We start from the raw sequence: 55,441 nt of genomic DNA on the forward strand, positions 1-55,441 counted from the left end.
GCGTGGCGATGTACGGCAGCCACGCGACCAGCCGTGGCGCGCCCGGCGCGATCTCGCCGAGCCCGGCCACGGGATGCCCCTCGCGCAACGCCCGCACGTACGCCCCGAGCTGCGACGGCCCCTCGTCAAACTCCCATCCGAACAGCTCACCGTAGAACCGCCGGCTCGCGTCCAGATCGTGGACCATGAGGCTCAGCCAGCGGTGCGTTCCCAAACCGGGCGGACTCGCCGTTTCGGTCATTCTCGTCCCTTCTTCTCGGCCGTTCTCGGCTGTCAGGACCATCACGTCACTCATGCTGTTGCTCCTGCCCAGGCAGGGCAGCACAAGTCTCCCCCGGACGTGGGGACAATGAGGCCATGACAGCAATGATCTCGGCCGCGGAACTCGCGTCGGCGCTCGCCCCTGGCGCACCGGCCGCCGAGCGCCCCGTGCTTCTCGACGTGCGCTACCAGCTGGGCGGGCCGCCGGGCCGGCCCGCCTACGAGGCGGGGCACCTGCCCGGCGCCGTCTTCGTCGACTTGGACGCCGAACTCGCCGCCGAGCCCGGCCGCGGCGGCCGGCATCCCCTGCCCGACCTCGGCGTCTTCGGCACCGCCATGCGCCGCGCCGGGGTCTCCCACGGGCGGCCCGTCGTCGTCTACGACGGCGGGCAGGGCTGGGCGGCGGCCCGCGCCTGGTGGCTGCTGCGCTGGACGGGCCACCAGCGGGTGCGGGTCCTCGACGGCGGGCTCGCGGCCTGGCCCGGCGAGACCACCACCGAGGAACCCGAGCCGCCCGAGGGCGACTTCGTGCCCGCCCCGGGCGCGCTCCCGGTGCTGGACGCGGCGGGCGCGGCCCGCGTGGCCAGGACCGGCGTGCTGCTGGACGCCCGGGCCGCGGAGCGGTACCGCGGCGAGGTGGAGCCGATCGACCCGGTAGCGGGGCACATCCCTGGCGCGATCTCCGCGCCGACCACGGAAAACCTGGACGAGAACGGCTTGTTGCGGCCCCCCGTCGAACTCGCCGAGCGGTATGCCGCGCTCGGCGTGACGCCGGGCGCCGAGGTGGGGGTCTACTGCGGCTCCGGCGTCTCCGCCGCGCAGGAGGTGCTGGCCCTGACGGTCGCCGGCATCGAGGCGGCCCTCTACCCGGGGTCCTGGAGCGAGTGGGTGAGCGATCCGGAACGGCCCGTGGCCACGGGCCAGGAACCCGGCTGAGCCGCCGCACGCGTCGCCCGAGCCGTCCCCCGCCGCCGGTCCCGCCGGCGCGGCGGGACCGGCGGGGCGGCCGTCACTCCTTCTTCTTGCGGCGGGTGCCGAAGACGATCTCGTCCCAGCTGGGCACCGCCGCCCGGCGCCCCGGCCGCACGCCGTCCGCCTCGGCCTGACGGTCCGTGTTCCCCGTCAGGCGCTCCCGGTGGCCGCCCACGGAACGCGGCATCAGCACGTCCGCGTACGTGGAACCCGCGCTCGCCGCCGAGGGGCCGCGGCCCGGCGGCACCTCGGCCGCCGGCTCGTCCCCGTCCTGCTCGCCCTCCCCCTGGCCGGACGCGGCCGAGGGCTCGGGCACCACGAGGTCCCCGCGGAAGCTCGGCACCGCCTCCAGCAGGCTGGTCAGCGAGTCCGTGTCGTTCTCCGCGCGCGCGGAGGGCACCTCGGCCGAGGCACGGGCCGCCGGGCGCTCCCGCTCGCTCTCCCGCGGCAGCCGGGCGATCCGCGGCACGAACGGCGTGATCGGGTCGGGCGTGTCGTCGGTCTCGCCGAGCAGGGCACGCGCCTCGTCGTCCACGGCCTGCACCAGGCGGCGCGGCGGGTCGTAGGTCCAGCTCGCCGAGTGGGTCTCGCCCGCCACCCGGTAGACCAGCAGCACCTCCCAGGTGCCGTCGTCCCGGCGCCAGGAGTCCCAGCGCACCGCGTCCTTCTCGGCGCCGCGCAGCAGCAGGCGGTCCGCGACGGCCTCGCCCAGCAGCGGGCCGGCCGACTCGCCCGGGCGGCGCAGCGGCGTCTTGCGGGCGCGTTCCGCCATGAAGGCGCGCTCGGCCAGCACGGGCCCCTCGAAGCGCCGCACGCGGTCCACGGGAATCCCGGCGAACTGGGCCACCTCTTCCGCGGTGGCGCCGGCTCGTATCCGGGCCTGGATGTCGCGCGGGCGGAGGTGGTTTTCCACCTCGATCTCGATCTGGCCGAGACGGGCCCGGTCGTTGCGCACGGCCGCGCGCAGCCGCTCGTCGATCGGCAGCGTGTATTCCGTGTTGTCGGCAGCCTTGAGCACCAGGCGTGTGCCGTCATTGCTCACGGCCACGACACGCAGTTCGGGCACGAGGACCTCCCGGTGGTGCCTGCCGACGTCACGTACGTCGCTGCTCCCGCTAGACGAGTGTGACTTGCCCGGGCGCAGCCTGCCACAACCTTGCCGACTTGCCCGGCGTGTCGGGCCATGGTCTTGAGCCGCCGTTATGGCACAGTCACCACTTTGCCACGTGCGGTGACCGGCGCGGGGATGCTCCCGCACACGGGCCAGATCAGGGCCAAGGCCAGGTGCCGTCAGGTTACTCCATTAGGACCACGGGGGAGGGGCGCCGCGCCAGGGAGTTTCGCTCGCGGGCACGGGAGTTGGGCCCCGAGGCAGGTGGATCGCCGGTCGGCAAGTCGCACAGAATCCGCATATTGCGGCATGTTGTCTCGCGTCTCGTGAGGCTTGCGTGTGCCTCGCGTGGAATGTGCGCACATGGCGGCAGACGGGGGAATTCCGGGTAAAGAATCCACGCTCCCGCCCGATGCCCCACGGAACGCCCGCGCCTCGTGGCCCGCGCCGCCTCGCCCCGCCCGCGCGGCCGGCGCCGCCGTCCCGCGGAGGCGGTCCCGGGCCCGCCGGACAGACCCGCCGAAGGTGCCGCGGGACCGCGGAGCGGGTGATGGCAGGATCGTGGCCATGGATCGCGCGACCAATGCCCACCCCTATGACGCTGTGCTGCTGCTCTCCTTCGGCGGACCCGAGGGCCCGGACGACGTGCTGCCCTTCCTGGAGAACGTCACCCGCGGGCGTGGCATCCCGAAGGAGCGTCTCGCCGAGGTCGGTGCCCACTACCACCTCTTCGGCGGCGTGAGCCCGATCAACGAGCAGAACCGCACGCTGCTCGCCGCGCTGCGCGCCGACTTCGCCGCCCAGGGCCTCGACCTGCCGGTCTACTGGGGCAACCGCAACTGGGCGCCGTACCTGACGGACACGCTCCGGGAGATGGTGGCCGACGGCAGGCGGCGGATTCTGGCCCTGGTCACCAGCGCCTACGCCTCCTACTCCGGCTGCCGCCAGTACCGCGAGGACCTGGCCGCCGCGCTCGCCACCCTCGAGGAGGAGGGGCGGGAGCTGCCCCGGGTGGACAAGCTGCGGCTCTACTACAACCACCCCGGCTTCCTCACCACGGTGACCGAGGGAGTGCTCGCCGCCCTGGCCGAGCTGCCCGAGGAGGTCCGCAGGGGCGCGCACCTGGCCTTCACCACGCACTCGATCCCGGACGCGGCCGCCGACGTCTCCGGCCCGCCCCCGGCCCACGGGCCAGGCGGCGCCTACGTGGCCCAGCACCTGGACGCCGCCGGGTATGTCGCCGGGGCGGTGCGCGAGGCCACCGGCGTGGACTACCCCTGGGAGCTCGTCTACCAGTCGCGCAGCGGCGCCCCGCACGTGCCGTGGCTGGAGCCCGACATCGTGGACCACCTGCGCGGGCTGCCGGGCAAGGGCGCCTCCGCCGTGGTGATGATCCCGATCGGGTTCGTCTCGGACCACATGGAGGTCCGCTTCGACCTGGACACCGAGGCCATGGAGGCGGCCAAGGAGATCGGCCTGCCCGCCGTGCGGTCGGCCACCGTCGGCGCCGACCCGCGGTTCGTCGCCGCGGTGCGCGACCTGGTGCTGGAGCGGGCCGCCACCGAGCGCGGCGAGCGGCCGGGCCGCGCCGCCCTCGGCGACCTCGGGCCCAGCCACGACGTCTGCCCGGCCGGCTGCTGCCAGGGCCGGGTGGCCAAGCCCGCCGCGGCCGGCGCCGACAGCCCCTTCGCCTGACCCGGCCCGCCACCCGGCCCGAGACCCCGACCCGAGACCCCGACCGGAGATCCGATCGGAGACCAAGGAGCGTCACACCGTGTCCGCAGGACCGTCCCAAGGACCGCCGCAAGAAGCCGGCGCCGGCCCGGAGCTGGTCGCCGAGCTCCTCGCGCTCGCCGAGGAGGCCGCCGGCCTCGCCGGGCGGCTGCTGCGCGACGGCCGCCCGGCCGACCTCGGCGTCGCCGCCACCAAGTCCAGCCCGATCGACGTCGTCACCGAGATGGACCTCGCCGCCGAGAAGCTGATCACCGGCTTCCTCACCGAGCGGCGCCCGGCCGACGGCATCCTCGGCGAGGAGGGCGGCGAAAGCCGGGGCACCAGCGGCGTGCGGTGGGTCGTCGACCCGCTGGACGGCACCGTGAACTACCTGTACGGACTGCCTCAGTGGGCGGTGTCGATCGCCGCGCAGTGGCACGGCGAGACGGTGGCAGGCGTCGTCGCGGCGCCGATGCGCGGCGAGACCTACCGGGCCTTCGCCGGGGGCGGCGCCCAGCGCCTGGTCGCGGGGCGGGAGCCGAGCCCGCTGCGCCCGCGCCCCTCCCCGCCCCTGGACCAGGCGCTGATCGGCACCGGCTTCAACTACGTCCTCGAGGTCCGCACCGCGCAGGCCGCCCTCGCCCAGCGGCTGATCCCCCGGGTGCGGGACATCAGGCGCTCGGGCTCCGCGGCCATCGACCTGTGCGACGTGGCCGGCGGACGGCTCGACGGCTTCTTCGAACGGGGCCTTGCGCCCTGGGACCTGGCCGCAGGAGACCTCATCGCCAGGGAGGCCGGGGCGCTGACCGGCGGGCGGGTGGGCGCGCGCCCGGACGGCGAGCTCGCCGTGGCCGCAAGCCCCGGCGTCTTCGAGGTGCTCCAGCCGCTGCTCGACGAGCTCGGCGCCTGGCACGACTGAGGGGCGCGGCCCGGCGGCCGCGCCCAGGCCCTGGCCTGCCGGGGCCCGAACGCCGAAGCGCCCCCGGTGACCCCGGGGGCGCTTGTCGACGATGCGTGTCGGGCAGAACGGTTCAGGCGGTACGTGAGCCGACTTCCACGCCGTACTCGGCGGCCAGCCGGTGCAGGTCGTCCAGCTCGGCCTGCTCCACGTCCATCGCGAACACATCTCCGGCCTCACGAGCGTTGTGCAGATCGGACTCGGTGTTCGCAATGCGCTGCAGAATTCCAGCGGTGAACGCGTCCAAGGTGCGCCCCCTCGTCTTCGATCGGTCGGCACCGGGGGATGCCGGGGGTGGGTACGACCACGGCGAGCCAAACCGCGGGTCGGCAGCGTGCGGGTTGCTTGCCGCCCGGGCACGGGGTGGTCGTGGGGTGTGTGCCTTGTCCTCCCCGACAAAGCGAAGCGGGAAACCCGGCTCCCCGAAGAAATCAGAAAATCCGCGCCCGGGGCCCGGGACCGGCCGCTTTACCAGCCGTTTATGCGGGGGCGAGGCAGGATGGAGGCGGGGAGGGCCATCCAGGCGACCTGCCCAGGACCGTCACGGCACTCACGAGAGTAAGGACAAGACGTGCGCGTACTCGTCGTCGAGGACGAGCAACTGCTCGCCGACGCGGTGGCCACGGGCCTCCGCCGCGAGGCCATGGCCGTGGACGTCGTCTACGACGGCGCCGCGGCCACCGAGCGCGTCGACCTGAACGACTACGACGTCGTCGTCCTCGACCGCGATCTTCCCCTGGTGCACGGCGACGACGTGTGCCGGTACATCGTGCGGCTGGGCAAGGAGACCAGGGTGCTCATGCTGACCGCCTCGGGAGACGTCAGCGACCGCGTCGAGGGCCTGGAGATCGGGGCCGACGACTACCTGCCCAAGCCCTTCGCCTTCCGGGAGCTCATCGCCCGGGTCAGGGCGCTCGGCAGGCGGGCCACCGCCCCGCTGCCGCCGGTGCTGGAGCGCTCGGGGATACGGCTCGACCCCAACCGCAGGGAGGTCTTCCGCGGCGAGCGGCAGGTGCACCTGGCGCCGAAGGAGTTCGCGGTGCTCGAGGTGCTGATGCGCAGCGCCGGCGTCGTGGTCTCCGCCGAGCAGCTGCTGGAGAAGGCCTGGGACGAGAACACCGACCCGTTCACGAACGTGGTCCGGGTCACGGTGATGACGCTCAGGCGCAAGCTCGGGGAGCCGCCGGTGATCACCACCGTGCCCGGCGCGGGATACCGGATCTGAGCCATGGCAGCCTCTCCCTCTCCCTCGTCTCCCTCGCCTTCCTCGCCGCCGTCCCCCGCGGTCCCCCCGCCGCTGCCGGGCCACCGGCCGCCGCCCGGGGTGCCGGGGGCGCCCCCGAAGCCGCACTACGACCCGCGGGACGCGGAGCAGCCGCACAGCTGGCTGCGGCCGACGATCAGAATCCGGCTGACCCTGCTGTACGGCGGGATGTTCCTGGTCGCCGGGGTCGTGCTGCTGACGATCATCTACCTGCTGGCCGCCCGCGCCCTCCACCGGGGGAACGAGCTTCCGTTCGAGTTCTACCGTGACGCTCAGCTGCGGATCAACTCCGATGTGTGTTCCGGCGTCTCGGGTCAGGTGGTGAGCGGCGAGGAGTTCACCAACTGGGCGGAGAAGTGCTCGGACACCCAGCGCGCCCGCGCCCTCGACCAGCTCCTGCGCAGTTCCCTGCTCACCCTGCTCGGCCTCGCCGTGGCGGCCTTCGCCTTCGGCTACGTGATGGCGGGCCGGGTGCTCTCCCCGCTCGGCCGGATCACCCGCACCGCCCGCCGGGTGGCCGGGTCCGACCTGCACCGCAGGATCGAGCTGGACGGGCCGGACGACGAGTTCAAGGAGCTGGCCGACACCTTCGACGAGATGCTGGACCGGCTCGACCGTGCCTTCACCGCGCAGCAGCGCTTCGTGGCCAATGCCTCGCACGAGCTGCGCACGCCCCTGGCGATCAACAGGACGCTCCTCGAGGTGCAGCTGTCCGACCCCGGGGCCTCTCCCGAGCTCGTGCAGCTGGGCAAGACGCTGCTGGCCACGAACGAGCGCAGCGAGCAGCTCGTGGAGGGGCTGCTGCTGCTCGCCCGCAGCGAGAACGAGCTGGTGGACCGCAAGCCGGTGGACCTGGCCGAGGTGGCCACCAGGGCCGTCGAGCAGGTCCGCGGGGAGGCCCAGGCCCACGGCGTGGAGCTGCGCGGCTCCCGGCCGCCGGTGCACGTCCTGGGGAACGGCGTCCTCCTGGAGCGCATCGCGCTGAACCTCGTGCAGAACGCCGTGCGGTACAACGTGGGGCCCCGCGGCTGGGTGCGCGTGGACACGGAGGCCCGGCCGGGGCAGGCGGTGCTCGTGGTGGAGAATACGGGTCCGGTGGTGCCCGCCTACGAGGTCGATAACATGTTCGAGCCTTTCCGGCGGTTGCGCACCGAGCGCACGGGCAGCGACAAGGGGGTCGGGCTCGGGCTCTCCATCGTCCGCTCCGTCGCACGCGCCCACGGCGGCTTCGTCACGGCGGAGCCCCGGCGCGAGGGAGGGCTCGTCATGCGCGTGGCCATACCGGTCTGAGACCCTGCGAAGGCGGGAAAGAAGAGATGTGATCAATCGCATACGCGGGCTCGCCGCTGCGGGCGCGATGCGGCCCTGACCGGCCTTTCGGGCGGTCGGCGGCCCGATCGGCAGCCGCAATGATCACCTCTTCAGGCGTTCGGTTGGGTGTCGATTGAGTAACAGCGCTTGATGTGAGGCAAAATCTCGGCCTCGGGTCGGGCACAAAGTCCGGCCCCCACGCGTTACGCGCGCTGGAGATACCGCAGACACCCGGAGGGGGAGAACGAAATGGCAACCGATTACGACACTCCACGCAAGACCGACGATGACGTCAACGAGGACAGCATCGAAGAGCTGAAGGCCAGGCGGAACGACAAGTCGGCGTCCACCGTCGACGTGGACGAGTTCGAGCAGGCCGAGGGCCTGGAGCTGCCCGGCGCCGATCTGTCCAACGAGGAGCTGTCCGTCCGGGTGCTGCCACGGCAGGCCGACGAGTTCACCTGCATGAGCTGCTTCCTCGTGCACCACAGGTCGCAGCTCGCCTCGGAGAAGGACGGCCAGCCGATCTGCCGCGACTGCGCGGCGTGAGGTGTCCGCCCGGGCCGGTGCTACTGGACCGCGTCCGGGCGGGCAGCGGTGAGCGCCGCCGCCAGACGGCCGGGCCGCCGGGTCGACAGGTAGAGGTAGGGCGTCGGATCCTCCGGGTCCACCACCTCGACCCGCACGGCCGTCGGGATGTAGGCGCGAAGCAGCATATGAGCCCGGGCATCCGCACGATGGGTGCGCAAGGCGCGCGCCTCCTCGGCGTCGAGCGCCCGGGCCTCGCCCAGGGCGCTGAGCGGAATCCGGGCCTCCCCGGCGAGCAGCGAGCCGGCCGCCACCACGATCCGGGCCGAGCCGTAGCCGCTCAGCGCGATCCCGGCCACCGTGCCGCCGATCACGACCCCGCACAGGGTCACCATCGGGCCCAGCGGGAACAGGGCGACCGCGAGCAGCAGCACCCCCGCCAGCGTGATCAGCCACCAGGAGCGGGGCACCGTCAGTCGCTCGTCGTACGCCTTCATACGTCAAGCATGGCAGGCGCGCCTCCGCGGCCCGCCCGCGGCGGTAGGGTCTGCACGTGGCCACCCGGCCGCGGGTCCTCTCCGGCCCGTGCCGCGTCTGGCGGGTGGCCGAAGCGGACGAGAAGCGAACAGGAAAGGGACGGGGAGAGGCTGTGAGCGGAGTGCCGGTGGACGTGCTGATCCGGCGGATCGATCCGGCCGTTCCCCTCCCGTCCCGGGCGCACCCCGGCGACGCGGGCGTGGACCTCGTCACCACCCGGGACGCCGAGCTGGCGCCGGGGGAGCGCGCCCTGCTTCCCACCGGGATCGCCATCGCGCTGCCCGACGGCTACGCCGCGTTCGTGCATCCGCGCTCGGGGCTGGCCATCCACTGCGGGGTGGCCATGGTGAACGCGCCGGGCACCGTCGACGCCGGGTACCGTGGAGAACTCAAGGTCATCCTGATCAATCTGGACCCGAGGGAGACCGTGCGATTCCGGCGTTTCGACCGGATCGCGCAGCTCGTCGTCCAGCAGGTAGAGACGGTGCGTTTTCACGAGGTCGCCGAGCTGCCGGGATCGGCGCGGGCCACGGGGGGTTTCGGCTCCACGGGCGGGCATCCTGGCGTGCAGACCCCCTATGCTGCGGTCAGTCCCGGCGGGGGCGCCGACCGGAAAGGACAATGACGTGTTCGGACGTCGACGCAAGCGGAACGAAGAGCCAGCGGACGAGGCGGTCGAGGCCACCGCCGAGGAGGCCGGCGAGGAGGAGCCCGACGAGGCGGAGGTCCGCCGGGTCAAGCTCGAGCCCGCGCCCCGCCCCGACGGCCCCTGGGACGTCAGCGAGGTCGGCAAGCCCGCCGACGGGCGGGTGGACCTCGGTGGGCTCTTCGTGCCCGGCGTGCAGGGCATGGAACTGCGCGTCGAGGTGGCGGGGGACGCCATCGTCGCCGCGACCGTCGTGCTGAAGGACAGCGCCATCCAGCTCCAGGCCTTCGCCGCCCCCAAGCGGGAGGGCATCTGGGGCGAGGTCCGCGAGGAGATCGCCGCCGGCATCACGCAGCAGGGCGGGACGACCAACGAAGTCGAGGGCCCGCTCGGCTGGGAGCTGCAGGCCAGGGTCCCGGTGCAGCTGCCCGACGGGAAGCGCGGCACCCAGGTCGTCAGGTTCGTCGGCGTGGACGGCCCCCGCTGGTTCCTGCGCGGGGTGATCTCCGGCCAGGGCGCGGTGCAGCCGCAGGCGGCCGGGCTGCTGGAGCAGATCTTCCGGGACACCGTCGTCGTGCGCGGCGAGGGCCCGATGGCCCCCAGGGACCCGATCGTCCTCAAGCTGCCGCAGGACGCCCAGATGGTGCCCGACGGGGTCAAGCAGGAGAAGGCGGGAGGGGACGGCACGCCGGTCTCCCGCTTCGCCGGTGGCCTGGACAAGCTCCGGCGCGGACCGGAGATCTCCGAGGTCCGCTGAGAGGCGACCGCCCGCCCCGCGGGCGGTCCGAAGCGCCCGGCCCACGCGCCGGGCGCCCGAGGGCGCCGTGACCCCGGCGCCTCTCGCCCCCCTTTCGCCCCGTCCCCGCGCTTCTGCGGCATCCCCCACGGCTGCGCACGGCTCCGCCTGCGCCGTTCCCCCACCGCTCCCGGGCCTCGCGGGCCGCTCGTGTCCGGCTCGCGGGCCGCTCGTGTGTCGGAAGCGCCCCAAGGGGTACCTGGCAGTTCTCCGAGGGGAGACCGCCATGGGTAAGGGACGCCACGCGCGCACCGGGAGCGAACCGGTCACCGCCTTCAGCGCCCTGCGGCTGCGGCTGGTGCTCTCGGTGATCTTCACCCCACTCTTCGCAGCCGCCGCCGTGCTGTTCGCCATCTGGGCCGCCCTCTCCGATCCGGGCGACCGCCCCACCTCCGCCGAGCTGGTGTGGATCACGGTGGGTTTCGGGCTGCTCACGCTCATCGCGCTCACCGATCTGGTGGTGGTCGCCCGCCGCCTCCGCCGCAGGCGGCGCGAGCGCTCCTGAGGCCCCTGCCTGCCTCGCCCCCGCCCGTCCCGGGCCGCCCCGCGGCCGCCGTACGGGGCGCGTACGGGCCTCGTATGAGCCATGTCAACGGGGCGTCTTCGCACGTCAGAGTGCCGTCAAGGGGGTTCGCGCGGCCCGTGGGCGGAGGTTCCCTGTGCGGGTGACTGTCAACCGACCCGCTCAGGAGTTCCCGATGGCCGATGTGGTCTTCGTCCTGGCCACGCTCGCGACCTTCGCGCTGGTGGCCCTCACCGCTCACGGGGTGACGAAGCTGTGAGCGCGGAGAACCTCGCCGGGCTCTGCGTCGCGGTGGCGCTGCTCGGCTACCTGGTCCTGGCCCTGCTGTTCCCCGAGAGATTCTGAGCGACGCCCATGAGCCCCGTCTTCCTGGACGTGCTCCAGATCTCCGCCCTGGTGGTGGCCCTGGTCCTGGTGCACCGTCCCTTCGGCGACTACATGGCCGCCGTCTACACCTCCAAGAAACACCTGCGTGCCGAGCGGTGGATCTACCGCGCCATCGGCGCGGACCCGGACGCGGAGATGCGCTGGACCGCCTACCTCCGCGGTGTCCTGGCGTTCTCCGTGGCCGGCATGCTGCTGCTCTACCTGCTCCAGCGCCTGCAGGACCACCTGCCGCTCTCCCTCGGCTTCGCGCCGATCCCGGCCGACCAGGCGTTCAACACCGCCGCCTCCTTCGTGGCGAACACCAACTGGCAGTCGTACTCGGGCGAGTCGGCGATGGGGCACCTCGTCCAGATGGCCGGCCTCGCGGTGCAGAACTTCGTCTCCGCCGCCGTCGGCATGGCCGTGGCCATCGCCCTGGTCCGCGGGTTCGCCCGGTTCCGCAGCGGGCAGCTCGGCAACTTCTGGTCCGACCTGGTGCGCGGCGTGGTGCGCATCCTGCTGCCGATCGCCACCGTCTTCGCGCTCGTCCTGGTGGCGCGCGGCGCCATCCAGAACCTCTCGGGCGGCGAGACGGTCCACACCCTGGGCGGCGCCGCCCAGCGCCTCACCGGCGGGCCCGTCGCCTCCCAGGAGGTGATCAAGGAACTGGGCACCAACGGGGGCGGCTTCTACAACGCCAACTCCGCCCACCCCTTCGAGAACCCGGACGGGATCACCAACTACCTGGAGATGTTCCTGATCCTGGTGATCCCCTTCTCGCTGCCCCGCACCTTCGGCCGGATGGTCGGCAGCGTCCGGCAGGGGTACGCGATCGTCGCGGCGATGGCCGTCATCTGCCTGGCCGGGATCGTCGCGGTCACCGTGATCGAGCACCAGGCCCCCGGCGCCGCCTCGCAGCTGGCGGGCGGCGGCATGGAGGGCAAGGAGCAGCGGTTCGGGATCGGCGGGTCCTCGATGTTCTCGGTGGTCACCACCATGACCTCGACCGGCGCGGTCAACTCCTTCCACGATTCCTTCCAGGGCCTCTCGGGCGGCGTGCTGATCTTCGGCATGGCGCTGGGCGAGATCGCCCCGGGGGGCGTCGGCTCCGGGCTCTACGGGATGCTGATCATGGCGGTGATCGCGGTCTTCGTCGCGGGCCTCATGGTCGGCCGCACCCCCGAGTACCTGGGCAAGAAGATCGGTGCCCGCGAGATCAAGCTCGCCTCCTGCTACATCCTGATCACTCCGGCGCTCGTGCTGATCGGCACCGCCGTGGCCATGGCCCTGCCCGACGGCGAGGAGGCCATGACCAACATCGGCCCGCACGGCTTCTCCGAGGTGCTTTACGCCTACACCTCGGCCGCCAACAACAACGGCAGCGCCTTCGCCGGCTTCGGGGCGAACACCACCTACTTCAACACCACCCTGGGCCTGGCCATGCTGCTCGGCCGCTTCCTGCCGATGGTGTTCGTGCTCGCCCTGGCGGGCTCGCTCGCCCGGCAGCGCCGCGTCCCGGTCACGGCCGGCACCCTGCGCACCCACCGTCCGCTGTTCAGCGGGCTGCTCGTGGCCTGCGTCGTCATCGTCGCGGGGCTGACGTTCTTCCCGGCGCTGTCCCTCGGCCCGCTCGCGGAAGGACTCTCCGTATGACCACCTCGACCCCCGTCCGCCCGAAGGCCGGTCCCCGCGAGCGCGGCGGCGCCGGCGCCGGGGCGAAGGTCGCGCCGGGCCGGTTCGACCCGCGCCTGCTGGCCGTCTCGCTCCCCGAGGCGTTCCGCAAGCTCGACCCGCGGGTCATGATCGCCTCGCCGGTCATGTTCGTCGTCGAGATCGGCTCGGTGCTCACCACCGTGCTCGCCGTCGCCGACCCAGGCGACTGGTTCGGCTGGACGATCGCCGCCTGGCTGTGGCTGACCGTCCTGTTCGCCAACCTGGCCGAGGCCGTGGCCGAGGGCCGCGGCCGGGCGCAGGCCGACTCGCTGCGCCGGGCCCGCACCGACAGCGTCGCGCGGCGCCTCGGGGACGACGGGCGCGAGGAGCGGGTGGCGGGCACCGCGCTGCGCGTCGGCGACCGCGTGGTCTGCGAGGCCGGGGACGTCATACCCGGGGACGGGGACGTCGTGGAGGGCGTCGCCTCGGTGGACGAGTCGGCGATCACCGGCGAGTCGGCCCCCGTCATCAGGGAGTCGGGCGGCGACCGCTCCGCCGTCACCGGCGGCACCCGGGTGCTCTCCGACCGGATCGTCGTCCGGATCACCACCAGGCCGGGCGAGACCTTCCTGGACCGGATGATCTCCCTGGTGGAGGGCGCCTCCCGGCAGAAGACCCCCAACGAGATCGCCCTCAACATCCTCCTGGCGAGCCTCACGATCGTCTTCCTGCTCGCGGTGGTGACCCTGCAGCCCTTCGCCGTGTACGCCGGGGCCGAGCAGTCGGCCGTGGTGCTCACCGCGCTGCTGGTCTGCCTCATCCCGACCACCATCGGGGCCCTGCTCTCGGCGATCGGCATCGCCGGCATGGACCGGCTGGTCCAGCGCAACGTGCTGGCCACCTCGGGCCGCGCCGTGGAGGCCGCGGGAGACGTGTCCACGCTGCTGCTCGACAAGACCGGCACCATCACCCACGGCAACCGGCAGGCCGCCGCCTTCCTGCCGCTGCCCGGGGTCGGCATCGAGGAACTGGCGGAGGCCGCCCGGCTGTCCTCCCTGGCCGACGAGACGCCCGAGGGCCGCTCGATCGCCGCCCTGGCCACCACGCGGTACGGGCTGCACCCCCTCGACCGCGCGGAACTCCGGGATGCCGACTGGGTGCCGTTCACCGCCCAGACCCGCATGTCGGGGGTGGACACCGGCGGCCGCCGCATCCGCAAGGGCGCGGCGAGCGCGATCGGCCGGTGGGTCACCGCCCACGGCGGCCGGGTGCCGGAGGCGGCCGCCGCGGGCGTCGAGGAGATCAGCGCCGAGGGCGGAACGCCGCTGCTGGTCGCCGTCCACGACGAGGCGGCGGGCGCGGCCCGCGTGCTCGGCGTCGTCCACCTCAAGGACGTCGTCAAGGACGGGCTGCGCGAGCGGTTCGAGGCGCTGCGCGCCATGGGCATCAGGACCGTCATGATCACCGGCGACAACGCGAGGACCGCCAAGGCCATCGCCGCGGAGGCGGGCGTCGACGACTACCTGGCCGAGGCCACGCCCGAGGACAAGATGGCGCTGATCAAGCGGGAACAGGCGGGCGGCCGGCTGGTCGCCATGACCGGCGACGGCACCAACGACGCCCCCGCGCTGGCCCAGGCGGACGTCGGGGTCGCGATGAACACCGGGACCTCGGCCGCCAAGGAGGCCGGGAACATGGTGGACCTCGACTCCGACCCCACCAAGCTGATCGACATCGTGCAGATCGGCAAGCAGCTGCTGATCACGCGCGGCGCGCTGACCACCTTCTCCATCGCCAACGACATCGCGAAGTACTTCGCGATCATCCCGGCGATGTTCGCGGCGGCCTACCCGGGCCTGGACCACCTCAACATCATGGGCCTGTCCTCGCCGGAGTCGGCCATCCTCTCGGCGGTGATCTTCAACGCGCTGATCATCGTCGCGCTGGTGCCGCTCGCGCTGCGCGGCGTGGCCTACCGGCCGCTGGGCGCCGACAGCCTGCTGCGCCGCAACCTCGGCCGCTACGGACTCGGCGGCCTCGTCGCCCCCTTCCTCGGCATCAAGCTGATCGACCTGCTCCTCTCCCTCATCCCAGGCATCGGGTGATCCACATGTCCTTCCACCCACGCACCTTGGCCAGGCCCCTGTGGGCGGGCCTGCGGGCGGTGCTCGCGCTCACCCTGGTGACCGGCGTGCTCTATCCGCTCGTGGTCACCGGCATCGCCCAGGCGGCCTTCCACCACCAGGCGAACGGCTCGATCGTGCGGGCCGACGGCCGGGACGTCGGCTCCTCGCTGATCGGGCAGAGCTGGACGGGCCCCGACGGCGAGCCCGACCCGCACTGGTTCCAGCCCCGTCCCTCGAACAGCGGCTACGATCCGCTGGCCACGGGCTCCGGCCAGCTCGGCGCGAGCGACCCGACGCTGGTCGCCACGGTCGAGGCGGCGCGCGAGCAGGTGGCGGCGTTCAACGGGGTCCCCGTCTCCGAGGTGCCACCGGACGCGGTGACGGGCTCCGGCTCGGCCATCGACCCGGACATCTCCCCGGAGTACGCCGAACTCCAGATCGCGCGCGTCGCCCACGCCAACGGGCTGCCCACGGGCGACGTGCGGCGCCTCGTCGAGGAGCACACTCAGGGCCGTGACCTGGGCATATTCGGGGACGAGCGGGTCAACGTGCTGCGGCTCAACCTCGACCTGCGCGAGCTGGCCGCCCGCTGAGCCAAGATCCGTCCGGCGCACCGGGCACGGGAGCGACTCCGCCCGTGTCCGGTGTTTCCGGTATGTGCGCCCGAGCGGGACACTGGGCGGTGAATCGAATATCCATACGGAACCCTGACGGTCGTGCGGCTTCTCCCCGGCCGGTGCGTTCCGGAGCACGGATGAGAATGGACCCATGGCACGCCGCGGCAAACTGAGGATCTACCTGGGAGCGGCCCCCGGCGTCGGCAAGACCTACGCCATGCTCTCGGAGGCCCACCGGCGCGTGGAGCGCGGCGCGGACCTCGTCGTCGCGCTCGTCGAGCACCACGACCGCCCCCGCACCCGGCTGCTGCTGCACGGCCTGGAGGAGGTGCCACGCCTGCGCCTGCCCTACCGCGACGGCGTCTTCGAGGAGATGGACACCGAGGCGGTGCTGCGCCGGGCGCCCCGGATCGCGCTGGTCGACGAGCTGGCCCACACCAACGTCCCCGGCGCCCCCAGGGAGAAGCGCTGGCAGGACATCGAGGCGCTGCTCGACGCGGGCATCGACGTCATCTCCACCGTGAACATCCAGCACCTGGAGTCGCTCGGCGACGTCGTGGAGTCGATCACCGGCGTCCGCCAGCGCGAGACGGTGCCCGACGAGATCGTCCGGCGCGCGGACCAGATCGAGCTGGTCGACATGGCCCCCGAGGCGCTGCGCCGGCGCATGGCGCACGGAAACATCTACGCCCCCGACCGCGTCGACGCCGCCCTGTCCCACTACTTCCGGCCGGGCAACCTCACCGCGCTGCGGGAGCTGGCCCTGCTGTGGACGGCGGACCGGGTGGACGCCTACCTGCAGCAGTACCGCTCCGAGCACGGCATCAGGTCCACCTGGCACGCCCGCGAGCGCATCGTCGTCGGCCTCACCGGCGGCCCCGAGGGCTCCACCCTCATCCGCCGCGCCGCCAGGATGGCGGCCAAGTCCTCGGGCAGCGAGATCCTCGCCGTCTACATCGCCCGCTCCGACGGGCTCACCTCCGCCTCCCCGCGCGAGCTCGCCGCCCAGCGCACCCTCGTCGAGCAGCTCGGCGGCACCTTCCACCACGTGATCGGCGACGACATACCGAGCGCGCTGCTCGACTTCGCCCGCGGCGTCAACGCCAACCAGATCGTGCTCGGCTCCAGCCGGCGCAAGAGCTGGCAGTACATCTTCGGGCCCGGCGTCGGCGCCACCGTCGCCCGGGAGTCCGGCTCCGACATCGACGTGCACATCGTCACCCACGACGAGGTCGCCAAGGGCCGCGGCCTGCCCGCCGCCCGCGGGGCGAGGCTCGGCAGGTCGCGCCTGCTCGCGGGCTGGCTGATCGGCCTGCTCGGCCCGGTGCTCCTCACCCCGGTGCTCTCCGAGCCCGCCGAGGGCCCGGAGTTCGCCAGCGACGTGCTGCTCTTCCTGTCCTGCACGGTGATCGCCGCCCTGGCCGGCGGGCTCTACCCGGGGCTGGTCTCGGCGGCGGTCGGCTCCATGCTGCTGAACTACTACTTCGCCAAGCCGATCCAGCAGTGGACCATCGACCAGGGCCCGAACATCGTGGCCATCGTCGTCTTCTTCGCCATCGCCGTCGCCGTGGCCTCGGTCGTCGACCACTCGGCCCGCCGCACCCAGCAGGCCGCCAGGCTGCGCGCCGAGTCGGAGACCCTGACCCTGCTGGCCGGCAGCGTGCTGCGCGGCGAGGACACCCTGGGTGCGCTGCTCGAACGCGCCAGGGAGACCTTCGGCATGGACTGCGCCGCGCTGCTGGAGCGGGACCGCGAGCGCCGCACCTGGTCCTGCGTGGGCAGCGTCGCGGTGCGCGAGGACGCCACGCCGCTGAACGCCCCCGAGGACGCCGACGTGGACGTGCCGGTCGGGGAGGACACGATGCTCGCCCTCTCCGGCCGGGTCCTGCCCGCCGAGGACCGGCGGGTGCTCACCGCCTTCGCCGCCCACGCCGCGGCCCTGCTGGACCGGCAGCGGCTGAAGAACGAGGCGATGCGGGCCCACAAGCTCGACGAGGGCAACCGCATCCGCACCGCCCTGCTCGCCGCCGTCTCGCACGACCTGCGCACCCCGCTGGCCGCGATCAAGGCGAGCGTCTCCAGCCTCCGCTCGGACGACGTGGCCTGGTCCGAGGAGGACGAGGCCGACCTGCTGGAGAGCATCGAGCAGGGGGCCGACCGCCTCGACCAGCTGGTGGGCAACCTGCTGGACATGTCCCGGCTGCAGACCGGGACCGTGGAGCCGCTGATCCGGGCCATCGACCTGGACGAGGTCGTGCCCAGGGCGCTCGGCGGCATCCCCGAGGGCAGCGTGGAGCTGGACATCCCCGAGACGCTGCCCTTCGTGGCCGCCGACCCGGGACTGCTGGAGCGCAGCGTCGCCAACATCGTCGAGAACGCCGTCAAGTACGGACCGGCGGGCACGCCGGTGCAGGTGCGGGCCAGCGCGCTGGGCAACCGGGTCGAGCTCAGGGTGGTCGACCGGGGCCGCGGGGTGCCCGACAGCGAGAAGGACCGGATCTTCGAGCCCTTCCAGCGCTTCGGGGACACCCCGCGGGGCGACGGGGTGGGCCTCGGGCTCGCGGTCGCCCGCGGGTTCGCCGAGGCCATGCGCGGCACCCTCGACGCCGAGGACACCCCGGGCGGCGGGCTGACCATGGTCCTCACCCTGCCCACCGCCGCCGGCGCGCAGGACGCGCCCGCCGGGGAGGGCGGCGAAGCCGCGGCGGCCCAGGAACCAGCCATCACCGAAAGAAAGGCGGCACATGCACCGGGTGCTCGTGGTCGATGACGAGCCGCAGATTCTGCGCGCCCTCGTGATCAACCTCAAGGCCAGGGACTACGAGGTGGACACGGCGCTCGACGGCGCCTCCGCGCTGCGGCTGGCCGCCGACCGCCATCCCGACGTGATCATTCTCGACCTCGGGCTGCCCGACATGGACGGGGTGGACGTGATCACCGGCATCCGCGGCTGGACGCGGGTGCCCATCATCGTCCTGTCCGCCCGGCACGCCTCGGACGAGAAGGTGGAGGCCCTGGACGCCGGGGCCGACGACTACGTCACCAAGCCCTTCGGCATGGACGAGCTGCTGGCCAGGCTCAGGGCGGCGGTCCGGCGCGCCGAGCCGGGCGGCACCGAGGGCGAGGCGGTGGTGGACGCCGGGAGCTTCTCGGTCGACCTGGCCGCCAAGAAGGTCCACAGAAACGGCCGCGACGTGCGCCTCACGCCCACCGAGTGGCACCTGCTCGAAGTGCTCATCCGCAACGCCGGGCGCCTGGTCAGCCAGAAGCAGCTCTTGCAGGAGGTGTGGGGCCCCGCCTACGGCACCGAGACCAACTACCTGCGGGTCTACATGGCGCAACTGCGGCGCAAACTGGAGGCCGACCCCTCGGCGCCGCGTCATCTCATCACCGAGCCGGGGATGGGCTACCGCTTCGAACGCTGACGGACGGCCCCCTCACGTTACGCTGAAACCATGAGTGCGGACGACCGCCCCCGTAAGGTCTGGCGACTGCTGAGGCGTTTCGCGGCGGTCTCCGACGGCGGCATGGACGGCGATTTCGCCGCGGCCAGGGAGCCCGCCGACGCCGGTTGCACGCGCATCGGCGACTGCGGCGAGGGCCCCGCCGGCCGCCCCGTGGTGCGGGTGGCGGGTACGCTGCGTTCCGTCGGCGAACGGACGGTGGCCGGCATGCCCGCGCTCCGGGCCGAGCTGGACGACGGTTCGGCGACTCTGGACGTGGTCTGGCTGGGCAGGCGCGCCATAGCGGGCATAGAGCCCGGCCGCGCGCTCGTCGCCTCAGGGCGGGTCGTCGTGGCGCACGGCAGGCCGGTGCTCTTCAACCCCCGATACCAGCTGCAACCTCGTGGACAGGAGTAGCCAGGTGAGTTCACCTGACAGGCAGACCGCACCGCAGGTCCCGGACGAGGCCGCGACGCGGGCGGCGTTCTTCGAGGCGTTCGGCGGCGTGCGCGGCATGGTGGAGACCACCGTGCCCGGGCTCGTCTTCGTGCTCAGCTACACCATCAACCGGTCCATCAACGTCTCGGCCATCGCCGCCCTCGCCCTGTCCGCCGTGCTCGGCGTGGCGCGCCTCGTGCAGCGCGGCACCGCCAAGCACGCGCTGAGCGGGGTCCTCGGCGTCGGCTTCGGCGCCCTCTTCGCGATGATCTCCGGAGACGCGAAGAACTTCTACTTGCCGGGCATGCTCTACACGCTCGGGCTGGCCGTCGCCTACCTGGTGACGGCGGCGGCCGGGGTCCCCCTGCTGGGCCTGATGCTCGGCCCCGCCTTCCGGGAGAACCTCTCCTGGCGCACCCGCAACCCCGGCAGGAAGGCCGCCTACACCAGGGCGAGCTACGTGTGGGGCGGGATCCTCCTGGCCAAGTCGGCCATCACCTTCCCCATCTACTTCTGGGGCGACGCCACCCAGCTCGGCTGGCTGCGGGTCGCGCTGGGCATTCCGCCCTTCCTGCTGGCCGTCTACTTCACCTGGATCATCCTCGTGAAGGCCCCCGCGCCGATCGACGTGATCGCCGAGTGGGAGGAGCGGGAGGCGGCGCGCGAGGCGGCCAAGCGCGGCGAGGCCCCGGAGCGCGGCACCGCGGGACCCGCGGCGGAGCACGGGCGCTGAGAGGGGCGCGCGGGAGCGCGGGCGCCGAGAAGGGGCGCCCGGGCACCGGAGCCGGCGTCAAAAAGCCGTAGGAAACCCGTCAAGGCACCGTTAGCGCGGCGTCAGGAAATCGCTAAGAAATTCGGCGGAGGTACGCCGGGCGGGGCTCCTGTGCCCCGCCGGTTCAGCCCGCTTCGCCTGTTTCGCCGGGGCGGGGGGAGAGCAGCTGCTCCAGCTGCGCCTCGCGGTCCTGGGCCGCCACGAACAACAGCTCGTCCCCGGCCGCCAGCGCGTCGTCCGGGTCCGGGGTCAGCACCCGGCCCCCGCGGATGATCGTCACCAGCGCGGTGTCCCCCGGCCAGTCCACCTCGCCGACCCGGGTGCCCACCAGCGCGGCGCCCTCGGGCAGCGTCAGCTCCACCAGGTTCGCCTCGCCCTGGCTGAACCGCAGCAGCCGCACCAGGTCGCCCACGCTGACCGCCTCCTCCACCAGCGCGGACATCAGCCGCGGGGTGGAGACCGCCACGTCCACGCCCCAGGAGTCGTTGAACAGCCACTCGTTCTCCGGGTCGTTGACCCTGGCCACCACCCGCGGCACGCCGTACTCCGTCTTCGCGAGCAGCGAGACCACCAGGTTGACCTTGTCGTCGCCGCTCGCGGCGATCACCACCTGGCAGCGCTCCAGCGCCGCGTCGTCCAGGGTGCGGATCTCGCAGGCGTCCGCGAGCAGCCACTCCGCCTCGGGGACCCTGGCCACCGACACGGCCTGCGGGGAGCGGTCGATCAGGAGCACGTCGTGGCCGTTCTCCAGCAGCTCGGCCGCGATCGAGCAGCCCACGGCCCCCGCTCCCGCGATGACGACCCTCATGGCCGGTCCTCCTCGGGGCCGCGCAGGCAGGCCGCCTCCACCTCGGCGACCTGGTCGCCGTACATCATCACGTGCACCAGGTCCCCCTCCTGCAGCACCGTGCGCGCGGTCGGGAGCATCGCCTCCCCGAGGCGGGTGAGGAAGGCGACCCGCACGCCGGTCCGCTCCTGGAAGCGGTGCACCGGGTGCCCCACCCAGGCCGGGGAGACGTGCACCTCGGAGAGCTGCACCCCGCCGCTCGGGTCACGCCACAGCGGCTCGGCCCCGGCGGGCAGCAGCCGCCGCAGCATCTGGTCCGCGGTCCAGCGCACGGTGGCCACCGTGGGGATGCCGAACCGCTCGTAGACCTCCGCCCGGCGCGGGTCGTAGATGCGGGCCGTCACGTTCTCGACGCCGAAGACCTCGCGTGCCACTCTTGCCGCGATGATGTTCGAGTTGTCGCCGCTGCTCACAGCGGCAAACGCGCCCGCCTCAGGCAGCCGTGCCTCGGTCAGCGTGGCACGGTCGAAGCCGTGCCCGGTCACCCGCAGGCCGCCGAAGCGAGAGCCGAGCCGGCGGAAGGCCGCGGGGTCGCGGTCGATCACCGCGATCGAATGCCCCCGATCCTCCAGGTTCTGCGCGAGCGTGGCGCCGACCCGGCCGCAGCCCATGATCACGATGTGCATAGGTCTCCTCCGGCAGTCACGCTACCGGGCGGGCCTCCCGGTGTCCGGTCGAGGGGCCGCGCGGGCTACGGTGTGGCCATGGCCGTAACCAAGCGCGTCATCCTCGGCCGCGCACTGCGTAGCGACGCGCTGCGCGAGACCCTGCTGCGGAAACGTATTGCGCTACCCGTCTTCGCCTCGGACCCGCTGTCCTCGGTCGCCTACGCGCCGGGTGAGGTCCTGCTGATCCTGTCGATCGCGGGCCTGTCCTGGTACCACAGCAGCATCTGGATCACCATCGGGATCATCGTCCTGATGGTCACCGTGGTGGCCTCCTACCGGCAGACGGTGCACGCCTATCCGAACGGCGGCGGCGCCTACAGCGTCGTCTCACGGAACTTCGGCCGCCGTGCCGGGCTCACCGTGGGCAGCGCGCTGCTGGTGGACTACGTCCTGACCGTCGCCGTGTCGGTCGCCGCCGGCATCGACAACCTCGGCTCCGCCGTCGACTTCGTGAAGCAGCACGACGTGTCCTGCGCGCTGATCGTCATCGCCCTGCTGATGGTGATGAACCTGCGCGGCGTCTGGGAGTCGGGCACCATCTTCGCCATCCCCACCTACGCCTTCGTGGCCGGCGTGCTGGGCACCGTGGCCTGGGGCGCGTTCCGCGGGCTGGCGCTCCAGGATGACATGCGCGCGCCGACCGCGGACTTCGACATCGTGCCCGAGCAGACCAACCTGTCCGCGCTGGCCATGCTCTTCCTGCTGCTGCGGGCGTTCTCCTCCGGCTGTGCCGCGCTCACCGGCGTGGAGGCGATCAGCAACGGCGTGCCCGCCTTCCGCGAGCCCAAGGAGCGCAACGCCGCCACCACGCTCACGGTCATGGGCGTGCTGGCCTGCACGATGTTCCTCGGCGTGATGACCCTCGCGCTGACCACGGACGTGCGCCTGGCCGAGGACCCGGCCCACGACCTGCTCATCGACGGGCGGCCCGCCGGCAGCGGCTACCACCAGGAGCCGGTGATCGCGCAGGTCGGCGCCGCGGTCTTCGGCGGCCACTCGGTCTTCTTCTACTTCCTGGCCGGCGCGACCGCGCTCGTCCTCTTCCTGGCGGCCAACACCGCCTACAACGGCTTCCCCGTGCTCGGCTCGCTGCTGGCCCAGGACCGCTTCCTGCCGCGCCAGCTGCACACCAGGGGCGACCGCCTCGCCTTCAGCAACGGCATCGTCTTCCTGACCATCCTGGCCGGCGGCCTGGTCGCGGCCTTCGACGCCAACGTCAACCAGCTGATCCAGCTGTACATCGTCGGCGTGTTCGTGTCGTTCACCTTCAGCCAGAGCGGGATGGTCAAGCACTACAACCGCCTGCTCGGCGAGGAGCAGGACGCCGCGGCGCGCCGGCGGATATACCGCAGCCGGGCCCTCAGCGGCTTCGGCGCCGGGCTGTGCGCGCTGGTGCTCTTCATCGTGCTGATCACCAAGTTCACCCAGGGGGCCTGGGTGTCCCTGGTCGGCATGGCGCTCTTCTACGGGCTGATGACCGTGATCAGGCGCCACTACGACGCGGTGGCCGAGGAGCTGGCGGTGAACGAGCCCCCGGAGCACCTGGGGATGCGGCCCTCGCAGGTGCACGCCGTGGTCCTGGTCTCCAAGATCCACAAGCCGACGCTGCGCGCCCTGTCCTACGCCAGGCTGCTGCGCGCCGACAGCCTGGTGGCGGTCACCATCGCCGTCGACCCCGACGAGGCCAGGGAGCTGAAGGCGGAGTGGCGGCGCCGCCACCTGGACGTGCCCCTGAAGGTCATCGACGCGCCCTACCGGGAGATCAGCCACCCGTTCGTCAAGTACGTCAAGGAACTCCGCCACACGCACCCCAACGACGTGGTGAGCGTGATCATTCCCGAGTACGTGGTCGGGCACTGGTGGGAGGCGGTCCTGCACAACCAGAGCGCCCTGCGCCTCAAGGGCCGGCTGCTGCTGACCCCGGGGGTCACGGTGACCTCGGTGCCCTGGCAGCTGCACTCGGCCGAGGCGGCCAGGGAGCGCGCCAAGCGCGGCTCGCGGCGGCAGGCGCCGGGGGCGATCAGGCGGGGCTCGGGGGGCCACCGGGTGCGGCCGTAGACTGGGCAGCCGTCCCCGCCGCGGGCCAGGCCCGCAAGGCCGCCGTGCCCCGCATCCGCCACACCCCTGGAGTCCGTACCCCATGGCCACCGCAGAACCCTCGTCCAAGGCTGCCTCGCTGGCCGGGCAGGAGTACGAGGTCGAGGTCGGGCCCGTCGCACACGGCGGGCACTGCGTGGCCAGGACCGCGGAGGGCCGGGTGCTCTTCGTCCGCCACACCCTGCCGGGCGAGCGCATCGTGGCCCGGGTCACCGAGGGCCGCGAGGACTCCCGCTTCCTGCGCGCCGACGCCGTCGAGGTGCTGGTTCCCTCCAGGGACCGCGTGCCGGCCCCCTGCCCCTACGCCGCCCCCGGGCGGTGCGGCGGCTGCGACTGGCAGCACGTCAAGCCGGGGGCGCAGCGCCGCCTGAAGGCGGAGGTGCTCGCCGAGCAGCTGCGCAAGCTCGCCGGGCTCGGCGCCGAGGACGCCGGCTGGGACGGCACCGTGGAGCCCGCGCCCGGCGACAAGCTCGCCCCGGGCGAGGTGCCGGCCTGGCGCACCAGGGTGCAGTACGCGGTGGACGAGCACGGGCGGCCTGGGCTGCGCCGGCACCGCTCGCACGAGGTGGAGCCCGTCGAGCGCTGCCTGATCGCGGCGGAGGGCGTGGCCGAGCTCGGCGTGGAAGGCCGGGAGTGGCCCGGCATGGCCTCCGTCGAGGCCATCGCCGCCACCGGGTCAAGCGACCGCATGGTGGTGCTCACCCCGCGCCCGGGCAGGCGCCTTCCGCTGGTGAGCCTGGACCGCCCCGTCTCGGTGCTGCGCGCCGAGGACGCCGGCCGGCGCCCCGGGCGCGGCGAGCCCCCCGTGCACCAGGTGCACGGCCGCGCCTTCGTCAGGGAGCGCGCCGACGACCGCACCTGGCGGGTGAGCGGCGGTGGCTTCTGGCAGGTGCACCCGCAGGCCGCCGGGCTGCTGGTGGACGCGGTGATGCGCGGCCTGACCCCGCGCAAGGGCGAGACGGCCCTCGATCTCTACTGCGGGGCCGGCCTGTTCGCCGGGGCGCTCGCCGAGCGCGTGGGGGAGCGCGGGGCGGTGCTCGGCATCGAGTCCTCCCCGCGCGCCGTGCGCGACGCCCGGCACAACCTCGCCTCCTTCGAGCGGGTCCGGGTGGAGCAGGGCACGGTCGAGCGGGTGCTGCCGCGCACCGGCATCACCGAGGCCGACCTGGTGGTCCTCGACCCGCCGCGGGCCGGGGCCGGCCGCGAGGTGGTCCGGCGGATCTGCGGCCTGGGCGCCCGCCGCGTGGCGTACGTCGCCTGCGACCCGGCGGCCCTGGCCCGCGATCTGGCCGAGTTCCGGGCCGGCGGCTATGTCCCGCGTTTCCTGCGGGCGTTCGACCTCTTCCCGATGACGCACCACATGGAGTGCGTGGCGATCCTGGAGCCCGCGGACCGGGCCAGGAACCGCGGGGGCGAGGGGGCCTGACGGGCCCGGGCTCAGCCGGGTGACGCCGCGCCGGCGCCCGCGGCCAGGGCCCTGAGCTCGTCGAGCGACTGCCGCACCAGCCGCGGCAGGTCCTCCTCGCCCTCCTCGCCGATCCAGCGCTCGAAGGCGACCTTGAAGACGGCGACCCCGGCCTCGGCGGCCAGGCTCGCCGTCGCGGGAGGCACGCCGCGCTCGCGCAGCGCCCCGGCCAGCGCGGCCGTGAGGCGGGCGAGCTTGGTCAGCTCGCGCTCCTGAAGCTCCGCGTTCGCGGCGATCACGGCCTGGCGCCTGCGGGCCTGGGCGCGGTCGCTCTGTATCGCGCCCGCCCCGGCCTCGGCCGCGGCGGCCACCGCCTCGATCGGCGGCGTGGCCTCGGGGGCGGCGACCAGGGCCCGCACGAAGCTCCCCTCGAACTCTTCCGCGTTCGCGAAGAGGACCTCGCGCTTGTCGGTGAAGTGCCGGAAGAAGGTGCGCTCGGTGAGCCCGGCGCGCTGGGCGATCTCCGCCACCGTGGTCTGTTCGAATCCGCGCTCGCCGTACAGCTCCAGCGCCGCCCGCTGGAGCCGTCCGCGCGCGTTCGGCTGCCACCGGCCCATGCCGCGAGTCTACCGTGAAGTCAGTGACTGTCATCGCCTGTGCTAACGTTGATGACAGTTACTGACATGGGTCGCCCTTCCCACGGGCGGCCCTCCCCTCGGCAAGGGAGTCCCCTCCATGCGCGTATTCGTCACCGGCGCCTCCGGCTTCATCGGCGGCGCCGTCGTCCCCGAACTCCTCGGCGCGGGCCACGAGGTCCTCGCCCTCGCCCGCTCCGACGCCTCGGCCGAGGCCCTCGTGGCCGCCGGCGCGCAGGTGCGGCGCGGCTCGCTGGAGGACCTGGCGGGACTGCGGGCCGCGGCCGCGGAATCCGACGGCGTCATCCATCTCGCCTTCATCCACGACTTCTCCCGGTTCGAGCACTCGACGCAGGTGGACCGGCGCGCCATCGAGGCCCTGTGCGGCGCCCTCGAAGGCTCGGACCGGCCGCTCGTCATCGCCTCGGGCCTCCTCGGGGTCGCCCCGGGGCGCGTCGCCACGGAACGGGACTGGCCCGAGGCCGGCGGGTCCGGGACCGGCTCGCGCCAGGACAGCGCCCGCCTCGCCCTCGACTACGCCCCGCGCGGGGTCCGCATCTCGGTGCTGCGGCTGCCCCCCTCGGTGCACGGGGAGGGCGACCACGGCTTCGTCCCGGCCCTGATCGAAATCGCCAGGTCCGCGGGCGTCTCCGGCTACGTCGGCGACGGCTCCCACCGCTGGCCCGCCGTGCACAGGTCCGACGCGGCGCGCCTCTTCCGCCTGGCCCTGGAGCAGGCGCCGGGCGGATCGGTGCTGCACGCCGTCGGCGACGAGGGCGTGCCCGTCGGGGAGATCGCCGGGGTCATCGGCCGTCACCTCGGTGTGCCCACGACCCCGGTCGCGCCGGAGGAGGCGGGCGAGCGGTTCGGCTGGCTGGGCCACTTCTTCGGCGTCGACTCGCCGGCCGCGGCGCAGGCGACCAGGGAACTGCTCGGCTGGGAGCCGGCCGGCCCGGGACTCCTCGAGGACCTGGAGGCCGGCCACTACTTCCGCACCCAGGCCGCCTGACCGGGCGCGGGGGCGCACCCCGACCGCGCGGGCGCCGATTCCCGCTGCCGCGCGGCCCGTTGCGCGCCCCCGGCCCCGGGCGGGCCCCGGGCGGGCAGCGCCGCGCCCCGCCGCCGCGCGCGGCACCCGGACGCCGCCGGCCCCCGCGGCGCCCGCCCGCGGACGGGCAGCCGCGGACCCCCGGCGGCGGTGGCCGTCCGCGGGCCCGGCGGGCGACGGCGCAGAATGGGCCCATGGATCTTCGGATTTTCACGGAACCGCAGCAGGGTGCCGACTACGAGACGCTGCTGAGCGTCGCCAAGGCCACCGAGGAACTCGGCTTCGATGCCTTCTTCCGCTCCGACCACTACCTGACGATGAGCGGCGACGGCCTGCCCGGGCCCACCGACGCCTGGATCACCCTCGGTGCCCTCGCCCGTGAGACGAGCCGGATCAGGCTCGGCACCCTGATGACCGCCGCCACCTTCCGCCTGCCGGGCGTGCTGGCGATCCAGGTCGCCCAGGTGGACGCGATGTCGGGCGGCCGGGTGGAGTTCGGCATCGGCGCCGGCTGGTTCGATGCCGAGCACACCGCCTACGGGATTCCGTTCCCGAAGGAGAAGTTCCCGCGCCTGGAGGAGCAACTCGCCGTCATCACCGGCCTGTGGAACACCCCGGCCGGCGAGACCTTCTCCTACGAGGGCACCTACTACACGCTCACCGACTCGCCTGCGCTGCCCAAGCCCGCGCAGCCGAAGGTGCCGGTGCTGCTCGGCGGCGCGGGCAAGGAGCGCACCCCGCGGCTGGCCGCCCGCTACGCCGACGAGTTCAACATGCCCTTCGCCTCGGTGGAGGACACCGCCGCGCAGTTCGCCCGCGTGCGGAACGCCGCGGAGGAGGCGGGGCGCAAGCCCGGCGACCTGGTGTACTCGAACGCGCTGGTGGCCTGCGTCGGCAAGGACGAGGCCGAGTTCGCCCGGCGCGCGGCGGCCATCGGCCGTGAGCCGCAGGAGCTGCGGGACAACGGGCTCGCCGGCACGCCCGACGAGGTGGTGGAGAAGATCGGCCGCTATGCGGAGCACGGCGCTTCCCGGTTCTACCTGCAGATCCTGGACCTCTCCGACCTGGACCACCTGGAGCTGATCGCCACCCGGATCGCCCCCCAGCTGGACTGACCGTGGCGACCCCCGAGGCCCAGGACCTCCGGGCGGCGCTGGCCGCCGGGACGCTCGTGCTCGACGGCGGACTGTCCCACCAGCTCGAACGTCAGGGCTGCGACCTGGCCGACGAGCTGTGGACGGCCCGGCTGCTCGCCGACGAGCCGCGGCAGCTGGAGGCGGCGCACGCGGCCTACGTTCGCGCCGGGGCCAGGGTGCTGATCACGGGCAGCTACCAGGCCTCCTTCGAGGGGTTCGCCCGGCGCGGGGTGACGCGGGCCGGGGCCGCGCGGCTGTTCGGGGACAGCGTCCGGCTCGCCCGGCGGGCCGCCGCGCGGGCGGCCCCGGGGCGGCGGGTGTGGGTCGCGGCCTCGGTCGGCCCGTACGGCGCGGTGCTCGCGGACGGCGGCGAGTACCGGGGCCGGTACGGGCTGAGCGTGGCGGAGCTGGTGCGCTTCCACCGGCCGCGGGTGGAGGCGCTCGCCGCGGCCGGGCCCGACGTGCTGGCGCTGGAGACCGTGCCGGACGTGGTGGAGGCGGAGGCCCTGCTGCGGGCGGCCGAGGGCTGCGGGGTTCCCGTGTGGCTGTCCTACACCGTCGCGGGCGGCCGGACGCGGGCCGGGCAGCCCCTCGCGGACGCCTTCGCGGCGGCCGTGGGCAACGACCAGGTGCTCGCGGTGGGCGTCAACTGCTGCGACCCGGCGGAGGTGGGGCCCGCGGTGGAGCTCGCGGTGGCCACGGCGGGCAAGCCCGCGGTGGCCTATCCCAACAGCGGGGAGCGCTGGGACCCGTCGGCCGGCCGCTGGCGCGGCCGCTCCGCCTTCGCCGCGGAGGCGGCCGTGGGCTGGCGGGCGGCGGGGGCCAGGCTGATCGGCGGCTGCTGCCGGGTGGGCACCGGGCGGATCGCGGAACTCGCCGCGGCGCTCGGCGCCGACCGGTGAACCGGCCCTGGCCCCGTGCCTGTTCCGCTCCGCTTTCGGCCCGCCGCCGCGCGGCCCGCGGGTGCCGGGGCCCCCGGGCGCGGGAGCCCGTGGCGCGGGAGCCGTGAATTCCGGCCGTGTTCGCGGTGGCCGTCCCGGCGGGCCGGGAACGGGAGCCGGGGGCGAACGGGCCGCCCGGGGGCTGGTGACCGCCGGGAAATCGGGCCCGCCCGCCCTTGACGTTTGGTAGCTGAGGCCGCACGCATCGCGACCGAAACTGTCTGCTGGCTCTGGAGTTCGGCGCCGATTCCGGCACACTCACCTGGGGAGCCGGTACCTCCGCTGTGCAGGGCAGAGGTCCCGGCTCCCGTCAGGACCCGGGGCCGTTCGCGGCCCAGAGCCTCCCCGTTCAGGCGCACGGCCCCGGGCCGCCGCGGCCCTCCCGCCAGGTCTCAGACGACCAGCCGGAAGGTCTGCTCCTCGCTGCCGTCGCAGGCGGCCACGGACAGCCGGTCCTCCGCGACGGGCGGAACGGTGGAGACGGACGGCCGGGTCAGGCACGCCCCGAGGCCGCGGTTGACCAGGAGCGTCCCCGCGTCGCCCGTCTTGAGGTCCCAGCTCTGCGCCGCGCCGCCGTCGCAGGGCGAGGTCGTGACGAAGCGGGTGGCGGCCGCCGGGTCGGCGGTCAGGCAGCCGCCGGTCGCGAGGGAGACCAGGGCGGTGGCGCCGCCGTCCAGCGCCCGTGGCTCCCAGCGCTGCGCGTCGGTGCCGGTGGCCGGCAGCATGCGGACGTACCGGTCGTCGGCGGGGCCCGTGATGTCGCCGCCCGCGGTGGCGTAGGCGCTCAGCTCGGTGTCCGCGAGGAGCACCGGCAGCTCCGCGCGATCCGGCGCGGCGGCCGCGGCCTGCCCGCAGCTCAGCGCGAGTCCGGCCACGACGGCCGAGGCGGCTCCCAGAAGTCTTCTCACCATGTCGTCCCCTTGTGGTGGTTTCTTCGTGTCTCTGCCTGTGCTGCTGCTTTCTTGGTGCTTGGTGCTTGGTGCTTGGTGCTTGGTGCTTGGTGCTTGGTGCTTGGTGCCTGGTGCCTTGCGTGTGTGCGTGCCGGGTCCCGGCGTCGCCGTCGCGGGTGCGTTCTCGCGGTGCGCTACGGGTGGTGCGATCCGCGTGGCGTTTCCCGGGTGGTGCGCGCCGCCCGGCGGTCCGGGCAGGCCGTCGCGCCGGGCCCGCGGCCAGGGCAGGGCGGCAGCGCGGGAGTCTAGCCGGGCTGCCGGTCATGTCCATGCCCGGCGCGGGTCGCCGGGGTATCGTGGTCGCATGCTTTGACGCCACCCCCGGGCCCGGGGACCACCGCCGCTCCTTCGTGACGACGAACCAGCAAGCCGCCTCTTCACGAAGGAAGCCTTTTCATGCGCACGCTGACCATCGCCCTGCTCCAGCTGGAACGCCCAGGACCCGACCTCGCCGCCAACCTCCCGGCGGGCGAGGCGGCCTGCCGTCGCGCGAGTGCCCTCGGCGCCGACCTGGCCCTGTTCCCCGAGATGTGGAGCAACGGCTACCGCACCGCCGTGGCGCCCCAGGCCGAGTCCGAGAACGTCTATCGCGACCCCGGCCTCTGGGAGGGCCGGATGCCCCTCGACGTCCCCGCCCCCGGCACGGCCTGGCGCGGTGAGGCGCTCACCCGCGACTCGCCCTTCCTCGTCCGCTTCCGGGAACTCGCCGCGGAACTCGGCATGGCGATAGCCGTCACCTACCTGGAACGCTGGGACGGCCCGCCCCGCAACACCGTCTCCCTGATCGACCGGCACGGCCGCGAGGTGCTCACCCAGGCCAAGGTGCACACCTGTGCCTTCGCGCTCCCCGAGGCCGACCTCACCCCGGGCGGCTCCTTCCAGGTCGCCACCCTGGACACCGCGGCGGGCGAGGTGCGGGTGGGCGCGATGATCTGCTACGACCGCGAATTCCCGGAGAGCGCCCGGGCGTTGATGCTGGGCGGCGCCGAGCTCGTCCTCGTGCCCAACGCCTGCGACATGGAGCCCAACCGGCTGACCCAGCTGCGCACCCGCGCCTACGAGAACATGCTGGGCGTCGCCATGGCCAACTACGCGGGCCCCGGCTGGGGTCACTCCGCGGCCTTCGACGGGATGGCCTTCGCGGGGGGCTCGCGGAACACGCTGGTGGTGGAGGCGGGCGAGTTGCCCGGGGTCTACCCGGCGGTGTTCGACCTCGACGCGCTGCGCGACTACCGGCGCCGCGAGACGTGGGGCGACGCCTTCCGCCGCCCCTCGGCCTACGGGGCCCTGACCGCCGCCCCGCCGCGGCCCCCCTTCGTCCGCGTGGACCACGCCGGCCGTCCGGTGCCCCGCTGACGGGGCCACCCGGGGCGCCGGGGCGGCCGCGGCCCGGCCGCCCCGGGGCCCGGCACCGATGACTCGGGGCCCGCCGCGGGGTCTGTACGCAAGGGAGGCGGGCCTTCGCCCGCCCGCGCGTCGAAGGGACCGGTGGTGTGGCCATGGGCGGAACGCAGGAGTTCGAGGAGCTGGCGGCGCCCTATCGCCGCGAGTTGCTGGCGTTCTGCCACCGCATGCTCGGCTCGGCGGACGAGGCGGAGGACCTGGTGCAGGAGACGTACCTGCGGGCCTGGCGCGCCTACGGCTCCTTCGAGCACCGCTCCTCCGTGCGGACCTGGCTGTACCGGATCGCCACGAACGCCTGCCTGTCGGCCGCCGAGCGGCGGGCGAGGCGGCCCCTGCCCTCCGGGCTCGGCTCCCCGGCCGAGCCCGGCGCGCCGCTCGGGCCGGAACGGCTCGACATCCCCTGGCTCCAGCCCTTCCCCGGCCCGCCGCCGAGCGAGCCCGGGGCGGTCGTCGCGGCCCGCGGCAGCCTCAGGCTGGCGTTGGTGGCCGCCCTGCAGTACCTGCCGCCGCGGCAGCGCGCGGTGCTGATCCTGCGCGACGTGCTGGCGTTGCCGGCCGCCGAGGTGGCCGGGCTGCTCGGCTCGACCACCCCCGCGGTCAAGAGCGCGTTGCAGCGTGCCAGGGCCACCCTCGCCCACGTCGCGCCCGCCGAGGAGGAGCTCGCCGAGCCGGCGGGCGCGGAGCTGCGCGCCCTGCTCGACGCGTACGTGTCCGCCTTCGAACGCGCCGACCTGACCGCGCTGCTGCGGTTGCTGCGTGCCGATGTGACCCTGGAAATGCCGCCGTTCGCCGCCTGGTTCGCGGGCCGTGCGGCGGTGGGGCGGTTCCTCGCCGAGCGGGTCTTCTCGTACGGCTCCGGGGCATTGGCCGGGCGCGGCCACGCCCCGGCGGCCCGCCTGCGGCTGCTGCCGGTCGAGGCGGGTGGGCAGCCGGCCTTCGCGACCCTGATGGACGGCGAACCGCACGGGGTGCAGCTGCTTGAGGTCACCCGCGCCGGCATCGCCGGGATCTGCGTCTTCCTCGACTCTTCCCTCGCCACCCGATTCCTTTCCGCCGCCACGGGGGTCTCCACGCCGTAACCGACGTGGGAAGGACCCGCAGACATGACACAGAGGTGGACGCTGGCCCTGGCGGGGCTCGGCGCATTCCTGTGCTCGCTCGACGTGGTGGTGGTCGCCACCGCGCTCCCCGCACTCCAGGCCGACCTGGGCGCGAGCCTGGCCGACCTGGAGTGGACGATCAATGCCTACAACCTCGCCTTCGCGTGCCTGCTGCTGACCGGAGCCGCCCTCGGCGACCGCTTCGGCCGCCGGCGCGTGTACTCCCTCGCGCTGCTCGGCTTCGCCCTGGCCTCCGCGGCGGCCGCGCTGTCCCCAGGCGCGGGGACGCTGATCGCGGCCAGGACGGCGCAGGGAGCCGCCGCGGCGGTGCTCACCCCGTTGACGCTCACGCTGATCAGCGAGGCCTTCCCGGCCGAGCGGCGCGGGGTGGCCATCGGCATGTGGGGCGGCATCAGCGGCCTCGGCGTGGCCTCGGGACCGGTGCTCGGCGGGGTGATCACCGAGGGCGTCTCCTGGCAGTGGATCTTCTGGATCAACGTGCCGGTGGCGCTGGTCATGACGCCGCTCGCGCGGCTGCGGCTGCGCGAGAGCCACGGCCCGCGGCCACATCTCGACCTTTCCGGACTGGCCCTGGGCGCCGCGGGGATGTTCGCCCTGACCTGGGCGCCCGTGCGGGCGCCCGAGGCGGGCTGGGGGAGCGTGGAGGTGGTCTGCGCGCTGGTTGCCGGCGTGGCGCTGCTCGCCGCGTTCCTCTGGTGGCAGCGGCGGGCCGCCTACCCGATGCTGCCGCTGCGGTACTTCGCCGACCGCGGCTTCACCGCGGCGAACGGCGTGATCTTCTTCCAGTTCCTGTCGCTGCTCGGCGCGTTGTTCATGGTTGCGCAGCTGATGCAGACGGGCCTCGGCAACTCGCCGCTCCAGGCGGGGCTGCGGATTCTCGTGTGGACGGGCATGCCGATGATCACCGCACCGGTGGCCGGGCTGCTCGCGGAGCGCTTCGGCCCGCGGCCGTTCCTGGTGACCGGGCTGCTGGCGCAGGCGGGCGGGCTCGGCTGGCTCGCCGCCGTCACCGAACCCGGCGTCGGCTACGGGAGGCTGGTGCTGCCGCTGGTGGTCGCCGGGGTGGGCACCGGGATGATCTTCGCCAACTCCGCGAGCACGGTGACCGCCGCGGTGCCTCCCGGGGATGCGGGGGTGGCCGCCGGCACCAACACCACGCTGCGCGAGCTGGGCGGCGTCTTCGGGGTCGCTGCCGTGTCGGCGGTGTTCGTGCGGCACGGGGGCTACGGCTCGCCCGCGTCGTTCATCGACGGGTTCCGGCCCGCGCTCGCGCTGTCCGCGGCCTTCGCGGCCTGTGGCACCCTCTTCGCGGTGTTCGCCCCTGGGCGTTCCGCCCGTGCCGGGACCGCGGGGGCCGCGGGCGGCGAGCCGCGCGGGACGGGGAGCGGCGAGACGGCCGGCCGGGAGGCCGGGGCGACGCGGGCCGGCGGGGCGGGCGACCGCGGCGGCGAGGCGGCGGGCGGCCGGGCGCGGGGCGCCGCGCCGGCGGGAAGGGGGCGCTGAGGCCCGGGCGGCCGGGTACGGGACAGCCTTGCCGGGCCCGCGGGGGCCGGCGGCCGGGTTCGGGGCAGCCTTGCCGGGCGGCGCGGCCCGGGCGGGGTGGCCCCCGGGCATCGCCGCCCGGGCGGGGCGGCTGGGCCGGGCGGGGACGTCAGCCTTTGGTGGCGGGAACAGCGACTTTGGATGACTGTGCGCGGGGGCCGGCTGCGCATAGTTTTCCTGAGGAAGCCAGCAAGGAGCGCGCAGGGAGCCGGAGCCGAGGGATGTCGAGCGAAGCCAGGGAAGAGACGACGGTGCTCGGTCTGCCCGTGGGGGACAGGGTCGTGCTGTTCGCCGGGATACCGGTGCTCGGCGCGCTGATCGGCCTCTGCCTGCCGTGGGTGGCGGAGCGTGCGGCCGGGGTCCGCTGGCTGCCGGGACGGGGCCCGTTGCGGGTGATCGCCTCGCACGAGGGTCCCTGGACCACGGCCGGGCTCTGCGGGGCCGGCCTGCTCGTGGGTCTCTGCTTCGGGGCGTACGCCGCCCATGTCAGCCTGCGGGTCACCCTGACCGACGCGATGCTCCGGTCGGTCAGGGCCGGGCGGGAGCGGTGCATAGCGCGCCCCGAGGTGGACGCCGTCTTCCTCGACGGCAAGCAGCTGGTCCTCCTCGACCGGGAGTCGAGGCAGTTGCTCAGCGACCGGATAGAGGCGCCGCCCAAGGAGGTGGCCCGTGCCTTCACCGCCCACGGATATCCCTGGGTCAAGGGCGATCCCTACGCCGGCCTCTACCGCCGCTGGGTGCCCGAGACCCCCGACCTGCCCCCCGCGGTCAACGCGCTGCTGAAGGCCAGGCAGGTGGCGCTGGAGAAGAAGGCCGAGGAGGAGACGGCCGAGCTGCGCGCCGAGGTGGAGCGGCTGGGTTACGTGGTGCGGGACCGGTCGGCCCGGCAGTACTGGCGCCCGCTGGTGCGGTCGTGAGGTGGCGCGGTGCCCGGCGCGACCTCCTCGTCGATCTCACCTGCCTGTCGCTGGCCTTCTTCACCGCGTTCGTGCTGGGGGCGGACGCGGTGGACGCCGGCCGGCAGGGGCCCGACGGGTATGTCCTCGCCTGCGCGCTGCTGACGCTGGCCGGGTGCGTCGCGCTCTGGCAGCGCAGGGCGCGGCCGATGGCGGTGGCGCTCTTCGAGGTGGCCCTGGCCGGATTCACGGAGTACGTCGCGGGGGCCATGCTGATCGCCGCCTTCGGCGTGGCCGTGCACCGGCCGTGGCGGCAGGTCGCCCTCGTCATGGGGGTCGGCTGCGTGGCCGCGGTGCCCTACGCCCTGGTCCGGCCGGATCCGGATCTGGCCGAGGCGGGGTTCGGGCCGCTCGGGCAGGCGGTGGCGGGGGTGGCGCTGTCCTTCCTGCTGATGACGCCGCCGGTCGCCTGGGGAATGGTGGTGCGCGCCAGACGCGAGCTGATCGACTCGCTTCGGGAGCGGGCCGAGCGGGCGGAGGCGGAGGCCCTGCTGCGCGCCGAGCAGATCCGCGGCAGGGAGCGGGAGGACATCGCGCGGGAGATGCACGACGTCCTGGCGCATCGGATCACGCTGATGAGCCTGCATGCGGGCGCGCTCGAACTGCGCCGCGACATGGGGGCGGAGGAGGTGGCGAAGGTGGCCGGCACGATCAGGACGAGCGCGCATCAGGCGCTCGAGGACCTGCGGGAGATACTCGGCGTGCTCCGCGCCGGGCCGGGCGGGGAAGGGCGCGAGGGCGGCCGTGCGGGGGCGGGCCCGCGTCCCCAGCCCGGGGTGGCGGACATCGCCGAGCTGGTGAGTGAGTCGCGGGCCGCGGGCCTGCCGGTCCTGCTGGAGGACCGGCTGCCGGCCGGGGAGGGAGTTCCGCCCTCGGTCGGGCGCACGGCCTACCGCGTGGTCCAGGAGGGGCTGACCAACGCTCGCAAGCACGCGCCGGGCCGCGAGGTGCTGGTCGGCCTGGCCCGGGCGGGCAAGGACGAGTTGCACATACGGGTGCGCAACGCGCTGGGCGCACGCGCGGGGGAGAGCCGGCTGCCCGGCTCGCGGTCCGGGTTGCTCGGCCTGACCGAGCGGGTGTCGCTGGCGGGCGGGCGCATCGACTACGGTCCGCGGCGGGCCGAGGACGGTGGGGTCGATTTCTGTCTGGAGGCGTGGCTGCCGTGGCCGAAGACCTGATTCGCGTGCTGATCGCCGACGACGACGCGCTGGTCCGGGCCGGTCTCGGGCTGATCCTCGGCGCGGACCCGGGCATCGAGGTGGTCGGCGAGGCGGCGGACGGCGCCGCCGCGGTGGAGGCGGCCAGGAGCCTGCGGCCGGATGTGGTGCTGATGGACATCCGGATGCCGAAGCTGGACGGGCTGGCCGCCACCGAGGCGCTGCGCGCCAGGGCGGGAGGGCCGGCGATCATCGTCCTGACCACCTTCAACACCGACGACTACGTGCTGCGGGCGCTGCGCGCGGGGGCCAACGGCTTCCTGGTCAAGGACGTGCCGCCCACCGACTTCCTGCGGGCGGTGCGCTGCGTGGCCGCGGGCGAGTCGATGCTGTCGCCCGCGGTGACCACCCGGCTGATCCGCCACGTGGTGGAGGACGGGCGTTCCGGAGAGCGGCGCCGCAGGGCGGCCAGGGCCAGGGCGGCCCTCGGGGCGCTCGGCGACCGCGAACGGGACGTGGCGCTCGCGGTGGGACGGGGCAGATCGAACGCGGAGATCGCCGCCGAGCTCTACATGAGCGTGCCGACGGTGAAGACGTACGTATCGCGCATCCTCACCAAGCTCGACTGCGACAACCGCGTGCAGGTGGCCATTCTCGTGCACGACGCGTCGGACTAGGCTTACTGTGTGTCGCTCCACGGTACGGACGCGTATCTGTACGTGCGGGACCTTCCGCCCTTGGTGGCCCGGGCGGTGAAGGTGGCCAGGGAACAGGGGTTCGCCTACTCCTGCCGTCCCGAGGAGGGCCGTCTGCTGCACGCGCTCGCCGGCGGGGCCCCGGCGCGGATCGGCGAGACGGGCACGGGCTGCGGGGTGGGCCTGGCCTGGCTCGCGACGGCGGCCGGGCCGAACGTCCGGCTGGTCAGCGTGGAGCGCGACCCCCTGCTCGCCGGCCTGGCGCGGGAGATCTTCGCGCACGACCCGCGGGTGCAGGTGGTGTGCGGGGAGTGGCGGGAGATCTGCGGGTACGGCCCGTTCGATCTGCTGGTGCTCGACGGCGGGGGAGGAGGCAAGAGCGGCGACGAGCCCGCCGACCCGGGCGAGTTGCTCGTTCCCGGCGGGACGGTGGTCATCGACGACTTCACCCCCGGCCGGGCCGAAGCAGACCCCGCGCGGCGGTACTGGCTGGAGCACCCGGCCCTGCGGGCCGTCGAGCTGCGGCTGGCGGGCGATCTGAGCACCCTGGTGGGGGTCAGGCGGCCGGCTCGCTGAGCCGCCCCGCGGGCGCCGCCGCGCGGGGTGCGGCCTCGCCCTCGCCCGCCTCCGCCTCGCCCGCCTCCCCGGCGGCGATGACCTTGTCGAGCAGGGAGCGCGAGTGCCGCAAATCCTCGATCGCCCTGGTCATCCGCCGGCGTTCCTCCCGCAGGTCGGCGACGAGTTCGGGGCAGACGGGCACCAGCCGCTCGCCTTCGTCCGCCAGGCAGGGCAGCATCCGGGCGATGGCGCAGGTGCTCAGCCCGGCGCCGAGTAGCGCGCGGACGCGGCGGACGGTCTCTACGTCGGCCTCGCGGTAGACGCGGTAGCCGCTCGGCAGGCGTTCCGGGCGCAGCAGGCCCTGTTCCTCGTAGTAGCGCAGCAGCCGTTCGCTCACGCCGGTCCTGCGGACCATCTCCCCGATGCGCATCGGCAGCGTCTCCCCGGTCCCCGGAGCTCCTCCGGAAAGTCTGACATCTATGTGAGACCTTACCTCCTTCCGCCGAGGCGGGGTGGGGCCTTCCGGGGCGAACCGCGGGGCGCCGCGGCCGTGTTCGGATTCGAACGTGTGTGCTAGTCTGTGGGGTGTGAGTGACGCCCTGCTTCTCGTGGATGTGCAGCGCAACATGCTGCTTCCCCCCGCGCCCGTGCTCGGCGCGGCCCGGGTGGGGGCCAGGCTCGGGCGGCTTCTCGAAGCGGCGCGGGCCGCGAAGGTGCCCGTGTTCCACGTGCGCAACTGCGGTCCCGAGGGCGAGCCCGACGAGCCGGGCGCCGCGGGCTGGGAGCTGGTGCACGAGGTGCGCCGGGGCGAGCGCGTGGTGGACAAGGGGGAGTGTGACGCCTTCGAGGGCACGGCCCTGGGTGAACTGCTGCCGGCCGGGGCCGAGTTGGTGGTGGCCGGGATGCAGAGCGAGTTCTGTGTGCGGGGCACGGCGCTCGGTGCGCTGCGGCGCGGGCACCGGGTCGCGCTGATCCGGGGCGCGCATGCCACGTATGACGCGGCCGTTCCGGCGGCCGTGGAGGAGGAGCTGCGCGCGGCAGGCGTCCTCGTCGCGGATTCGGCGCGCTTCGAGGGCGGCGCCCGGCCCGGCGAGTGACACGTCCCCGGCCCCCTGCGGGCCGGGGACGATTGCCGCGCTCCTCCCCGCCCCCCTTCCCCGCCTCCTCGCCGTACCGTCCTCGCCTCCCCGCCGTTGCGGTCCCCGCCTTCTTCCCGGTCCCGGTCCCGGTCCCGGTCTGGTCCCGTGGCCGGGCGCCGGAGTCGGTGGCTCCTCGGCCCTTGAAGAGCTTACGCTGTACGCCTATCCTGGTGCGCGCCATACCCCTACCTGGTAGGGGTGTCATCTCCGTGTGCTCAGACCCTCGGGGACGTCCGGGGCAGAGGGGAGCCGACGCGCATGATGTTCACCGAGGTGTTCGTGCCCAAGGGCATGTTCACGCGCGAGCAACTCGACCGCCTCGCCCGGCGGCTCACCACCCACGGGCTGCACGACGGGCCCCGGGAGCGCGGCGAGCCGGGCGCGGAGCGCGCCGACCCGGGAGTGCTCGACTTCCTGGAGAGCATCACCCACGTGGTCGTGCACGAGGTGGGCACCTGGGTTGCCGGCGGCCGTCCGCTCGGCCCGGGGCAACCCCCGCGCTACGTCGTCCGGATCCACGTGCCGGGACCCTGGCGCAAGGAGCTGAGCGAACAGCTCGTGGTCCGGGTGACCCGCGCCCTGGCCGAGTTCGACGGCGATCCTGAGCGGCTGTACCGGGAGCCGCACGCCGAGGTGCACGTGCTGGGCGTGCCCGAGGGCGGCTACGGCGCGTTCGGGCGCGTGATCGGCGAGTCCGCCATGTCCGAGCTCATCAGCGCGGCGGTCAGGGGAGAGGGCAAGGCCCCGCCCGGCATGGCCGTCGACCCGGTCTGCGGGGCGACCGTCCCGCTCGCCGGGCCGGCCGCCGTCACCGCCGAGGTGGCCGGGACGCGTTACGGCTTCTGCTGCCCCGGCTGCCGGCGCACCTTCCTGGCGCGCCGCGAGGCGGCGGGGCGGCCGTGACCGGGCGGCGCCGCCCCCGGGTCAGCCGAGGGTGGCGACCATCAGGGCCTTGATGGTGTGCATGCGGTTCTCCGCCTGGTCGAAGACGATCGAGTGGGCGGACTCGAACACCTCGTCGGTGACCTCGAGGGAGTCCAGCCCGTGCCTGGCGTGGATCTCCCGCCCCACCTCGGTGCCCAGGTCGTGGAACGCGGGCAGGCAGTGCAGGAACTTCACCTCGGCGTTGCCCGTGGCGCGCAGGGTGTCCATGGTGACGGCGTACGGCCGCAGCAGCGCGATCCGCTCGTCCCACACCTCCTTGGGCTCGCCGAGCGAGACCCAGACGTCCGTGGCGACGAAGTCCGCGCCCGCCACGCCCTCTTCGACCTGCTCGGTGAGCGTGATCCGCGCGCCGGTGCGTTCGGCCAGGTGCCGGGCCTCCGCCTGGACCCCGGCCTCGGGCCACAGCCCCCGCGGCGCCACGATCCGCACGTCCATGCCGAGCAGGGCGCCGGTGACGAGGTAGGAGTTGCCCATGTTGTTGCGGGCGTCGCCGGTGTAGGCGAAGGCGATCTCGGGCAGGGGCTTCGCGGTGTGCTCGGTCATCGTCAGCACGTCCGCGAGCATCTGCGTGGGGTGCCAGGCGTCGGTCAGGCCGTTGTAGACCGGGACCCCGGCGTACGCGGCCAGCTCCTCGACCGTCTCCTGGGCGGCCCCCCGGTACTGGATGGCGTCGAACATCCGGCCCAGCACCCGGGCGGTGTCCCGTGCCGACTCCTTGTGGCCGATGTGGGAGCCGGAGGGGTCGAGGCAGGTGGTGGACGCCCCCTGCTGGGCGGCGGCCACCTCGAAGGCGCAGCGCGTCCTCGTCGAGCTCTTCTCGAAGATCAGCGCGATGTGCCTGCCGCCGAGCAGCTGCCGCTCCCGGCCCGCGCGCCTGGCGGCCTTCAGCTCGCCCGCCAGGTCGACCAGGGACCTGAACTCCTCGGGGCTGAGGTCGAGCTCCCGCAGGAGACTCCGTCCGGTGAGTTCCGTTCCCATGGCGGCCTCCGTGTGCCGGTAGGTCGGCGGTGCGACCCTGATGAGGTGCGGCCGTAATCATATGCGTAAATCCACATGCCTATGCAAGTCCGTCAGCTGACCGGATCCCGCTCCACCGGGCAGCTCATGCACCGCGGCCCGCCCCTCCCGCGCCCCAGTTCGCTCCCCGCCACTTCCAGCACCTCGAAGCCCTGGGCCCGCAGGTGGGCGTTGGCCGTGACGGTCCGCTCGTACGCCACCACCACGCCCGGCTCGACGGCCAGCACGTTGCACCCGTCGTCCCACTGCTCCCGCTCGGCCGAGTGCACGTCCTGAACCGGAGTCAGCACCCGGATGGCGCCGATCCCCAGGGCCGCCGCGATCGCCCGGTGCATGTGCTCGGGCGGGTGGTCGGTGACCTTGAGCTCCTGCCCGTCGCCGCCCGGCTCGATCGTGTAGGAGGGCAGCATGCCCAGCCCCGCGTACTGGGTGAACGTCTCCCCGTCGACCATCGTCAGGACCGTGTCCAGGTGCATGAAGGCCCGTCGCTTCGGCATGTCGAGCGCCACGATGGTCCGCGCGGAGCCGGCCTCGAACAGGCGCTTCGCCAGCAGCTCCACCGCCTGCGGCGTGGTCCGCTCGCTGAGCCCCACCAGCACCGCCCCGTTGCCGATGACCAGCACGTCCCCGCCCTCGATGGTGGAGGGATGCGCGCCCTGCCCCTCGGCCCAGGTGCGGAACTCGCCCGCCGCCGCCCCCGTGAACAGCGGGTGATGCCGGTAGATCGCCTCGAAGTGGACGCTCTCCCGCTGCCTGGCCGGCCAGCGCATCGCGTTGATGGCCACGCCGTCGTACACCCAGGCCGAGGTGTCGCGGGTGAAGATGTGGTTCGGCAGCGGGTTCAGCAGGAAGTCGTCGAGGCCCATCACGTGGAACCGCACCGAGGCCGGCGCCGGGTGCCGCTCCAGGTACTCCCGCTTCGTCACGCCCCCCACCAGCGCCTCGGCCAGCTCCCCGGTGGGCAGCGCGTCGAACGCGGCCCGCAGCGTGTCGGTGGCGAGCGGCCCGTACTCGCGCTCGTCGAAGACCCGGTCGAGCACCAGGGTGCGCGCCGCGGGCACGTCCAGGCTCTCCGTCAGCAGGTCCCCGAACAGGTGCACCTCGACCCCGCGCCCGCGCAGCAGGGCCGCGAACCGGTCGTGCTCCTCCTGCGCGCGGCGCACCCACAGGACGTCGTCGAACAGCAGGTCGGCCTTGTTGCTCGGCGTGAGCCGCTTCAGCTCAAGCCCCGGGCGGTGCAGGATCACCCGGCGCAGCCGCCCGGTCTCCGAGTCGACGTGAAAGCTCATGTCCCCATTCTGGGGGCTGAACGGCCCCGGGCGAGGGGCCGGGGCCCGCCCCGGCCCTCCTGCCTCCGGCGGGCCGACCGGGGCGCGCGCGACATCTCGTGCGGCGCGGGTGCGCGACGGCGGGCAGAACACGACAGCGGCCGGGCACGCGGGCGGCCCGGGCAGGCGGGGCGGGCAGAACACGACGGCGGCCCGGGCACGCTGGTGACCCGGGCACGCGGGCGGCCCGGGCGGCAGGGCGGGGCGCCCCGCGGGAGCGGGGCACGGGAGACGGCGGGACGCGGTCCGTCCGTTCAGCTCATCAGCTCGTTGAGCCTCCGGGAGCCGTGTGCCCCGGCCAGTTCCGTGTAGGTGCCCGCGGTCAGCAGCTCCCGCGCGGCGCGGTCGGCCAGCGAGTAGGCGGCCTGGGCCAGCCCCGAGCCGACGCTGATCCGCCTGGCCCCGGCGGCGGCCAGCTCCGCGACGGGCGGGGCGCCGGGGCCCGCCAGCACGTTCAGCGGCGCGTCGAGCCCGGCCGCGAGCTCGGCGACCAGCGCGGGCTCCGTGACGCCGGGCACGAACACGCCGTCCGCGCCCGCCGCCAGGTATGCCGCCGCGCGCGTCAGCGTCTCCCGCACCGCCTCGGGGCGCGGCAGCTCCCTGCCGCGCAGGAACACGTCGACCCGCGCGTTGACGAACACCGGAACGCCCAGCGCCTCGCCCGCCTTCCTGGCGGCCGCCAGGCGCTCGGCCTGGTCCGTCACGGCCCGCAGCGGGACGGGCCCGCCGTGGTGGCTGTCCTCCAGGTTCACGCCGACCGCCCCCGCCTCGACCACGGCCCGCACCGTCTCGCCCACGCCGGCCGGGTCCTCGGCGAAGCCGCTCTCGACGTCCGCCGTCACGGGCACCTCGACCGCGGCGGCGACCCTGGCCACCAGGCCGAGCGCGAGGTCACGGGCCAGGCGGTCCCCGTCGGGGGCGCCGAGCGACCAGGCCACCCCGGAGCTCGTGGTGGCGACGGCCGCGGCTCCGGCCGCCTGGACGATCCTGGCGCTGGCCGCGTCCCAGGCGTTGGGCAGGACCAGGGGAGCGGGGCCCTGGTGCAGTGCGTGAAAGAGCCGGGCCCTGGCCGAGAGGTCGGTGTGCTGCGTCATGCGGGCAAGTACAGCAGGCCGGGCCGGTTCGGTCCGGCGGTTTTCCGCCGGGGCCGTCACCGGGCCGCCCAATGAATCGTTCGCGTGTGCGTATTTTCCGGTGTTCTCCCGCGGCGGCTGGGCAGACTCCCTCGTGGCCACAACACATGAGGAAGCAGGACCCGAACTCCCCCGTACACGCTGGCGGTTGGTCGGTCCCGGCCTGGTGGTTGCGGCGACGGGAGTGGGCGCGGGCGACCTCGTCGCCACCACGGTGGCCGGGCAGCGCTACGGGTACACGCTGGTCTGGGCCGCGGTGCTCGGCTGCCTGATCAAGATCTCCCTCGCCGAGGCGACCGGCAGGTGGCACCTGGCCACCGGGACCACGATCTTCGACGGCTGGCGCTCGATCGGCCGCTGGCCCGTCGGCTACTTCGGCGTCTACATCGTCGTCTGGGGCTTCGTCTACGGCGCGACGGCCATGTCGGCGAGCGGCCTGCCGCTGGTCGCGCTGTTCCCCGACGGACCCTCGCTGCGCACCTGGGGCATCCTCTGCGGGCTGCTCGGCCTGGTCAGCGTCTGGTTCAACCGCTACGCCGTCGTCGAGAAGCTGATGATGGGGCTCGTCGGCACGATGTTCGTGATCGTCGTCGGCGTCGCGATCCGGGTCACGCCCGACCTCGGCGGCCTGGGGGCCGGGCTGTGGCCCACCCTGCCGCACGGCTCGGTGCTCTACACCCTGGGCCTCGTCGGCGGCGTCGGCGGCACCATCACGCTCGCCTCCTACGGCTACTGGGTGACGGCCAAGGGCTGGCGGGGGCCCTCGTGGATACCGATGATGCGCGTGGACAACCGCGTCGCCTACGCCACGACCGGCGTCTTCGTCCTCGCGATGCTGATCGTGGGCGCGGAGTTGCTGCACGCCACCGACGTGGCGCTGAACAGCGGGGACAAGGGCCTCGTCGACGTCGGCGACGTGCTGTCCGACCGGTTCGGCACGGCCACGGCCGACCTGTTCCTGGTGGGCTTCTTCGCCGCCTCCTTCAGCTCGGTGATCGGCGTCTGGCACGGCGTCAGCCTGCTGTTCGCCGACTTCGTCTCCCGGCTGCGGCCCGGCTCCGTGCCCGTCGGCGAGAACGGTGAGCCGCAGGCGGAGCGCTCCTGGCCCTTCCGGGCGTACCTGCTCTGGCTCACGTTCCCCCCGATGCCGCTGCTGTGGCTCGACCAGCCCGTGGGCCTGATCATCACCTACGGCGTGCTCGGCGCGCTGTTCATGCCCTTCCTCGCGCTGACCCTGCTGTGGCTGCTGAACACCGACCGCGTCCCGCGCTCCTGGCGCAACGGACTGTTCACCAACGTGGTGCTCTTCGGCTCGGGCGTCATGTTCCTGGTGCTGTGCGTGCGGCAGATCCAGGACCTGCCCTGGTAGGCGGGGGCCGGCGGGACCGGCGGGCTCAGCGCTCGTCCCACCAGCGGTCGTCGCGCTCGCGCCGGTTGGCCGTGATCGCCGCCACCGGCGGGATGGCGGCGGCCACCACGCACATCGCGATCGCCACCGGTACGGACCACAGCCGCACGACCGTCCAGGCGCTGACGAAGAGCGCCAGGCAGATGCCCATCAGCAGGAAGTACCGGCGACGGCGGCGGGCGTACACGCTTCCAGGCTACGGCGCGGTGCCGACCCCCTGCGGCTGGTGCGCCGCGCGTTCCTCGAAGGCGGCCCTGGCCGCGCGCATCTCCGCCACGTGTTCGCGCGACCAGTCGGTCACCGCGGTGAGGAGCTTGCCCAGCCCGCCGCCGAGCGCGGTCAGCCGGTACTCGACACGCGGCGGAACCGTCGGGTAGACGGTCCTGGTCAGCAGCCCGTCGCGTTCCAGGGCGCGCAGGGTCTGGGTGAGCATCTTCTGGGTGACGCCCTCGAGGCGGCGGCGCAGCTCGTTGAACCGCATGGGGCGCCCGTCGCCGAGCGCGACGAGCACCAGCATCGTCCACTTGCTGGCGAGGAGTTCGAGCACGGCCCTGGTCGGCGCCGCACGCAGGAAGATGTCGAGATCCTCGTGTTCTCTCAGCTCAAAGCCGGTATCCACGAGGTACCTCATACCAGGAAAGTCCCCTCCCACCCTGTCCCCACGCGGCCGTGCGCAAGGACGCCCCCCGCACCCCACTCCGATGCAGGGAGGGCGGGGGCCCAGCCGCACAGCGGCCCCCGGGCGCGGACGGGGGAAGCGGGGGCGGCAGCGTTCAGAGCAGCTCGCTGGTGTCGAGATCGAGGGCGAAGGGCTCGGGGAGCCGGACGGGTTCACCGAACCGCTTCGGCCCGTGCACCAGGGTGTAGCCAAGCTCCCCGGGCTGGCTGAACAGCGTCCAGGAACCCTGCTGCCTGTCGATGAGCAGATGGAGCGGCGCACCGTACTGGCCGTACCGCCGGCGCTTGGTGATCCGGCCGGTGTCGGCATTCGAGTCCGAGGTGACCTCGACGACGAGCAGCGTCTGGCTCGGCACCAGCGCCGAGGCCCCCTTGGCCAGGTCGCGCGGCACGACGGCAAGGTCGGGCACGTACCAGTTGCTCGTGCCGGGGAGGTCGAGGTTGCCCGAGCCCGCGATACACCCCAGCCGGGCGAGCGCGGGGCCGAGCTGCTCGCGCACCTTGGCGGCGGCCGATTCGTGATCCCAGCTCGGTGACACCGGCTCGATCACTCCCTCGATGATCTCCACCCGGTCCCCCCGGATGTGCTGGATCGCGTACTTCAGCGCCGTCTCCGGGTCGGAGGCCGCGTACGCGGGGGAGGGGTTGCGGGGTTCGGGGTGAACGGGCACCGGTCCTCCAGGCGGGGTCTCCGTGCAGCATGACGACTCGTCCCTGTCTACGGGCAACCCGGGAGGCCGCGCGTGCCTCGCCCGGGGGAATCACCCTTCCGGGGGGCGCGGGGCCGGCGTCAGGAGGCGAGGAAGGCGGCCGCCAGGTAGGGGAGGCTGCCGGCGAGGATGCCGGCGAAGACGACCGTGGCGGTCATGGTGGCCGTGCCCTGGAGGCGGCGGGCCAGCAGCCCCGTGGCCACCAGGCCGAGGACGCCAAGCGGCAGCTCGTAGAGGGCGAAGAGCGGGGAGACGAGCGCGGCCAGGAGGAAGGTGACGGCGAAAAGCACCAGCGTCCGCCGCGAGGTCCTGTTGTCCAGCCTGTGGTCCAGTGCCTGGTCCATGTCGGAACTCCTCAGCAAAACGGGGCGGTTGACCTTTCAGCCGGGGCTGAGCCGGAGCCTGGGTTGCCCTCAGCTTCCCCCGGATCGGGCCGGGACATGCGTCGCCGGCCGGATGCGGTGAAAGAGCAGTGAAAAGCGACCACATGGCGCCTCTCTTCGACCTCGTGTTGTCACATGTGGGACCAATTGCAGAGGCTTTGCCCTCTGGCGTCCGCACAGGGGAGCGAGGATTATGAGCCCGTTCGACGCTCCGCCTGTCCTGCCAGACGTCCCCCCACCCGCAACGGCACCAGGAGAAGCCCCCATCCCCTCATCGCGTCCGCGCGCCGCCCGCTTCCCCGGCGCGCCGGCGAGGCACCCGCTCCCAGGGATGTCATGTGCACGCCAGATTGAGCGTTCGCGTGTTCGCTTGCACCTCGAAGGGAGTTCCACTGTGGCCTGTTCGACCAACGCCCTCTGGGCCGGCGAGACCACCTGGTTCTGCTGCGGCGCGGCCTGGGGCCCGTGCGGCAGCGCGGGCGGCGGCGCCTGCGGCAACTGCCGGTCCTCGGCCTACCACGGCGCCTGGCCCAACGCCTCGCAGGCGTGCTGGGACATCACCAGGCCCGACCTGTGCGGCGAGGGCGGCATCGCCCGGCGCGGCTGCGGCTCGGTCATGAACGTCAGACACCAGTGTTCCGGCGCCACCGTCTGCATCTCCATCGCCGACTGCGGCCCGCGCACCAAGAGCTTCTGCGGCGAGGCGCTGTGCTGCGGCGGCACCTGCCGCACCAACCGCGTGCTCGACCTGACGCCGGCGGCCTTCTCGGCCATCGGCAGCCTCAGCTCCGGCATGCTGCCCGTCGTGATCACCGAGTGAGAAGGGAGCCGACCATGTCAGGCACGGCCGATGCCGGGAAGCAGCCCGGCCACAGCAGCCGTTTCGGCCGCCGCGGGTTCCTCACCTCGGCGGCGGTCGGCGGGGCCACCATCGTCGGCGCCTCGGCCCTCGGGGCCCTGGACGCCGACGCGGCCTTCGCCGCCCCGTCCCGCTCGCTGGACCCGGCGGTCACCCAGACCACCTTCGTCGAGGGCAGGATCGGCGCGATCCGCGGCAGCATGCTGCACGTCGCCGGCTCGCTCGGCGAGACCCACCGCATCCAGGTCACCAACGCCACCAGCCTGTGGAAGGTACGCACCACCACCCTGGACGCCGTCGAGGTCGGGGACGGTCTCTACGCGCGTGGCGTGGAGATGCCGGACGGCTCGATCGCCGCCGACGCCGTCTGGGTCAACATCGTCAACCTCTACACGACGATCCAGGGCATCCAGAAGGACCGCCTCCACCTCGCCCACCACAACCGCGAGCTGGTCGCCCACACCGTGCCCGAGACCGCGGCCTCCTACGCGGGTAGCGCGCTGACCCCCGACCTCAGCCGGCTGCGCATCGGCCAGCCGGCCCAGGTGCTCGGCGCCTGGCGGCCGGCCGACGACTCCATCGACGTCGTCCGCGTGACGGTCGGGCACTGAGGCGGGGAGGGCCGCGATGTTCACGACGTCCGCGATGTCCGCGGTTTCGGCATCGTCTCCCCTCGGGCTCCTCGCGAGCGTGCTGCCCGTGCCGACGGCCGGGCTGCTCGCCGCGACGGGCGCGGGGAAGCTGTTCGGCCGGCGGCTGCGCGCCCGCGCCGCCCGCACCGCCCTGCCGCGGCTGACGGGCGGCAACCAGCGGGCCACGCTGGTCCTGCGCGTCACGGGGGGCGCCGAGCTGCTGCTCGCGGTGGCGCTGCTCGCCGCGCCCGGCCGGGTGCTGCCCGGCGTGGGCACCGCGCTGCTCGGCCTCGGCTTCCTCGTCTACCTGGGACTCGCCAGGCGGGTGGCCCCTGAGTCCTCCTGCGGCTGCACGGCGAACGACACCGCGCCGATCACCTGGCACTCGTTCGCCAGGGCTGCGGCGGTGGTGCTCGGCGGCGCGGCCGCCGTGGCCGGCGGGCGGCCGTGGTGGGAGGCGGCGGGTCAGGACCCCGTGCCGGCCGCCGCGGTGGCGGTGGCCTGGGCCGCCCTCCTCGCCCACCTCTCGGCCGGGCCCGGGCCCGGCTGGCGGATTCCACTGCGCAGGCTGCGGCTGCGGCTCTTCGGCAACCCGCTGGGCGGCCGGGAGCAACCGGTGCCCGTGGCCGCCTCCGTGGAACTGCTGGAGCGCTCGCTCGCCTGGGAGACCGCCGCCCCGCTGATCCGCTCCGGCCTCGTCGAGCACTGGGACGAGGACGGCTGGCGGATTCTGCACTACTCGGGGGCCAGGCACGACCGCGCCTGCGCCTGCGACCGGCGGGTCTCGGTGCTCTTCGCCATGGACGCCGAGGCCCACCTCGACCACACGCTCGGCCAGGTCATCCGGGTCAGCGTGGTCGACGAGGAGACCGGGGAGGTGCTGACGCCCGAGGCCGTACCCGAGCCGCGGCGCCGCCTGCCGCTGGCCGGCTGAGCGGCGCGGCGGGCGGCCGGAGCGGGAACGAAGGGGAACGGGGGGCTGCCGGCCCTCCGTTCCCCGCTCCCCGGTACGGCCCCTTGCCCCCGCGGGCGGGCGAGCGGCGGGCGCCGCGCGGCGAAGCCGGAACCCGCCCGAAGCCCCGGCCGGCGACCACCGGCCGGCAGGCGGGAATCCGTGTCCCTTCAGGGCGGGGAGGGGGTCACAGCAGCAGGGTGCCCTCGGCGACGACGAGCCCCGAGCCGGTGACGGTCACCAGGTCGCCGCGCACGGCGACCTCGATCAGGCTCGGGCGGCCGGCCGCGTGTCCCTGCGCGATGCGCACGTCGCCCCGGGCCGCGCCGTCGCGCACGAGCAGGGCGGCCAGCGGGCCCGCGGCGGTCCCCGTCGCCGGGTCTTCCGCGATGCCCATCGTGGGGTTGAAGAACCTGGCGTAGGCGGTGGCCCCGTCGCCGCCCGGCTCGCGGCTGTAGAGGTAGCAGCCCTCGCCGCCGACGCTCGCGAGCACGGCGGCGAGCCGCGCCTGATCGGGGCGCGCCCGGTCGACGGCGGCGCGTGCGCGGAGCGGGACGAGCAGGTGGTCCGCCCCGGTGCCCACCACCTGCGCGGGCGCCCCGGCCACGAGATCGGCCTCGGCCAGGCCCAGCGCGGCGGCGAGTTCGGCCGGGTCGCCGACCGCCGCGCCGAACCGTGGCGGCGACTGGTCCATCGAGACGGCGGGCGGGCGGCCCGCCTGGGCGCGCACCCGCACCGGCAGCAGGTCCTCGCCGATCTCCTGGACGAACTCGCCTTCGCCGCCCGGGAGCCGGCCGCTCGCGGCGAGCCAGAGCCAGGCGCCGAGCGCGTTGTGCCCCGCGCCGAACACCTCGGCGCCGATCGGCGTGAACGACCGCAGCCGCCAGGTCGCGTCCGGCCGGCGCGGGCGCAGCAGGAAGGTGGTCTCCGACTGGTTGAACTCTCGGGCGGCCGCCCGCATCACCTCCTCGCCGAGGTCGTCCGCGTCGGGCACCAGCGCCACCGGGTTCCCGGTCAGCGGCCCGACGGCGAACACGTCGACGAACAGGAAGGGGACCCGGCGGCGCGGGCCGTCGTGGCCCCGGCCGAGCGGGTGGGAGGGCGTGGCGGGCACGGGCGACTCCTTCTTTCCGAACCGGATCGGATTGCGTCCGATCAAGTCCGCAAACTATCCCGGGCGATGGGCGGAGGCGCAGCCGGTCCCCGGGCCCGCACGAGCGCCCGGCGGCACCCGCGGCGCGGCCGGGGCCCGGCGGACGGGACGGAACGGATCTGCCGCCCCGGGGGCCGGCCACGATTGGCGGGGCCCGGGGATGGTGAGAAAACGAGGGTCGGGAGAGACAGGCAGGGCGAGGGCGCCGGCTCGCCCCGTGGCGGAGGGACGCATCTCATGACGCTGGCCATCCTCGGTGGGCCGCCCACCATCGACCGCCCGGGCGTGATAGGGAACACCGTCGCGTTCACGCCCGAGGACCGGGATGCCGCCATCCGGTTCATGTACAGCAGGAGCGGCCGGCTGTCCTTCTACGGGCGCGAGGGCCTGCTGGGGCGGTACGAGGACGAGCTGGCCGCCTACCACGGCGTGCGGCACGCCGTCCTCACGAACTCGGGCACCAGCGCCCTGTACTCGGCCTACTTCGGGCTCGGGCTCGAACCCGGCGACGAGGTGATCGCCCCCACGTACACGTACCTGGCCACGGTGACGCCGCTCGTCGGCCTCGGTGTCGTCCCGGTGCTCGCGGACGCCGATCCCGAGACCGGCAACCTGGACCCGGACGACGTCCGCCGGCGGATCACCGACGCCACCCGGGCCATCGTGGTGACCCACCAGTGGGGGCATCCGGTCGAGATGGACGAGATCATGCAACTCGCCACCGACCGCGGGCTGCGGGTCCTGGAGGACACCTCGCTCGCGGTGGGCGCGACCTACCGGGGCCGGCGGGTGGGGTCCATCGGGCACGTCGCCGCGTTCAGCCTCGGATCGAGCAAGCTGCTCAGCGGAGGCCAGGGCGGCGCGCTCGTCACCGACGACGACGAGATCATGGAACGGGCGAACCTCGTCGGCCACTTCGCACGGCGCAGCCGGGAACAGGTCAGGTCGGAGACCTACCTTCCCTTCGTGGACACCGGCTACGGGCACAACTTCCGCATGCACGCCCTCGCCGTGGCCATCTCCTACCGCCGCTTCCGGCGCATCGACGAGCTGATCGGCCGCCGGGCGCGCTGCTACCAGGCCCTCACCCGGCAGCTCGAAGGCTCCTCGCTGCTGCGGCCGCCGCTCACCCGGCCCCACGTCACCCGCGGCTCCTGGCTCGGCTACACGGCCGACTACGACGCCGCGGCGGCCGGCGTGGACATCGACACCTTCGCCAAGGCGCTGCAGGCGGAGGGGCTGCTCGTCCTGCCGCGCAGCTACCATCCGCTGCTGCACCGCACCGCCCTCTTCAACCGCCGCGACGACGGGTACCGCAGGAAGGGCCCCTTCACGCCGGGCAAGCGGGTCTACGCCGAGGGCGACTTCCCGGCGGCCGAGGCCCACGTGGATCGGCAGCTCGCCTTCCCGCACTTCCTCGACGAGGAGGAGTGGATCATCGAGGCGTACGGCGCCGCGGTCCGGAAGGTCGAGAACGAGATCGAGGCGCTCGCCGCGTGGCAACGCCGGCAGCCCGCCGGATGACCGCGGCCGCCGGGGGGCGGCAGGTCATGCGCCCGGGGTGAGGCGCACCGGCAGCCGTTCGAGGCCGCGGACCGAGCTGTGGCGCCAGGCCAGCTCCCCGGCGTCGCAGGCGAGTTGCACGGAGGGGAAGCGCCGCAGCAGGAAGGCGAGGGCGATGCGCGCCTCCAGCCGGGCGAGGGAGGCGCCGAGGCAGAAGTGCGGGCCGTGCCCGAAGCTCAGCACCGCGCTCGGCTCCTCCCTGGTGATGTCGAACGCGTCCCCGTCCGGCAGGCGCGAGCCGTCCCGGTTGGCGGACACGAGGCAGGGCAGGACCACGCCGCCCGCCGGGATTTCCTCCCCGGCGATCTCCAGGTCCTCGGTGGCGTACCGGGGCATGGCCATCTCCACGGGGCTGGCGTACCGCAGGAGTTCCTCGACGGCGTCCGGGAGCATGCCGGGCCGCTCCCGCAGCAGCCGGAGCTGCTCCGGGTGGCGGAAGAGGGCGGCCATCCCGTTGCCGACGAGGTTCACGGTCGTCTCGTGGCCCGCCATCAGCAGGAGGGCGAGCGTGCCCTGCAACTCCGCGTCCGAGAGCTGGTCGCCCTCGTCCATCGCGGCGATCAGCGCGCCGGTCAGGGTGGGCTGCTCGTCGGGGGCGAGGGCCGGGGAGGTGCGCAGGCGGGTCTCCCCGATCAGCCGGGCGAGGTAACGCCGCATGGCCCGGGTGCCCCGGAGCAGGGCCGCCTTGGACTCCTCGTCGATGGGCGGGATCATCGTCTCCCGGGTCCAGCGCCTGAAGTCGGCGCTGTCCTCGGCCGGGACGCCCAGCAGCTCGCAGGTGACGGTCAGGGACAGCGGCGCCGCGTAGGAGTCGAGCAGGTCGCACTCCCGGCCGCGCGCCATCCGGTCGAGCAGCCCGTCCGCGACGGCCTCGATGCGCGGCCGAAGGCCCTCCACCCGGCGCGGGGAGAACGCCTGGGCCACGAGGCGGCGTATCCGGGTGTGCGCGGGCGGGTCGCTGGACAGCAGGTTGATCCCCAGCGCCCCGCCGCCGGTGAGCTCCTGATCGCGCATCCACTGCGGCGCGTGGTGCGGGCTGCGGGACAGGCGCGGATCGAGGAGCGCCGACCGCACGGCGTCGTGCCTGGCCACGAACCAGGTGTCGAAGCCGTACCGGTTGGTCCTGCGGTGGATCGGGCCCCTTTCGCGGAGCCGCGCATACATCAGATAGGGGTCGGATACGCGCCGCGCCATAGGTGTGAACCCTTCAGCCAGGCCCTGCCGTGCACCGCCGGCGGTCACCCTATAGCAGCCGTGCCGCCGCAACCAGGTGACGTGGGACGGGGGTTGGCGGGGCGCGGCGGGCCGGTGCCCGCGGCCGGGGTGCCCCGCGCCCGGCGGGCCGCCCGAGGTCCGCGCCCCATGGACCGCCGGGCGGTGGCCCAGTACGTTCTTCGGGTGCCTCTCGACCGGTTCACGGCGCAACTCGGCTCTCTACAGGCGGTTTTGCCATGACAAGTGTGCGGCAGTGGGACATCCTCATCATCGGCAACGGAGCGCTCGGCCTCTTCCTCGCCGAGGAACTGGCCACCCGGGGGGCCGGCTCGATCGCCGTGGTCGGGCCGCGCGGCCGCGCGTCGGGGGCCAGCCAGGCGGCCGGGGCGATGCTCGGCTCCTTCGGCGAGGTGACGCCGGAGACCCTGCGCACGGCCCCCGGGCGGGCCAGGTTCGAACTGGGCAGGGCGGCGCACCGGATGTGGCCGGGGGTGCTCCGGCGCCTGGAGTCGGAAGGCGCGCCGGGGCACCGGCCGCTGCGGGTGGCGCAGGACAGCTACGTGGTGCTGAACACCAGCGGCTCCTACCTCGACTCGGCGAACTTCGCGGCGATCACCGCCGCGCTCGGCGCGTACGGGGGGCCGTTCGAGGAGGTCGATCCCGCCGGGATCGCCGGGTACCGGCCGCGCGCCGACCAGCGGGCGCTGCGCGCCCTGCACCTGCCGGGGGAGGGCGCGGTGGACGCGCGGCGGGTGATCGCCGCGCTCGAGGCGCGGATCGTGCGGCAGGGCGTGACGCTCGTGGACCAGGAGGCCGAGGCGGTGATCGCCGCCGACGGCGGGGTCGGCGGCGTCCGCCTGGCCGACGGCAGCCGGCTGGAGGCGGAGCGGGTGGTGGTGGCGGCCGGCGCCAGGAGCGGGCCGCTGCTGCGGGGCGTGGCCCAGGCCGCGGACCCGATGCCGACCTTCGCCGGGCGCGGCTTCGCCCTGGTCGGCCGGCGGATGGCGGGGCCGCCCTTCGAGAGCGTGGTGCGCACCCCCAACCGCGCCTTCGCCTGCGGACTGCACGTCGTGCCGCTCGGCGAGGGCAGGGAGTACCTCGGCGCCACCAACAGCGTCGCCGCCGAGCCGCTGAACAGCGTGCAGATGAACGACGTGCACTTCCTGACCCAGTGCGCGATGCAGCAGCTCGACGAGGAGATCACCCACCACGAGATCGAGGAGTGGCGGGTGGGCAGCCGGCCGGTGACCCTGGACGGCTTTCCGCTGATCGGCTGGTCCGCGCTGCCCGGGCTCTACGTGCTGACCGGCACCTACCGGGACGGGTTCCACTGCGCGCCGCTGCTCGCCGCGAACGCCGCGAACGAACTCGAAGGCAAGGAGCGCCTGATCGACGGCATGTTCGCGCCGTCCCGCGGCCTGATCCACACCAGGACCGTGGAGCACGCCATCGAGGAGTACGTGGAGCACTGCCTGGCCGGCTGGTTCGAATCGCAGGCCGCCCTGCACGGCACGACCGGCTGGCTGGCCGGCATCTACCGCCGCCAGGCCACCGCCTTCTACAGCTGGCTCGGCCTCGACTTCGGCCTCGGGCCCGATCTGGTGGCCTATGCCGTGAGCAGCCGGCAGAACGCCCGGGAGATCCGGCGCGGCCTGCGCGAGCACGGCATTCAGCCCGGGGCGGGCGCCGCGTCCGGGTCCGGGTCAGGGTCAGGGCCGGTCTCCTCGGCGGTGGCCGGCGGCTGAGCCGCGGGGGCCGGCGGCCCCTGTGGGTGCACCAGGCGCTGGTAGCCGGGGGCGAGGAAGGTGTGCGGGTAGGGCAGCGGCCTCCGGCTCGCCAGGTCCAGCCGGGACAGCGCCTCGCGAGGGAGCGTGAGGTCGAGCGAGGCCAGGTTCTCGCGGAGCTGCGCCGGCGAGGACACCCCGAGGGCGACGGAGGTGAGCCGGGGCCGGTGCAGCAGCCACGCCAGGGCGACCTGCGCGGCGCTGCTGCCGAGTTCCCGCGCCACCTCCCGCAGGCAGTCGAGCACCCGGGGGACCGTCTCGTCGAAGGGGTCGAGGTCCCCCGTCGTGAAGGATTCCGTCAGCCTGCCCCTGCCCCGGATGACGCGCGCCGCCCGGTCCACCCGGTAGTGGCCGGCCAGCAGCCCGTTGGCCAGGGGGCCCCAGCCGACCAGCGCAGGACCGCGGTCGAGCAGCGGGCAGATCTCGTGCTCGACGCCCCTTTCGAGCAGGTTGTAGTTCATCTGGACCGCCGCCACCGGTGGGAGCCCCTGCCACTGGGCGAGGGCCTGGCACCGGGCGAGATACCAGCCGGGCACGTTGCTGATCCCGAAGTAGCGGATCTTCCCGCCGGCGACGAGGTCGGCGGCGGCGGCGAGCGTCTCCTCGGGGGGCGTCACGCCGTCCCACAGGTGCAGGTAGTACAGGTCGATCCAGTCCGTGCCGAGCCTGCGCAGCGAGCGTTCCACCGCCCCGAACATCGCGTTGCGGCTGCACCCCCCGCTGTTGGCGTTGCGGGGGTCGGTGAGGTAGCCGAACTTCGTGGCGACCACGACGGCTTCGCGGGCCCTGGCGCGGCGGATCGCCTTGCCGAGCCACTGCTCGCTCTCGCCGCCGTTGTAGACGTTCGCGGTGTCGAAGAAATTGATCCCGTTGTCGAGCGCCGTGCCGACCAGGGAATCGGCGTCGGCCTGGGACATGGTCCAGCGGGCACCCCAGCGGGAGCCCATCGTGGCCGCGCCCAGGCACAGGCGCGAGACCCTGAGACCCGTGGTCCCCAGGAAGCGGTATCCGATGTCGGTCATCCGGTCCTCTGCGGTAGGCCCGCGGCTTGCGGGGAACGTCACAGGCGCCGTGGCCAAGGGAGTCGGCTGTGCACCACGCCGCCTGATGGGGCCGGTGTGCAGCCGCCTTTGCGTCATCTTGCGCCCCTCATCTTGACGAGGACATGCCTAGCGCAGATAACGTGCGAGAACAATGATGTTCGGCCCCGGTGAGTCCGCCCCTAAAGGTTGTCTCGTAACTGTTGTGGCTGGTGCGCGTTGGGCTGATCGTGCAGGTGCTGAGTGCGGAACGTCGTGACGTGATCGAGGTGTTCACCGGTCTGGCGCCGGGCCGCTTCCGGCGGCT

At 73.9% G+C, this 55,441-nt stretch carries 56 protein-coding genes (1 of these 56 running past the window's edge); 37 read left to right on the top strand and 19 right to left on the bottom strand.

What is annotated here, in order from left to right:
- Window positions 1–241, bottom strand: the beginning of a protein-coding gene (locus tag D7294_RS26310) for a VOC family protein (protein ID WP_120684078.1). It extends 542 nt beyond the left edge of the window; the window shows 241 of its 783 coding nt (coding positions 1–241); it begins with the start codon at window positions 239–241; its stop codon lies beyond the left edge, outside the window.
- 116 nt (window positions 242–357) lie between these two features.
- Here D7294_RS26310 and D7294_RS26315 point away from each other — a divergent pair, with 116 nt between their 5' ends.
- Window positions 358–1,197 carry a sulfurtransferase gene (locus D7294_RS26315; protein ID WP_120684080.1) on the top strand — a complete coding sequence of 280 codons (840 nt, stop codon included), beginning with the start codon at window positions 358–360 and terminating at the stop codon, window positions 1,195–1,197.
- A 73-nt stretch (window positions 1,198–1,270) separates the two neighbouring features.
- On the opposite strand, the gene sepH is transcribed toward D7294_RS26315, so the two are convergent.
- Complete coding sequence (gene sepH / locus D7294_RS26320) at window positions 1,271–2,299, bottom strand: septation protein SepH (protein WP_120684082.1); 1,029 nt, start codon at window positions 2,297–2,299, stop codon at window positions 1,271–1,273.
- 612 nt (window positions 2,300–2,911) lie between these two features.
- Between sepH and D7294_RS26325 the strand changes: the two genes are divergently transcribed.
- Window positions 2,912–4,039 (top strand): ferrochelatase, encoded by a 1,128-nt coding sequence (locus D7294_RS26325; protein ID WP_120684084.1) that lies wholly within the window; start codon window positions 2,912–2,914, stop codon window positions 4,037–4,039.
- 79 nt (window positions 4,040–4,118) lie between these two features.
- Window positions 4,119–4,976, top strand: a complete 858-nt coding sequence (locus D7294_RS26330; protein WP_422070743.1) for an inositol monophosphatase family protein — start codon at window positions 4,119–4,121, stop codon at window positions 4,974–4,976.
- Between the two features lie 112 nt (window positions 4,977–5,088).
- Here D7294_RS26330 and D7294_RS32320 read toward each other — a convergent pair whose 3' ends face one another.
- Complete coding sequence (locus D7294_RS32320) at window positions 5,089–5,262, bottom strand: hypothetical protein (RefSeq protein ID WP_174248446.1); 174 nt, start codon at window positions 5,260–5,262, stop codon at window positions 5,089–5,091.
- Window positions 5,263–5,586: 324 nt separating this feature from the next.
- On the opposite strand from D7294_RS32320, the gene D7294_RS26335 reads away from it, so the two are divergent.
- The 3 genes from D7294_RS26335 to D7294_RS26345 all read left to right on the top strand — a co-directional run bounded on the left by D7294_RS26335 (window position 5,587) and on the right by D7294_RS26345 (window position 8,139).
- The gene (locus D7294_RS26335; RefSeq protein WP_120684086.1) at window positions 5,587–6,240 is read left to right on the top strand and encodes a response regulator transcription factor; all 654 of its coding nucleotides are present in this window, start codon (window positions 5,587–5,589) and stop codon (window positions 6,238–6,240) included.
- 3 nt (window positions 6,241–6,243) lie between these two features.
- Window positions 6,244–7,569, top strand: a complete 1,326-nt coding sequence (locus D7294_RS26340) for a sensor histidine kinase (RefSeq protein ID WP_120684088.1) — start codon at window positions 6,244–6,246, stop codon at window positions 7,567–7,569.
- Between the two features lie 270 nt (window positions 7,570–7,839).
- Window positions 7,840–8,139 (top strand): DUF4193 domain-containing protein, encoded by a 300-nt coding sequence (locus D7294_RS26345; protein WP_049571160.1) that lies wholly within the window; start codon window positions 7,840–7,842, stop codon window positions 8,137–8,139.
- Between the two features lie 20 nt (window positions 8,140–8,159).
- Here D7294_RS26345 and D7294_RS26350 read toward each other — a convergent pair whose 3' ends face one another.
- Window positions 8,160–8,615 carry a DUF3093 domain-containing protein gene (locus D7294_RS26350; RefSeq protein WP_120684091.1) on the bottom strand — a complete coding sequence of 152 codons (456 nt, stop codon included), beginning with the start codon at window positions 8,613–8,615 and terminating at the stop codon, window positions 8,160–8,162.
- A gap of 152 nt (window positions 8,616–8,767) precedes the next feature.
- On the opposite strand from D7294_RS26350, the gene dut reads away from it, so the two are divergent.
- The 11 genes from dut to D7294_RS26405 all read left to right on the top strand — a co-directional run bounded on the left by dut (window position 8,768) and on the right by D7294_RS26405 (window position 19,996).
- On the top strand, window positions 8,768–9,280 hold the full coding sequence (gene dut, locus D7294_RS26355; protein WP_120684093.1) for a dUTP diphosphatase: 513 nt from the start codon (window positions 8,768–8,770) through the stop codon (window positions 9,278–9,280).
- A 1-nt stretch (window position 9,281) separates the two neighbouring features.
- Entirely contained in the window at window positions 9,282–10,058 is a 777-nt protein-coding gene (locus tag D7294_RS26360; protein ID WP_120684095.1) for a DUF3710 domain-containing protein, read from the top strand.
- A 265-nt stretch (window positions 10,059–10,323) separates the two neighbouring features.
- Window positions 10,324–10,602 (top strand): DUF6343 family protein, encoded by a 279-nt coding sequence (locus D7294_RS26365; protein ID WP_120684097.1) that lies wholly within the window; start codon window positions 10,324–10,326, stop codon window positions 10,600–10,602.
- A 273-nt stretch (window positions 10,603–10,875) separates the two neighbouring features.
- Entirely contained in the window at window positions 10,876–10,965 is a 90-nt protein-coding gene (gene kdpF, locus D7294_RS26370) for a K(+)-transporting ATPase subunit F (RefSeq protein ID WP_120684099.1), read from the top strand.
- 9 nt (window positions 10,966–10,974) lie between these two features.
- Window positions 10,975–12,639: a potassium-transporting ATPase subunit KdpA gene (kdpA, locus tag D7294_RS26375; protein ID WP_120684102.1), complete on the top strand. Its 1,665-nt coding sequence runs from the start codon at window positions 10,975–10,977 to the stop codon at window positions 12,637–12,639.
- The gene (kdpB, locus tag D7294_RS26380) at window positions 12,636–14,744 is read left to right on the top strand and encodes a potassium-transporting ATPase subunit KdpB (protein WP_120684104.1); all 2,109 of its coding nucleotides are present in this window, start codon (window positions 12,636–12,638) and stop codon (window positions 14,742–14,744) included. Before kdpA ends, kdpB begins: the two co-directional genes overlap by 4 nt.
- A 5-nt stretch (window positions 14,745–14,749) precedes the next feature.
- On the top strand, window positions 14,750–15,358 hold the full coding sequence (gene kdpC, locus D7294_RS26385) for a potassium-transporting ATPase subunit KdpC (RefSeq protein ID WP_120684186.1): 609 nt from the start codon (window positions 14,750–14,752) through the stop codon (window positions 15,356–15,358).
- Between the two features lie 175 nt (window positions 15,359–15,533).
- Window positions 15,534–18,152: a sensor histidine kinase gene (locus D7294_RS26390; protein ID WP_120684106.1), complete on the top strand. Its 2,619-nt coding sequence runs from the start codon at window positions 15,534–15,536 to the stop codon at window positions 18,150–18,152.
- Complete coding sequence (locus D7294_RS26395; protein ID WP_120684108.1) at window positions 18,127–18,807, top strand: response regulator; 681 nt, start codon at window positions 18,127–18,129, stop codon at window positions 18,805–18,807. The genes D7294_RS26390 and D7294_RS26395 overlap by 26 nt, the downstream gene beginning before the upstream one ends.
- Window positions 18,808–18,837: 30 nt before the next feature.
- The gene (locus D7294_RS26400) at window positions 18,838–19,242 is read left to right on the top strand and encodes an OB-fold nucleic acid binding domain-containing protein (RefSeq protein ID WP_120684110.1); all 405 of its coding nucleotides are present in this window, start codon (window positions 18,838–18,840) and stop codon (window positions 19,240–19,242) included.
- Window positions 19,243–19,246: 4 nt separating this feature from the next.
- Window positions 19,247–19,996, top strand: a complete 750-nt coding sequence (locus D7294_RS26405) for a DUF3159 domain-containing protein (RefSeq protein WP_241562636.1) — start codon at window positions 19,247–19,249, stop codon at window positions 19,994–19,996.
- Between the two features lie 163 nt (window positions 19,997–20,159).
- Here the strand turns inward: D7294_RS26405 and D7294_RS26410 are convergent, their stop codons facing one another.
- Window positions 20,160–20,843, bottom strand: a complete 684-nt coding sequence (locus tag D7294_RS26410) for a potassium channel family protein (protein WP_120684114.1) — start codon at window positions 20,841–20,843, stop codon at window positions 20,160–20,162.
- A complete protein-coding gene (locus D7294_RS26415) occupies window positions 20,840–21,508 on the bottom strand; it encodes a potassium channel family protein (protein ID WP_120684116.1) in 669 nt (222 codons plus the stop codon). The genes D7294_RS26410 and D7294_RS26415 overlap by 4 nt, the downstream gene beginning before the upstream one ends.
- A 78-nt stretch (window positions 21,509–21,586) precedes the next feature.
- Here D7294_RS26415 and D7294_RS26420 point away from each other — a divergent pair, with 78 nt between their 5' ends.
- Window positions 21,587–23,608 carry an APC family permease gene (locus tag D7294_RS26420; RefSeq protein ID WP_120684118.1) on the top strand — a complete coding sequence of 674 codons (2,022 nt, stop codon included), beginning with the start codon at window positions 21,587–21,589 and terminating at the stop codon, window positions 23,606–23,608.
- Between the two features lie 82 nt (window positions 23,609–23,690).
- Window positions 23,691–25,073: a class I SAM-dependent RNA methyltransferase gene (locus D7294_RS26425; protein ID WP_120684120.1), complete on the top strand. Its 1,383-nt coding sequence runs from the start codon at window positions 23,691–23,693 to the stop codon at window positions 25,071–25,073.
- Between the two features lie 11 nt (window positions 25,074–25,084).
- Here the strand turns inward: D7294_RS26425 and D7294_RS26430 are convergent, their stop codons facing one another.
- The gene (locus D7294_RS26430) at window positions 25,085–25,669 is read right to left on the bottom strand and encodes a TetR family transcriptional regulator (RefSeq protein ID WP_120684122.1); all 585 of its coding nucleotides are present in this window, start codon (window positions 25,667–25,669) and stop codon (window positions 25,085–25,087) included.
- Between the two features lie 118 nt (window positions 25,670–25,787).
- On the opposite strand from D7294_RS26430, the gene D7294_RS26435 reads away from it, so the two are divergent.
- From D7294_RS26435 to mmuM, 3 genes are all read left to right on the top strand, one after another.
- Window positions 25,788–26,696 carry an SDR family oxidoreductase gene (locus tag D7294_RS26435; protein WP_120684124.1) on the top strand — a complete coding sequence of 303 codons (909 nt, stop codon included), beginning with the start codon at window positions 25,788–25,790 and terminating at the stop codon, window positions 26,694–26,696.
- A 233-nt stretch (window positions 26,697–26,929) separates the two neighbouring features.
- Window positions 26,930–27,850 (top strand): LLM class F420-dependent oxidoreductase, encoded by a 921-nt coding sequence (locus D7294_RS26440; protein ID WP_120684126.1) that lies wholly within the window; start codon window positions 26,930–26,932, stop codon window positions 27,848–27,850.
- Window positions 27,851–27,852: 2 nt separating this feature from the next.
- Entirely contained in the window at window positions 27,853–28,773 is a 921-nt protein-coding gene (gene mmuM, locus D7294_RS26445; protein WP_120684127.1) for a homocysteine S-methyltransferase, read from the top strand.
- Window positions 28,774–29,204: 431 nt separating this feature from the next.
- Here the strand turns inward: mmuM and D7294_RS26450 are convergent, their stop codons facing one another.
- Window positions 29,205–29,723, bottom strand: coding sequence for an RICIN domain-containing protein (locus tag D7294_RS26450; protein WP_120684129.1), 519 nt, complete (start codon window positions 29,721–29,723; stop codon window positions 29,205–29,207).
- Window positions 29,724–30,158: 435 nt separating this feature from the next.
- On the opposite strand from D7294_RS26450, the gene D7294_RS26455 reads away from it, so the two are divergent.
- From D7294_RS26455 to D7294_RS26485, 7 genes are all read left to right on the top strand, one after another.
- The gene (locus D7294_RS26455; protein WP_120684131.1) at window positions 30,159–31,118 is read left to right on the top strand and encodes a carbon-nitrogen hydrolase family protein; all 960 of its coding nucleotides are present in this window, start codon (window positions 30,159–30,161) and stop codon (window positions 31,116–31,118) included.
- A 143-nt stretch (window positions 31,119–31,261) separates the two neighbouring features.
- Complete coding sequence (locus D7294_RS26460; RefSeq protein WP_120684188.1) at window positions 31,262–32,245, top strand: RNA polymerase subunit sigma-70; 984 nt, start codon at window positions 31,262–31,264, stop codon at window positions 32,243–32,245.
- A 24-nt stretch (window positions 32,246–32,269) separates the two neighbouring features.
- Window positions 32,270–33,790: an MFS transporter gene (locus D7294_RS26465; protein WP_120684133.1), complete on the top strand. Its 1,521-nt coding sequence runs from the start codon at window positions 32,270–32,272 to the stop codon at window positions 33,788–33,790.
- A gap of 260 nt (window positions 33,791–34,050) precedes the next feature.
- The gene (locus D7294_RS26470; protein WP_120684135.1) at window positions 34,051–34,746 is read left to right on the top strand and encodes a YqeB family protein; all 696 of its coding nucleotides are present in this window, start codon (window positions 34,051–34,053) and stop codon (window positions 34,744–34,746) included.
- Window positions 34,743–35,963 carry a sensor histidine kinase gene (locus D7294_RS26475; protein ID WP_120684137.1) on the top strand — a complete coding sequence of 407 codons (1,221 nt, stop codon included), beginning with the start codon at window positions 34,743–34,745 and terminating at the stop codon, window positions 35,961–35,963. The genes D7294_RS26470 and D7294_RS26475 overlap by 4 nt, the downstream gene beginning before the upstream one ends.
- Window positions 35,948–36,619: a response regulator transcription factor gene (locus D7294_RS26480; RefSeq protein WP_277751117.1), complete on the top strand. Its 672-nt coding sequence runs from the start codon at window positions 35,948–35,950 to the stop codon at window positions 36,617–36,619. The genes D7294_RS26475 and D7294_RS26480 overlap by 16 nt, the downstream gene beginning before the upstream one ends.
- Before the next feature lie 9 nt (window positions 36,620–36,628).
- On the top strand, window positions 36,629–37,213 hold the full coding sequence (locus D7294_RS26485; protein ID WP_120684139.1) for an O-methyltransferase: 585 nt from the start codon (window positions 36,629–36,631) through the stop codon (window positions 37,211–37,213).
- Here D7294_RS26485 and D7294_RS26490 read toward each other — a convergent pair.
- Window positions 37,194–37,625, bottom strand: a complete 432-nt coding sequence (locus D7294_RS26490) for a MerR family transcriptional regulator (protein ID WP_120684141.1) — start codon at window positions 37,623–37,625, stop codon at window positions 37,194–37,196. The genes D7294_RS26485 and D7294_RS26490 overlap by 20 nt on opposite strands.
- Before the next feature lie 157 nt (window positions 37,626–37,782).
- Between D7294_RS26490 and D7294_RS26495 the strand changes: the two genes are divergently transcribed.
- Window positions 37,783–38,292 (top strand): isochorismatase family protein, encoded by a 510-nt coding sequence (locus D7294_RS26495; RefSeq protein WP_120684143.1) that lies wholly within the window; start codon window positions 37,783–37,785, stop codon window positions 38,290–38,292.
- Window positions 38,293–38,592: 300 nt separating this feature from the next.
- A complete protein-coding gene (locus D7294_RS26500) occupies window positions 38,593–39,237 on the top strand; it encodes a YHS domain protein (RefSeq protein ID WP_120684145.1) in 645 nt (214 codons plus the stop codon).
- A 21-nt stretch (window positions 39,238–39,258) separates the two neighbouring features.
- On the opposite strand, the gene argF is transcribed toward D7294_RS26500, so the two are convergent.
- The 3 genes from argF to D7294_RS26515 form a co-directional block, all read right to left on the bottom strand.
- Window positions 39,259–40,257, bottom strand: a complete 999-nt coding sequence (gene argF / locus D7294_RS26505; RefSeq protein ID WP_120684147.1) for an ornithine carbamoyltransferase — start codon at window positions 40,255–40,257, stop codon at window positions 39,259–39,261.
- Window positions 40,258–40,349: 92 nt separating this feature from the next.
- Window positions 40,350–41,585, bottom strand: coding sequence for an arginine deiminase (locus D7294_RS26510; RefSeq protein ID WP_120684149.1), 1,236 nt, complete (start codon window positions 41,583–41,585; stop codon window positions 40,350–40,352).
- Window positions 41,586–41,878: 293 nt separating this feature from the next.
- Entirely contained in the window at window positions 41,879–42,718 is an 840-nt protein-coding gene (locus D7294_RS26515; RefSeq protein WP_120684151.1) for an isocitrate lyase/PEP mutase family protein, read from the bottom strand.
- A 187-nt stretch (window positions 42,719–42,905) separates the two neighbouring features.
- Here D7294_RS26515 and D7294_RS26520 point away from each other — a divergent pair, with 187 nt between their 5' ends.
- Complete coding sequence (locus D7294_RS26520; RefSeq protein WP_422070744.1) at window positions 42,906–44,126, top strand: Nramp family divalent metal transporter; 1,221 nt, start codon at window positions 42,906–42,908, stop codon at window positions 44,124–44,126.
- Between the two features lie 25 nt (window positions 44,127–44,151).
- Here D7294_RS26520 and D7294_RS26525 read toward each other — a convergent pair whose 3' ends face one another.
- The 4 genes from D7294_RS26525 to D7294_RS26540 all read right to left on the bottom strand — a co-directional run bounded on the left by D7294_RS26525 (window position 44,152) and on the right by D7294_RS26540 (window position 45,897).
- Entirely contained in the window at window positions 44,152–44,352 is a 201-nt protein-coding gene (locus D7294_RS26525) for a DUF3099 domain-containing protein (RefSeq protein WP_120684155.1), read from the bottom strand.
- A 9-nt stretch (window positions 44,353–44,361) separates the two neighbouring features.
- Window positions 44,362–44,784 carry a winged helix-turn-helix transcriptional regulator gene (locus D7294_RS26530; protein WP_241562638.1) on the bottom strand — a complete coding sequence of 141 codons (423 nt, stop codon included), beginning with the start codon at window positions 44,782–44,784 and terminating at the stop codon, window positions 44,362–44,364.
- Window positions 44,785–44,938: 154 nt separating this feature from the next.
- Window positions 44,939–45,514: a Uma2 family endonuclease gene (locus D7294_RS26535; protein WP_120684159.1), complete on the bottom strand. Its 576-nt coding sequence runs from the start codon at window positions 45,512–45,514 to the stop codon at window positions 44,939–44,941.
- 119 nt (window positions 45,515–45,633) lie between these two features.
- Entirely contained in the window at window positions 45,634–45,897 is a 264-nt protein-coding gene (locus tag D7294_RS26540; RefSeq protein ID WP_120684161.1) for a hypothetical protein, read from the bottom strand.
- Between the two features lie 433 nt (window positions 45,898–46,330).
- Here D7294_RS26540 and D7294_RS26545 point away from each other — a divergent pair, with 433 nt between their 5' ends.
- The 3 genes from D7294_RS26545 to D7294_RS26555 are packed head-to-tail and all read left to right on the top strand — an operon-like array spanning window position 46,331 to window position 48,361.
- Window positions 46,331–46,756: an RlpA-like double-psi beta-barrel domain-containing protein gene (locus tag D7294_RS26545; protein ID WP_120684163.1), complete on the top strand. Its 426-nt coding sequence runs from the start codon at window positions 46,331–46,333 to the stop codon at window positions 46,754–46,756.
- Window positions 46,757–46,770: 14 nt separating this feature from the next.
- Window positions 46,771–47,406, top strand: coding sequence for a cell wall protein (locus tag D7294_RS26550; protein ID WP_120684165.1), 636 nt, complete (start codon window positions 46,771–46,773; stop codon window positions 47,404–47,406).
- Window positions 47,407–47,422: 16 nt separating this feature from the next.
- Complete coding sequence (locus D7294_RS26555; protein ID WP_241562639.1) at window positions 47,423–48,361, top strand: MauE/DoxX family redox-associated membrane protein; 939 nt, start codon at window positions 47,423–47,425, stop codon at window positions 48,359–48,361.
- Window positions 48,362–48,566: 205 nt separating this feature from the next.
- Here D7294_RS26555 and D7294_RS26560 read toward each other — a convergent pair whose 3' ends face one another.
- Complete coding sequence (locus D7294_RS26560; RefSeq protein ID WP_120684167.1) at window positions 48,567–49,493, bottom strand: PhzF family phenazine biosynthesis protein; 927 nt, start codon at window positions 49,491–49,493, stop codon at window positions 48,567–48,569.
- Window positions 49,494–49,769: 276 nt separating this feature from the next.
- Here D7294_RS26560 and D7294_RS26565 point away from each other — a divergent pair, with 276 nt between their 5' ends.
- A complete protein-coding gene (locus D7294_RS26565) occupies window positions 49,770–51,056 on the top strand; it encodes a DegT/DnrJ/EryC1/StrS aminotransferase family protein (protein ID WP_158674695.1) in 1,287 nt (428 codons plus the stop codon).
- 24 nt (window positions 51,057–51,080) lie between these two features.
- Here D7294_RS26565 and D7294_RS26570 read toward each other — a convergent pair whose 3' ends face one another.
- Window positions 51,081–52,289 carry a cytochrome P450 family protein gene (locus D7294_RS26570; RefSeq protein ID WP_120684172.1) on the bottom strand — a complete coding sequence of 403 codons (1,209 nt, stop codon included), beginning with the start codon at window positions 52,287–52,289 and terminating at the stop codon, window positions 51,081–51,083.
- Between the two features lie 257 nt (window positions 52,290–52,546).
- On the opposite strand from D7294_RS26570, the gene D7294_RS26575 reads away from it, so the two are divergent.
- On the top strand, window positions 52,547–54,055 hold the full coding sequence (locus D7294_RS26575) for an NAD(P)/FAD-dependent oxidoreductase (protein ID WP_120684174.1): 1,509 nt from the start codon (window positions 52,547–52,549) through the stop codon (window positions 54,053–54,055).
- On the opposite strand, the gene D7294_RS26580 is transcribed toward D7294_RS26575, so the two are convergent.
- The gene (locus D7294_RS26580) at window positions 53,980–55,116 is read right to left on the bottom strand and encodes an aldo/keto reductase (RefSeq protein ID WP_158674696.1); all 1,137 of its coding nucleotides are present in this window, start codon (window positions 55,114–55,116) and stop codon (window positions 53,980–53,982) included. The genes D7294_RS26575 and D7294_RS26580 overlap by 76 nt on opposite strands.
- Window positions 55,117–55,441 lie beyond the last annotated feature (325 nt).

Source organism: Streptomyces hoynatensis, from assembly GCF_003626535.1.
GTDB classification, from domain to species: Bacteria; Actinomycetota; Actinomycetes; order Streptomycetales; family Streptomycetaceae; genus Streptomyces; species Streptomyces hoynatensis.

Bases quoted from the DNA above. Each gene is read 5' to 3' on its own strand.
- D7294_RS26515 (WP_120684151.1), bottom strand. From the start codon at position 42,718: ATGACGCAGCACACCGACCTCTCGGCCAGGGCCCGGCTCTTTCACGCA.
- D7294_RS26425 (WP_120684120.1), top strand. From the start codon at position 23,691: ATGGCCACCGCAGAACCCTCGTCCAAGGCTGCCTCGCTGGCCGGGCAG.
- kdpA (WP_120684102.1), top strand. From the start codon at position 10,975: ATGAGCCCCGTCTTCCTGGACGTGCTCCAGATCTCCGCCCTGGTGGTG.
- D7294_RS26450 (WP_120684129.1), bottom strand. From the start codon at position 29,723: ATGGTGAGAAGACTTCTGGGAGCCGCCTCGGCCGTCGTGGCCGGACTC.
- D7294_RS26550 (WP_120684165.1), top strand. From the start codon at position 46,771: ATGTCAGGCACGGCCGATGCCGGGAAGCAGCCCGGCCACAGCAGCCGT.
- D7294_RS26430 (WP_120684122.1), bottom strand. From the start codon at position 25,669: ATGGGCCGGTGGCAGCCGAACGCGCGCGGACGGCTCCAGCGGGCGGCG.
- D7294_RS26400 (WP_120684110.1), top strand. From the start codon at position 18,838: ATGAGTGCGGACGACCGCCCCCGTAAGGTCTGGCGACTGCTGAGGCGT.
- D7294_RS26420 (WP_120684118.1), top strand. From the start codon at position 21,587: ATGGCCGTAACCAAGCGCGTCATCCTCGGCCGCGCACTGCGTAGCGAC.
- D7294_RS26390 (WP_120684106.1), top strand. From the start codon at position 15,534: ATGGCACGCCGCGGCAAACTGAGGATCTACCTGGGAGCGGCCCCCGGC.
- D7294_RS26570 (WP_120684172.1), bottom strand. From the start codon at position 52,289: ATGGCGCGGCGCGTATCCGACCCCTATCTGATGTATGCGCGGCTCCGC.
- D7294_RS26510 (WP_120684149.1), bottom strand. From the start codon at position 41,585: ATGAGCTTTCACGTCGACTCGGAGACCGGGCGGCTGCGCCGGGTGATC.
- kdpB (WP_120684104.1), top strand. From the start codon at position 12,636: ATGACCACCTCGACCCCCGTCCGCCCGAAGGCCGGTCCCCGCGAGCGC.
- D7294_RS26490 (WP_120684141.1), bottom strand. From the start codon at position 37,625: ATGCGCATCGGGGAGATGGTCCGCAGGACCGGCGTGAGCGAACGGCTG.
- D7294_RS26455 (WP_120684131.1), top strand. From the start codon at position 30,159: ATGCGCACGCTGACCATCGCCCTGCTCCAGCTGGAACGCCCAGGACCC.
- D7294_RS26350 (WP_120684091.1), bottom strand. From the start codon at position 8,615: ATGAAGGCGTACGACGAGCGACTGACGGTGCCCCGCTCCTGGTGGCTG.
- D7294_RS26440 (WP_120684126.1), top strand. From the start codon at position 26,930: ATGGATCTTCGGATTTTCACGGAACCGCAGCAGGGTGCCGACTACGAG.
- D7294_RS26500 (WP_120684145.1), top strand. From the start codon at position 38,593: ATGATGTTCACCGAGGTGTTCGTGCCCAAGGGCATGTTCACGCGCGAG.
- D7294_RS26395 (WP_120684108.1), top strand. From the start codon at position 18,127: ATGCACCGGGTGCTCGTGGTCGATGACGAGCCGCAGATTCTGCGCGCC.
- D7294_RS26540 (WP_120684161.1), bottom strand. From the start codon at position 45,897: ATGGACCAGGCACTGGACCACAGGCTGGACAACAGGACCTCGCGGCGG.
- D7294_RS26315 (WP_120684080.1), top strand. From the start codon at position 358: ATGACAGCAATGATCTCGGCCGCGGAACTCGCGTCGGCGCTCGCCCCT.
- D7294_RS26345 (WP_049571160.1), top strand. From the start codon at position 7,840: ATGGCAACCGATTACGACACTCCACGCAAGACCGACGATGACGTCAAC.
- D7294_RS26470 (WP_120684135.1), top strand. From the start codon at position 34,051: ATGTCGAGCGAAGCCAGGGAAGAGACGACGGTGCTCGGTCTGCCCGTG.
- D7294_RS26460 (WP_120684188.1), top strand. From the start codon at position 31,262: ATGGGCGGAACGCAGGAGTTCGAGGAGCTGGCGGCGCCCTATCGCCGC.
- D7294_RS26575 (WP_120684174.1), top strand. From the start codon at position 52,547: ATGACAAGTGTGCGGCAGTGGGACATCCTCATCATCGGCAACGGAGCG.
- D7294_RS26410 (WP_120684114.1), bottom strand. From the start codon at position 20,843: ATGAGGGTCGTCATCGCGGGAGCGGGGGCCGTGGGCTGCTCGATCGCG.
- kdpC (WP_120684186.1), top strand. From the start codon at position 14,750: ATGTCCTTCCACCCACGCACCTTGGCCAGGCCCCTGTGGGCGGGCCTG.
- D7294_RS26580 (WP_158674696.1), bottom strand. From the start codon at position 55,116: ATGACCGACATCGGATACCGCTTCCTGGGGACCACGGGTCTCAGGGTC.
- D7294_RS26435 (WP_120684124.1), top strand. From the start codon at position 25,788: ATGCGCGTATTCGTCACCGGCGCCTCCGGCTTCATCGGCGGCGCCGTC.
- D7294_RS26555 (WP_241562639.1), top strand. From the start codon at position 47,423: ATGTTCACGACGTCCGCGATGTCCGCGGTTTCGGCATCGTCTCCCCTC.
- D7294_RS26365 (WP_120684097.1), top strand. From the start codon at position 10,324: ATGGGTAAGGGACGCCACGCGCGCACCGGGAGCGAACCGGTCACCGCC.
- D7294_RS26565 (WP_158674695.1), top strand. From the start codon at position 49,770: ATGACGCTGGCCATCCTCGGTGGGCCGCCCACCATCGACCGCCCGGGC.
- D7294_RS26340 (WP_120684088.1), top strand. From the start codon at position 6,244: ATGGCAGCCTCTCCCTCTCCCTCGTCTCCCTCGCCTTCCTCGCCGCCG.
- D7294_RS26415 (WP_120684116.1), bottom strand. From the start codon at position 21,508: ATGCACATCGTGATCATGGGCTGCGGCCGGGTCGGCGCCACGCTCGCG.
- D7294_RS26465 (WP_120684133.1), top strand. From the start codon at position 32,270: ATGACACAGAGGTGGACGCTGGCCCTGGCGGGGCTCGGCGCATTCCTG.
- argF (WP_120684147.1), bottom strand. From the start codon at position 40,257: ATGGGAACGGAACTCACCGGACGGAGTCTCCTGCGGGAGCTCGACCTC.
- D7294_RS26325 (WP_120684084.1), top strand. From the start codon at position 2,912: ATGGATCGCGCGACCAATGCCCACCCCTATGACGCTGTGCTGCTGCTC.